At 66.9% G+C, this 54,109-nt stretch carries 61 protein-coding genes and 1 tRNA gene (2 of these 62 only partly in view); 27 read left to right on the top strand and 35 right to left on the bottom strand.

The window, feature by feature from the left end; translation table 11 throughout:
• Positions 1-987 carry the 5' portion of a DASS family sodium-coupled anion symporter gene (locus HF989_RS00570; protein ID WP_168683433.1) on the bottom strand. Its footprint begins 519 nt before the window's first position, so 987 of the gene's 1,506 nt are visible here — the first part of the coding sequence; the start codon lies at positions 985-987; the stop codon falls past the left edge of the window.
• 123 nt (positions 988-1,110) lie between these two features.
• Between HF989_RS00570 and HF989_RS00565 the strand changes: the two genes are divergently transcribed.
• The 3 genes from HF989_RS00565 to HF989_RS00555 all read left to right on the top strand — a co-directional run bounded on the left by HF989_RS00565 (position 1,111) and on the right by HF989_RS00555 (position 4,349).
• Entirely contained in the window at positions 1,111-1,296 is a 186-nt protein-coding gene (locus HF989_RS00565) for a hypothetical protein (protein ID WP_168683432.1), read from the top strand.
• Positions 1,297-1,401: 105 nt separating this feature from the next.
• On the top strand, positions 1,402-3,759 hold the full coding sequence (locus HF989_RS00560; RefSeq protein WP_168683431.1) for an MMPL family transporter: 2,358 nt from the start codon (positions 1,402-1,404) through the stop codon (positions 3,757-3,759).
• 2 nt (positions 3,760-3,761) lie between these two features.
• Positions 3,762-4,349: a TetR family transcriptional regulator gene (locus HF989_RS00555; protein WP_168683430.1), complete on the top strand. Its 588-nt coding sequence runs from the start codon at positions 3,762-3,764 to the stop codon at positions 4,347-4,349.
• Here HF989_RS00555 and HF989_RS00550 read toward each other — a convergent pair.
• Positions 4,346-4,705 (bottom strand): DUF2200 family protein, encoded by a 360-nt coding sequence (locus HF989_RS00550; RefSeq protein WP_168683429.1) that lies wholly within the window; start codon positions 4,703-4,705, stop codon positions 4,346-4,348. The genes HF989_RS00555 and HF989_RS00550 overlap by 4 nt on opposite strands.
• Before the next feature lie 147 nt (positions 4,706-4,852).
• Here HF989_RS00550 and HF989_RS00545 point away from each other — a divergent pair, with 147 nt between their 5' ends.
• On the top strand, positions 4,853-5,632 hold the full coding sequence (locus HF989_RS00545; protein ID WP_168683428.1) for a hypothetical protein: 780 nt from the start codon (positions 4,853-4,855) through the stop codon (positions 5,630-5,632).
• Between the two features lie 11 nt (positions 5,633-5,643).
• On the opposite strand, the gene HF989_RS00540 is transcribed toward HF989_RS00545, so the two are convergent.
• A complete protein-coding gene (locus HF989_RS00540) occupies positions 5,644-6,687 on the bottom strand; it encodes a zinc-binding dehydrogenase (RefSeq protein ID WP_168683427.1) in 1,044 nt (347 codons plus the stop codon).
• A 142-nt stretch (positions 6,688-6,829) separates the two neighbouring features.
• Between HF989_RS00540 and HF989_RS00535 the strand changes: the two genes are divergently transcribed.
• Together HF989_RS00535 and HF989_RS00530 are read left to right on the top strand one after the other, a co-directional pair.
• Entirely contained in the window at positions 6,830-8,026 is a 1,197-nt protein-coding gene (locus HF989_RS00535; RefSeq protein WP_168683426.1) for an NAD-dependent epimerase/dehydratase family protein, read from the top strand.
• A complete protein-coding gene (locus HF989_RS00530; RefSeq protein ID WP_168683425.1) occupies positions 8,027-9,151 on the top strand; it encodes a glycosyltransferase family 4 protein in 1,125 nt (374 codons plus the stop codon).
• On the opposite strand, the gene HF989_RS00525 is transcribed toward HF989_RS00530, so the two are convergent.
• Positions 9,148-10,587, bottom strand: a complete 1,440-nt coding sequence (locus tag HF989_RS00525) for a glyceraldehyde-3-phosphate dehydrogenase (protein ID WP_168683673.1) — start codon at positions 10,585-10,587, stop codon at positions 9,148-9,150. The genes HF989_RS00530 and HF989_RS00525 overlap by 4 nt on opposite strands.
• Before the next feature lie 191 nt (positions 10,588-10,778).
• On the opposite strand from HF989_RS00525, the gene HF989_RS00520 reads away from it, so the two are divergent.
• Positions 10,779-12,356: a histidine-type phosphatase gene (locus tag HF989_RS00520; RefSeq protein WP_168683424.1), complete on the top strand. Its 1,578-nt coding sequence runs from the start codon at positions 10,779-10,781 to the stop codon at positions 12,354-12,356.
• Here HF989_RS00520 and HF989_RS00515 read toward each other — a convergent pair.
• On the bottom strand, positions 12,348-13,316 hold the full coding sequence (locus HF989_RS00515) for a 3-hydroxyisobutyryl-CoA hydrolase (protein ID WP_343033498.1): 969 nt from the start codon (positions 13,314-13,316) through the stop codon (positions 12,348-12,350). The genes HF989_RS00520 and HF989_RS00515 overlap by 9 nt on opposite strands.
• 30 nt (positions 13,317-13,346) lie before the next feature.
• On the opposite strand from HF989_RS00515, the gene HF989_RS00510 reads away from it, so the two are divergent.
• Both HF989_RS00510 and HF989_RS00505 read left to right on the top strand, forming a co-directional pair.
• Positions 13,347-14,123, top strand: coding sequence for an HAD family hydrolase (locus HF989_RS00510; RefSeq protein ID WP_168683422.1), 777 nt, complete (start codon positions 13,347-13,349; stop codon positions 14,121-14,123).
• A complete protein-coding gene (locus HF989_RS00505) occupies positions 14,111-14,686 on the top strand; it encodes a DNA-3-methyladenine glycosylase (RefSeq protein WP_168683421.1) in 576 nt (191 codons plus the stop codon). Before HF989_RS00510 ends, HF989_RS00505 begins: the two co-directional genes overlap by 13 nt.
• Before the next feature lies 1 nt (position 14,687).
• Here the strand turns inward: HF989_RS00505 and ppk2 are convergent, their stop codons facing one another.
• On the bottom strand, positions 14,688-15,524 hold the full coding sequence (gene ppk2, locus HF989_RS00500) for a polyphosphate kinase 2 (protein ID WP_168683420.1): 837 nt from the start codon (positions 15,522-15,524) through the stop codon (positions 14,688-14,690).
• 93 nt (positions 15,525-15,617) lie between these two features.
• Here ppk2 and HF989_RS00495 point away from each other — a divergent pair, with 93 nt between their 5' ends.
• From HF989_RS00495 to HF989_RS00485, 3 genes are read left to right on the top strand one after another with little or no spacing between them, the layout of a single operon-like run.
• Entirely contained in the window at positions 15,618-16,373 is a 756-nt protein-coding gene (locus HF989_RS00495) for a LamB/YcsF family protein (protein WP_168683419.1), read from the top strand.
• Positions 16,370-17,923, top strand: coding sequence for a 5-oxoprolinase subunit B/C family protein (locus HF989_RS00490; protein ID WP_168683418.1), 1,554 nt, complete (start codon positions 16,370-16,372; stop codon positions 17,921-17,923). The genes HF989_RS00495 and HF989_RS00490 overlap by 4 nt, the downstream gene beginning before the upstream one ends.
• Before the next feature lie 2 nt (positions 17,924-17,925).
• Complete coding sequence (locus HF989_RS00485; protein WP_168683417.1) at positions 17,926-19,680, top strand: acetyl/propionyl/methylcrotonyl-CoA carboxylase subunit alpha; 1,755 nt, start codon at positions 17,926-17,928, stop codon at positions 19,678-19,680.
• On the opposite strand, the gene HF989_RS00480 is transcribed toward HF989_RS00485, so the two are convergent.
• The 12 genes from HF989_RS00480 to HF989_RS00425 all read right to left on the bottom strand — a co-directional run bounded on the left by HF989_RS00480 (position 19,677) and on the right by HF989_RS00425 (position 31,268).
• The gene (locus HF989_RS00480; protein WP_168683416.1) at positions 19,677-20,300 is read right to left on the bottom strand and encodes an HNH endonuclease signature motif containing protein; all 624 of its coding nucleotides are present in this window, start codon (positions 20,298-20,300) and stop codon (positions 19,677-19,679) included. The genes HF989_RS00485 and HF989_RS00480 overlap by 4 nt on opposite strands.
• Entirely contained in the window at positions 20,297-20,731 is a 435-nt protein-coding gene (locus HF989_RS00475; protein ID WP_168683415.1) for a hypothetical protein, read from the bottom strand. Before HF989_RS00475 ends, HF989_RS00480 begins: the two co-directional genes overlap by 4 nt.
• Positions 20,732-20,809: 78 nt before the next feature.
• Positions 20,810-21,931 (bottom strand): glucose-1-phosphate adenylyltransferase family protein, encoded by a 1,122-nt coding sequence (locus HF989_RS00470; RefSeq protein WP_168683414.1) that lies wholly within the window; start codon positions 21,929-21,931, stop codon positions 20,810-20,812.
• On the bottom strand, positions 21,928-22,695 hold the full coding sequence (locus HF989_RS00465) for a putative hydro-lyase (protein ID WP_168683671.1): 768 nt from the start codon (positions 22,693-22,695) through the stop codon (positions 21,928-21,930). Before HF989_RS00465 ends, HF989_RS00470 begins: the two co-directional genes overlap by 4 nt.
• Positions 22,696-22,717: 22 nt before the next feature.
• Positions 22,718-23,887: an NRAMP family divalent metal transporter gene (locus HF989_RS00460; protein ID WP_168683672.1), complete on the bottom strand. Its 1,170-nt coding sequence runs from the start codon at positions 23,885-23,887 to the stop codon at positions 22,718-22,720.
• Between the two features lie 180 nt (positions 23,888-24,067).
• Positions 24,068-24,391, bottom strand: a complete 324-nt coding sequence (locus HF989_RS00455; RefSeq protein WP_038610584.1) for a putative quinol monooxygenase — start codon at positions 24,389-24,391, stop codon at positions 24,068-24,070.
• A 20-nt stretch (positions 24,392-24,411) separates the two neighbouring features.
• The gene (locus tag HF989_RS00450) at positions 24,412-26,202 is read right to left on the bottom strand and encodes an ABC-F family ATP-binding cassette domain-containing protein (protein ID WP_168683412.1); all 1,791 of its coding nucleotides are present in this window, start codon (positions 26,200-26,202) and stop codon (positions 24,412-24,414) included.
• Positions 26,203-26,216: 14 nt separating this feature from the next.
• Positions 26,217-27,317: a 3'-5' exonuclease gene (locus HF989_RS00445; RefSeq protein ID WP_168683411.1), complete on the bottom strand. Its 1,101-nt coding sequence runs from the start codon at positions 27,315-27,317 to the stop codon at positions 26,217-26,219.
• 42 nt (positions 27,318-27,359) lie between these two features.
• Positions 27,360-28,307 carry a 4-(cytidine 5'-diphospho)-2-C-methyl-D-erythritol kinase gene (locus HF989_RS00440; RefSeq protein ID WP_168683410.1) on the bottom strand — a complete coding sequence of 316 codons (948 nt, stop codon included), beginning with the start codon at positions 28,305-28,307 and terminating at the stop codon, positions 27,360-27,362.
• The gene (gene rsmA / locus HF989_RS00435) at positions 28,297-29,151 is read right to left on the bottom strand and encodes a 16S rRNA (adenine(1518)-N(6)/adenine(1519)-N(6))-dimethyltransferase RsmA (RefSeq protein WP_168683409.1); all 855 of its coding nucleotides are present in this window, start codon (positions 29,149-29,151) and stop codon (positions 28,297-28,299) included. The genes HF989_RS00440 and rsmA overlap by 11 nt, the downstream gene beginning before the upstream one ends.
• Positions 29,152-30,333, bottom strand: a complete 1,182-nt coding sequence (locus HF989_RS00430) for a resuscitation-promoting factor (RefSeq protein ID WP_168683408.1) — start codon at positions 30,331-30,333, stop codon at positions 29,152-29,154.
• A gap of 98 nt (positions 30,334-30,431) precedes the next feature.
• A complete protein-coding gene (locus HF989_RS00425; RefSeq protein ID WP_168683407.1) occupies positions 30,432-31,268 on the bottom strand; it encodes a TatD family hydrolase in 837 nt (278 codons plus the stop codon).
• Between the two features lie 12 nt (positions 31,269-31,280).
• Here HF989_RS00425 and HF989_RS00420 point away from each other — a divergent pair, with 12 nt between their 5' ends.
• Complete coding sequence (locus HF989_RS00420; RefSeq protein ID WP_038610567.1) at positions 31,281-31,673, top strand: DUF3806 domain-containing protein; 393 nt, start codon at positions 31,281-31,283, stop codon at positions 31,671-31,673.
• Positions 31,670-32,569, top strand: coding sequence for an alpha/beta hydrolase fold domain-containing protein (locus HF989_RS00415; protein WP_168683406.1), 900 nt, complete (start codon positions 31,670-31,672; stop codon positions 32,567-32,569). Before HF989_RS00420 ends, HF989_RS00415 begins: the two co-directional genes overlap by 4 nt.
• A gap of 26 nt (positions 32,570-32,595) precedes the next feature.
• Here the strand turns inward: HF989_RS00415 and metG are convergent, their stop codons facing one another.
• The 3 genes from metG to rsmI all read right to left on the bottom strand — a co-directional run bounded on the left by metG (position 32,596) and on the right by rsmI (position 37,312).
• Positions 32,596-34,440, bottom strand: a complete 1,845-nt coding sequence (gene metG, locus HF989_RS00410; protein ID WP_168683405.1) for a methionine--tRNA ligase — start codon at positions 34,438-34,440, stop codon at positions 32,596-32,598.
• Between the two features lie 86 nt (positions 34,441-34,526).
• Complete coding sequence (locus HF989_RS00405) at positions 34,527-36,332, bottom strand: BCCT family transporter (RefSeq protein WP_168683404.1); 1,806 nt, start codon at positions 36,330-36,332, stop codon at positions 34,527-34,529.
• 119 nt (positions 36,333-36,451) lie between these two features.
• Entirely contained in the window at positions 36,452-37,312 is an 861-nt protein-coding gene (rsmI, locus tag HF989_RS00400) for a 16S rRNA (cytidine(1402)-2'-O)-methyltransferase (RefSeq protein WP_210728877.1), read from the bottom strand.
• Positions 37,313-37,352: 40 nt separating this feature from the next.
• Here rsmI and HF989_RS00395 point away from each other — a divergent pair, with 40 nt between their 5' ends.
• On the top strand, positions 37,353-38,999 hold the full coding sequence (locus HF989_RS00395; protein WP_425482966.1) for a dolichyl-phosphate-mannose--protein mannosyltransferase: 1,647 nt from the start codon (positions 37,353-37,355) through the stop codon (positions 38,997-38,999).
• A gap of 73 nt (positions 39,000-39,072) precedes the next feature.
• On the opposite strand, the gene HF989_RS00390 is transcribed toward HF989_RS00395, so the two are convergent.
• Positions 39,073-39,708, bottom strand: coding sequence for a zf-HC2 domain-containing protein (locus HF989_RS00390; RefSeq protein ID WP_168683402.1), 636 nt, complete (start codon positions 39,706-39,708; stop codon positions 39,073-39,075).
• Complete coding sequence (locus tag HF989_RS00385) at positions 39,701-40,108, bottom strand: DoxX family protein (protein ID WP_168683401.1); 408 nt, start codon at positions 40,106-40,108, stop codon at positions 39,701-39,703. Before HF989_RS00385 ends, HF989_RS00390 begins: the two co-directional genes overlap by 8 nt.
• Before the next feature lie 52 nt (positions 40,109-40,160).
• On the opposite strand from HF989_RS00385, the gene HF989_RS00380 reads away from it, so the two are divergent.
• Positions 40,161-40,772, top strand: coding sequence for a DNA-3-methyladenine glycosylase I (locus HF989_RS00380; protein WP_168683400.1), 612 nt, complete (start codon positions 40,161-40,163; stop codon positions 40,770-40,772).
• A gap of 4 nt (positions 40,773-40,776) precedes the next feature.
• On the opposite strand, the gene HF989_RS00375 is transcribed toward HF989_RS00380, so the two are convergent.
• The 6 genes from HF989_RS00375 to HF989_RS00350 all read right to left on the bottom strand — a co-directional run bounded on the left by HF989_RS00375 (position 40,777) and on the right by HF989_RS00350 (position 45,984).
• Positions 40,777-41,397: a cation efflux transmembrane domain-containing protein gene (locus HF989_RS00375; protein ID WP_343033496.1), complete on the bottom strand. Its 621-nt coding sequence runs from the start codon at positions 41,395-41,397 to the stop codon at positions 40,777-40,779.
• 111 nt (positions 41,398-41,508) lie between these two features.
• Positions 41,509-41,581 (bottom strand) — tRNA-Ala (locus HF989_RS00370).
• A 75-nt stretch (positions 41,582-41,656) separates the two neighbouring features.
• Positions 41,657-42,838 (bottom strand): divisome protein SepX/GlpR, encoded by a 1,182-nt coding sequence (gene sepX / locus HF989_RS00365; protein ID WP_168683398.1) that lies wholly within the window; start codon positions 42,836-42,838, stop codon positions 41,657-41,659.
• 130 nt (positions 42,839-42,968) lie between these two features.
• Positions 42,969-43,616 carry a GNAT family N-acetyltransferase gene (locus HF989_RS00360; protein ID WP_168683397.1) on the bottom strand — a complete coding sequence of 216 codons (648 nt, stop codon included), beginning with the start codon at positions 43,614-43,616 and terminating at the stop codon, positions 42,969-42,971.
• Positions 43,617-43,626: 10 nt separating this feature from the next.
• On the bottom strand, positions 43,627-44,961 hold the full coding sequence (glp, locus tag HF989_RS00355; protein WP_168683396.1) for a molybdotransferase-like divisome protein Glp: 1,335 nt from the start codon (positions 44,959-44,961) through the stop codon (positions 43,627-43,629).
• 42 nt (positions 44,962-45,003) lie between these two features.
• Entirely contained in the window at positions 45,004-45,984 is a 981-nt protein-coding gene (locus tag HF989_RS00350) for a UTP--glucose-1-phosphate uridylyltransferase (protein WP_168683395.1), read from the bottom strand.
• A gap of 102 nt (positions 45,985-46,086) precedes the next feature.
• Here HF989_RS00350 and HF989_RS00345 point away from each other — a divergent pair, with 102 nt between their 5' ends.
• From HF989_RS00345 to mscL, 3 genes are read left to right on the top strand one after another with little or no spacing between them, the layout of a single operon-like run.
• The gene (locus tag HF989_RS00345; protein WP_246233724.1) at positions 46,087-46,668 is read left to right on the top strand and encodes a 5-formyltetrahydrofolate cyclo-ligase; all 582 of its coding nucleotides are present in this window, start codon (positions 46,087-46,089) and stop codon (positions 46,666-46,668) included.
• Between the two features lie 34 nt (positions 46,669-46,702).
• On the top strand, positions 46,703-47,311 hold the full coding sequence (locus HF989_RS00340) for an SAF domain-containing protein (protein WP_168683394.1): 609 nt from the start codon (positions 46,703-46,705) through the stop codon (positions 47,309-47,311).
• 18 nt (positions 47,312-47,329) lie between these two features.
• The gene (gene mscL, locus HF989_RS00335) at positions 47,330-47,752 is read left to right on the top strand and encodes a large conductance mechanosensitive channel protein MscL (RefSeq protein ID WP_168683393.1); all 423 of its coding nucleotides are present in this window, start codon (positions 47,330-47,332) and stop codon (positions 47,750-47,752) included.
• A gap of 16 nt (positions 47,753-47,768) precedes the next feature.
• Here mscL and HF989_RS00330 read toward each other — a convergent pair whose 3' ends face one another.
• From HF989_RS00330 to HF989_RS00310, 5 genes are all read right to left on the bottom strand, one after another.
• A complete protein-coding gene (locus tag HF989_RS00330; RefSeq protein WP_168683392.1) occupies positions 47,769-47,966 on the bottom strand; it encodes a hypothetical protein in 198 nt (65 codons plus the stop codon).
• 16 nt (positions 47,967-47,982) lie between these two features.
• Entirely contained in the window at positions 47,983-48,543 is a 561-nt protein-coding gene (locus HF989_RS00325) for a MogA/MoaB family molybdenum cofactor biosynthesis protein (RefSeq protein WP_168683391.1), read from the bottom strand.
• A gap of 50 nt (positions 48,544-48,593) precedes the next feature.
• Positions 48,594-49,847: a S1C family serine protease gene (locus tag HF989_RS00320; protein WP_168683390.1), complete on the bottom strand. Its 1,254-nt coding sequence runs from the start codon at positions 49,845-49,847 to the stop codon at positions 48,594-48,596.
• Between the two features lie 171 nt (positions 49,848-50,018).
• On the bottom strand, positions 50,019-50,192 hold the full coding sequence (rpmF, locus tag HF989_RS00315) for a 50S ribosomal protein L32 (RefSeq protein WP_168683389.1): 174 nt from the start codon (positions 50,190-50,192) through the stop codon (positions 50,019-50,021).
• A gap of 21 nt (positions 50,193-50,213) precedes the next feature.
• Complete coding sequence (locus tag HF989_RS00310) at positions 50,214-50,483, bottom strand: type B 50S ribosomal protein L31 (RefSeq protein WP_168683388.1); 270 nt, start codon at positions 50,481-50,483, stop codon at positions 50,214-50,216.
• A 154-nt stretch (positions 50,484-50,637) separates the two neighbouring features.
• Here HF989_RS00310 and HF989_RS10675 point away from each other — a divergent pair, with 154 nt between their 5' ends.
• The 8 genes from HF989_RS10675 to HF989_RS00280 all read left to right on the top strand — a co-directional run bounded on the left by HF989_RS10675 (position 50,638) and on the right by HF989_RS00280 (position 53,646).
• A complete protein-coding gene (locus HF989_RS10675) occupies positions 50,638-50,919 on the top strand; it encodes a hypothetical protein (protein ID WP_210728874.1) in 282 nt (93 codons plus the stop codon).
• 171 nt (positions 50,920-51,090) lie between these two features.
• Positions 51,091-51,303, top strand: coding sequence for a hypothetical protein (locus tag HF989_RS10670; protein ID WP_210728873.1), 213 nt, complete (start codon positions 51,091-51,093; stop codon positions 51,301-51,303).
• A 50-nt stretch (positions 51,304-51,353) separates the two neighbouring features.
• A complete protein-coding gene (locus HF989_RS10665) occupies positions 51,354-51,620 on the top strand; it encodes an ArsB/NhaD family transporter (protein ID WP_343033495.1) in 267 nt (88 codons plus the stop codon).
• Between the two features lie 224 nt (positions 51,621-51,844).
• On the top strand, positions 51,845-52,081 hold the full coding sequence (rpmB, locus tag HF989_RS00300) for a 50S ribosomal protein L28 (RefSeq protein ID WP_038610488.1): 237 nt from the start codon (positions 51,845-51,847) through the stop codon (positions 52,079-52,081).
• Complete coding sequence (gene rpmG, locus HF989_RS00295; protein WP_006841072.1) at positions 52,081-52,245, top strand: 50S ribosomal protein L33; 165 nt, start codon at positions 52,081-52,083, stop codon at positions 52,243-52,245. Before rpmB ends, rpmG begins: the two co-directional genes overlap by 1 nt.
• Positions 52,246-52,248: 3 nt before the next feature.
• Complete coding sequence (rpsN, locus tag HF989_RS00290; RefSeq protein WP_034999472.1) at positions 52,249-52,554, top strand: 30S ribosomal protein S14; 306 nt, start codon at positions 52,249-52,251, stop codon at positions 52,552-52,554.
• Between the two features lie 14 nt (positions 52,555-52,568).
• Positions 52,569-52,817, top strand: coding sequence for a 30S ribosomal protein S18 (gene rpsR / locus HF989_RS00285; protein WP_034999470.1), 249 nt, complete (start codon positions 52,569-52,571; stop codon positions 52,815-52,817).
• A 151-nt stretch (positions 52,818-52,968) separates the two neighbouring features.
• Positions 52,969-53,646 (top strand): TetR/AcrR family transcriptional regulator, encoded by a 678-nt coding sequence (locus HF989_RS00280; protein WP_168683387.1) that lies wholly within the window; start codon positions 52,969-52,971, stop codon positions 53,644-53,646.
• On the opposite strand, the gene HF989_RS00275 is transcribed toward HF989_RS00280, so the two are convergent.
• Positions 53,647-54,109 carry the 3' portion of a serine hydrolase gene (locus HF989_RS00275; protein ID WP_168683386.1) on the bottom strand. Its footprint extends 326 nt past the window's final position, so only the last 463 of its 789 coding nucleotides appear in the window; its start codon lies beyond the right edge, outside the window; it ends in the stop codon at positions 53,647-53,649. It abuts the gene before it with no gap.

Genomic DNA, 54,109 nt, shown 5'->3' with positions numbered 1-54,109 from the left:
GATGCCGACGGCGACGATGGTGATGGTCGCGGAGCTGATCGGGTGCAGCAGGCCCTCGGTGGCCCAAAACAGCAGCAGCGCGACTGCGATCGCGGTGAGGCGCTTTTCTGCGCCCGTCATCGGCCCCATGTCCGCGAGCTGCTTCTCGACGAGCTCACGCCCGCCCGCAATCGCGTCAGTCTCAGGTTTGATGGCCCAGCGCATGATGAAGTACAGCGCGACGGACATGAGCACCGACCACGGGGCCGCCCACAGGAACCATTGGCCCCACGACACGGTCTGGCCCAGCTGGTCTTCGATGAAACCGACGGCCACGAGGTTTTGCGCCGCAGCCGTCTTAATACCCACGTTCCAGATGGACACGGCCTGCGTCGCGGTGATGACCAGGAGCGCGGCGAGTTTCGATTCTTTTTCCAGGCCGAACGCGGCCACCATGCCCATGAGGATCGGCACCACCGCGCCGGCGCGCGCGGTAGCGGACGGGACGAAAAAGGCCAGAATGATCGAGATGACAATCGCGCCAATGACGATGTTGGAGACCTTCTCCCCCGCCAGCTTCAGCACGTAGAGCGCGAGCCTGCGGTGCAACCCCGTCGCCTGCATGGCTGTGGCCAGCGCCAACGCCGCCGCGACGAGGGCAACGGCGGACGAGGAGAAGCCGCTCATTGCGGTGCTCAGGCCTTGCGACGCCCCGACGGCCTCCCCGGTCTCGGGGTCCGGTGCGAAAGTGAGCATGATCGCGATGAGCCCTACGATCATCACCGCGCTGACGGGGTAGGTGACGGCCTCGGTCACCCACATGATCACAGCGAACGCCAGCATGCCCAACGCAATTTTCGCCGGCATGGCCAGCCCGCCGATCGGGATGAGCACGACCGCGGCCAACGCGGCGAAGGCCGCGATGAATGCGACGACCTTGCCCGTGGTGTGCTCGGTCTCCGCTGGTTTCTGGTGAGTGGCTGCCGGGGGTGGGGCTGCCGTAGTCACGATGCTCCTCCTCTGATTCGGTTGTCCTACTACCGACCATAACCCGGCCTATAACCCCTGCAAAACGGAATAAGCGTACGGTTTTCATCCGACCGCGCACCGGGTCGGCGTACCATCGTGGGCATGGATCTGAGCTCTCAGCTGACCTACAACATGCACCACGGCGCAGAGGATCTGCGCATCGTGTTGACGACCGACTTTGTCAACAACTTCCTCCCCCAGTCCTGGCAGGACTCACTGCGCGACCTCAGCTACTCGGTGGTGGGGTTGTGGGATTCGATCGTCCGCGGCGTCTCGTTGCTCCTCTAATTCGGCACCGCCGCGTCGCAGACGCTTTCAGGGAGGCGCCGCGCCTCCCTTTTTCTATCAGTGAAATGTTGCACGCGTTATGCAACTTTACATATCGTGTGCAACATGTCTGAATTTCTCTACCGGCTAGGCAGCTGGTCATACAAAAAAGTGTGGCCGTTTTTGGCCGTCTGGCTGATCCTTTTGGGCGCCCTCGGTTTCGGCGCCGTGAACTTTGCAAAATCCCCCAGCCCGACGTTCTCCATGCCGGACATGGACTCCACCGTGACGCAGGACGAGATGAACGAGCGCTTCGGCAGCGACGAGGACGCGATGAGCGTGCCCAGCGGCACCGTCGTGATCCAGGCGCCGGAAGGGACAACGCTCCAAGACCCGCAGGTGATGGCCGAGGTCGATGCCATGCTCGACGAACTCAAAGCCACCGGCGACTTCCGCGAGCCCGAGGCGATTGTCAACCCCGTACTCGCCGCCGCTGGCATGGCGCAGCAGATGGGCGAAGCCAAGGCCGCGCAGGGCATGCCGCAGGAGCAGATCGACGCTGACCTCGCTGCGCTGTCGCCGCTGAGCCCCGACGGGCGCACCGGAACCGTGTCCGTCACGTTCACCGAGGACAACATCATGGACATCCCCGAGGAGACCCTCGGCGAAGTCGAAAGCATCCTCGAGCGTTACGACGCCACCGATCTCACCGTGAAATACAGCGGCAACGCGTTCAGCGGTGCCGGCGAAATGAACGGCACCTCGGAACTTATCGGAATGGCCGTCGCCGCGATCGTGCTGCTGGTCACCTTCGGCTCCCTGGTCGCCGCTGGCCTGCCGCTGATCGCCGCCGTCATCGGCGTGGGCGTGGGCATCCTCGGCGTGCAGATGGGCACGCTGTTCACCGACTCGATCTCCGACATGACGCCGACGCTGGCGTCCATGATCGGCCTCGCCGTGGGCATCGACTACTCCCTGTTCATCGTGGCCCGCTTCCGCAACGAGCTGATCTCCTCCTCCGGCCTGAACAACCTGTCGCCGAAGGAACTGGCGCAGGCATTGAAGAAGATGGACAAGGAGCAGCGTGCCCACGCCATGGGTATGGCGCTCGGCACAGCGGGCGGCTCTGTAGTCTTCGCGGGCACGACGGTGCTCATTGCGCTGGCCGCCTTGTCGATCATCCGCATTCCGTTCCTAACCACCATGGCGCTCGCTGCGGCTGCGACGGTCGCGATCGCTGTGCTTGTTGCGCTCACCTTCCTCCCCTCGCTGCTCGGTTTGCTGGGCACCCGGGCATTCGCTATCCGCATTCCCGGCCCGAGGGTCCCCGACCCGGAGGACGAGAAACCGACCATGGGCCTGCTGTGGGCACGCCAGATCCGCGCGCGTCCGTGGCTGAACCTCATCGCCGGTGTCGTGCTGCTTGGCATCCTCGCCATCCCCGCCGCGAACCTGCGCTTGGCGATGCCGACCGACGGCACCGCGAAGCTTGGCTCCCCGCAGCGAGAGGCGTACGAGATCATGAACGACGCCTTCGGCCCCGGCCGCAACGCACCGATGATCGCGTACGTGGACGCGGCTGACGTGGCCGAGCAGGACCGCATGGGCTCCTACCAAACCCTGCTGCAGGATTTCGCCGGCACCGAAGGCGTGGTAAACGCACAAATCGTGCGCACCACGGACAACTTCGACGCCGCCCAAATCCTGATCACGCCGGATTCCGGCGCCACCGACCAGGCCACCACCGACACGATGGAGCGCCTGCGCGAGTTCAAGCAGCCGTTCGAGGACGAAACCGGCGCCACGTTCGGCATCACCGGCATCACGCCGATCTTTGACGACATCTCGCAGATGCTTTCCGACGTGCTCGTTCCGTACATCGCGATCGTCCTGGGACTCGCGTTCATCGTGCTCATGCTGGTGTTCCGCTCCATCTGGGTGCCGCTCCTCGCCGCGCTGGGCTTCGGCCTGTCCATGGCGGCAACGTTTGGCGTGACCGTGGCGATCTTCCAGGAGGGCATGTTCGGGCTCATCGAAGACCCGCAGCCGCTGTTGTCCTTCCTGCCCATCATGCTCATCGGCCTGACCTTCGGCCTCGCCATGGATTACCAGGTGTTCCTGGTCACGCGTATGCGCGAAGGCTACGTCTCCCGCGGCAAGACCGCCGGCAACGCGGTGGCCAACGGTTACAAGCACGGTGCCCGCGTGGTCACCGCGGCCGCGCTGATCATGATCTCGGTGTTCGCCGCGTTCGTCCTCATGGACGAGCCGTTCATCAAGGCCATGGGCTTCGCACTTGCGGCCGGCGTGCTCATCGACGCATTCGTGGTGCGCATGACGCTCATCCCCGCCACCATGTACCTGCTGGGCGACCGCGCCTGGAAGATTCCGGGGTGGCTGGATAAGGCGCTGCCGAACCTGGACATCGAGGGGGAGAAGCTCCACCGCGGGCATTCGCAGACGACCGAGCCAGTTACGGTGTAGCCATGAGTCTGCGCGAAGAGAAAAAGGCGGCGACCCGGTGCGCGATCTCGGAGGCAACCGCGGCCTTGCTGCTTGAAGAGGGCACGGCCGCCACCACCGTCGCACGAGTCTCGGAGCGCGCAGGCGTGTCTACCAGGACCTTCCACAATTACTTCGCGGACATCGACGAGGCGCTGGAGGAATTCCTGCGCAAGGTGTTCTCCACCATCGCCGAGCAGCTTGCCTCGCTGTCGGCGGAGCTTTCCGCGGCGGAGGCGATCGAGGCGATCATCATCGACGCGCTCAACGAGGACGGCTTCGAGCTTTACTCCGCCTCCACACTCGTGCCCCTAGGGGACCGAGCCCGCACAGAAGCCGCCTCGCCGCCTGCGGAGGAGACCGTGCGGGAAATCGCGGAGCCGCTCGTGGCGAGCGTTCGCGGCCGCACGCCCGGGGCCACGCCGTTTGACGCCGAGGTGCTGCTCAACGCGTACGGCATCGCGGGGGCTACCGCGGTCAAGGCGTACCTCGCGCTGCCCGAGCCCCGCGACCCCGATGCGGGGCGGGCCCTGGTTCGCCGGGCATTTGAGGTGCTGCGCGACATGCGCTAGCCGCGTTTGATGTTGGCGATCTTCTTGCCGCGGGCCAGCTCGTCGACAAGCAGATCCATCTGGCGGATGGAGCGCATGAGCTCGTCGTCAACCTCCTCGACGCGCACCCCGCACACCTTGCCGGTAATCAGCTCGGCGTTGGTGGTGAGCGTGACGGTGCCGAAAAAATCGCGCAGCGTCAGCTCCGAGTCCGCGGCCTGCCGCAGCGCCGGCGCGTCGAGGCCGGTGAACCAGCCCAAAACGTCGTCGAGCTCCTCGCGGGAGTGCCCTTTGCGCTCCACTTTTGCCAGGTAGTTGCTGTAAACGTCGCCGAATCGGTAGTTGAAGACGCGCTCGAGCTTTGCCTGTTCATCCATGGCGGCAAGCCTATCCCCTTTCCCGGTTCCGCCACGGATGCGCATTGACGTGTGCGCGCTAACGCTTGAGCGCGGCGGGTGGGCCCTTTACTGTCGCAGATACGCGGGAGCAGGGGGCTCCCGGACGACACCCTGGGGGGACGAGCAATGACCTTTGCCACCTATGAGCTGTACTACCTGGACACGTACGACCAGGAGGCTGCAGACCTTATCGAGGATTTCGACTACGACGAGGACGACGTCGCCTACGAACTCGACAGCGAGTACGTCATCGACAACGGCGTGCGCGTCTGCGTGATCGTCCACGATCTGCGCACGCACGAGGTTGAAATTGCCATGCTGCAACCCGGCAGCCCGCAGGCGCCGGGCTGGTACTCGGCCGAGGACGCCAGCTATGTGGCCTCCGAGCTGGGGCGCGTGCTCGTTGCTAAGGACGACGGCACCGTGCAGGTGGTTGAGCCGCTGGACCCGGCGTTCGCCCTCAAGCGCGGCGCCGCGTTCCAGGCGGAAGACATGTCCACCGCGACGCTGGCCATGGTGCAGGACTCGCAAGACAGCGCGCTCTACACCACGTTCTGCATCGAGTTCCGGCCGAACCTCGCCTCCGACTTCACGTTCCCGGTCGCGGTGTTCGCATTCGACCCGCGCGTCGGGCGCTTGTCGGGGCACATGCTTATCGACGACAACCCGTTCGCCCCGCCCACGTTCAACCGCGCCCAAAAGCACTTGGTGGCCCGCAGGATGAACGACATCTTGGCATCCATCCACGCCGCCATGCACGCAGAACGCACGATCAGCCCGTTCACGAACTTGGGGCCGCAGTTCCGCTCGGAGGGGCTGCCCTCCATGGAGGCGGTGGACACCCACCACGCCATCGATCAGGCGTTGAAGTACCTGCAGCGGTGGTGGGCGGAGCGGGCGTCGTAAGGCACCCGTGATCAGGGCACGATGATCGCGCGGCCGGACACCTGCCCGTCGAGCAGCTGCTGGTACGCCTCCAGCCCCTGCGCAAGCGGGTAGGTGGTGTACTGCGGCTCCAGGTGTCCTTGCTGCAGCAACGCCACCAACTCCCGCAGCTCCGGGAGCGTGCCCCAGTAGGTCTTGACCAGCTCGGCCTCGTACGGCTCCTTGTACCACTGCCAGCCGTAGTCGCTTCCTGCGCTGCCTAGGCCCACGACCGACACCCGCCCCTGGGTGGCCACGGATGCCATCGCCGTCTGCACCGTGGGGCCGACGCCGACCATGTCGAACACCGCGTTCACTCCCCGACCGCCGGTAAGATCCCGGATTGCATCGACCTGGCCGTCGCCGGAGGGCACCGTGGTCGCGCCGTACTTTTCCACCTGGCGCAGGGCCGATTCCTTGGTGTCGGTCGCGATGACCGTCGCGCTCGTCATGGCCTTGAGGATCTGCACCGCAAGCAGCCCAAGCCCGCCCAGGCCGATCACGAGCGCCGCGGAGCCCGCCTTATTCAGCTTCGGCAGCGCAAGCTTGATCGCGTGGTACGGGGTCAACCCGGCGTCGGCGAGGGCGGAGGCCTGCACCGGATCCGCCTCCCCGAGCGGCACGAGGTTGCGGGCCGGCACGACAACGTACTCCGCCATGCCACCGTCGCGGCCTAGCCCGATGCCTAGGTAGCCGACCTCGTCGGCGTGCTCGCAGTAGGTGTCCTGGCCGACCAAGCAGAACCTGCAGTGCCCGCAGCCGACCGGGCCGTAGACGACGTAGGCTGCGCCCCGCTCGATGCCGTTGACCCCTTCGCCGATCTCGTCGGCCCAGCCGGCTACCTCGTGGCCGAGCGTGAACGCCGGCGCGCACAGCGGGTTCGTGCCCTCGACGAAGTCGTTGAAGACGGCAACATCGGAATGGCACGCCCCCGATGCCCCGACCTTCAACACCACCTCGCCGGGCCCTGCGACCGGTTTGTCTACGTCAACGAGAACGGGAAACGTTTGGTAATCGGTGTAGCGGATGGCCTTCATGGGGGCTCCTTTGGTCGTCGAGAGGCAATCTGCCACCTCGATCGTATGCAGCCTGGGGGTGGCTGTCTCGGGCTCTGCCCAGCGACGCATCACAGACAGCGGTAACCTACGCGGAAATGCGTTTGAAGAAAGGCGAGTATCAGTGAAAATTGCGGTTTTGGGCGGCGACGGTTTCTGTGGCTGGCCTGCCTCCCTCCACCTTTCTGATCTCGGACACGAGGTCGTCATCGTGGACAACCTGTCGCGCCGTCGGATCGACGAGGAGCTCGGCGCGGATTCGTTGACGCCGATCGCGCCCATCGACGAGCGCCTCGCCGCCTGGCGCGAGGTCTCCGGCAAAGAGATCGGCTTCGAAAACATCGACGTGGCCCAGGATTACGACGCGCTGCTGGCCCTCCTCCAACGGTTCCAGCCGGACACGGTGATCCACTTCGCTGAGCAGCGCGCTGCGCCGTACTCGATGAAGAGCCCCGCGCACAAGCGCTACACCGTGGACAACAACGTCAACGCCACGCACAACCTGCTGGCCGCGATCGTGGAATCCGGCCAGGACATCCACGTCGTGCACCTGGGCACGATGGGCGTGTACGGCTACGGCACCGCCGGCATGAAGATCCCGGAAGGCTACCTAGACGTGCAGGTTGACGCGGGCGAGTACGGCACGGTTGAGCAGCAGATCCTCTACCCCACCAACCCCGGCTCGATCTACCACATGACGAAGGTGCTGGACCAGCACCTGTTCGCCTACTACGCCAAGAACGACGAGCTGCGCATCACGGACCTGCACCAGGGCATCATCTGGGGCACCAACACCCCGCAGACGCTGCGCGACGAGCGCCTAGTCAACCGCTTCGACTACGACGGCGACTACGGCACCGTGCTCAACCGCTTCCTCATGCAGGCCGCGATCGGCTACCCCCTCACCGTGCACGGCACCGGCGGCCAGACGCGCGCGTTCATTCACATCCGCGACATGGCGCGTTGCATCCAGCTGGCCGTGGAAAACCCGCCGGCGCGCGGCGAGCGGGTGAAGATTTTCAACCAGATGACCGAGACGCACCGCGTGCGCGACCTCGCCGAGCTCATCGGCCGCATCACCGGCGCGCAGGTGCAGATGGTGCCGAACCCGCGCAACGAGTCCGCGGAAAACGAGCTGCACGTGGTCAACGATGCGTTCCTTGATCTGGGCCTCGAGCCGACCAAGCTGGAGGAGGGCCTGCTCGTAGAGGTCGAGGAGGTGGCGAAGAAGTACGCCGACCGGGCGGACCGCTCGAAGATCCCGGCGCGCTCGCTGTGGACGGCGCAGCAATCCGAGGGCGTTCCGCAGGGCCAGAAGTAGATGCGTATCGCGCTGCTCACCGAGGTCTTCCTGCCCAAAATCGACGGGGTGGTCACCCGCACGACCCGGCACCTCGACCAGCTGGCGGAGCTGGGCCACGAGGTCCTCGTTTTCGCCCCCGGCAACCCGCCGGAGCGCTACGCGGGCTTCGAGGTCGTGCCCATTCCGTCGCGCAGCCTGAAGGTCTACCCCGAGGTCATGCACGGCATGATGGGGCCGCGTGCGTTTCGTCGCCTCAGCGAGTTCGACCCCGACATCGTGCATGCGGTCAACCCGATTTGGACGGCCGGCTGGTCCGCGCTGATTGCGGCGCGGCGCTACCCCGTCATCGCGTCGTTCCACACTGACGTCCCCGAGTACTGCCTGAAGCTGGGCATTCCGTGGGTCAAGCCCATCGCCGAGTGGGGCCTTCGCACCTTCCACGGCCGGGCGGGCCTGAACTTGGTCACCTCCGGCCCGATGATGGATAAGGCCGCCGAATACGGCATCGGGGGCGTGCGCCTGTGGCCGAAGGCTGTAGACACGGACAGTTTCACCCCCGCCGCGCGCACGAGCGAGATGCGCAGTCTGCTCACCGGCGGGCACCCGGACGACCCCCTCGTCCTCTTCGTCGGCCGCGTTTCCGCCGAAAAGTCGGTGGAGCGCTGCGTCCCCATCGTCGACGCGGTGCGCCGGCGCGTTCCCCGCGCGCGCCTGGCCATTGTGGGCGAAGGTCCGCTTTACGACGAGCTCCGCACCAACCCACCCGAATGGTGCACCTTCACCGGCTACCTCTCCGGGCCAGACCTGCACGCGGCGTACGCGTCCGGCGACGCGCTGCTGTTTCCCTCCACCACGGAAACCCTCGGCTTCGCGGCGCTGGAAGCCTTCGCGTCCGGGCTGCCGGTGGTGGCCGCGAACGCGGGTGGCCTGCCGTTCGTGGTCGACGACGGCGAGACCGGGTTCTTAGTCGACCCGGCAGCGCCCGACAACGCGTGGGCCGAGCCCATCGCACGTCTGCTTACCGACGCCGACACCCACGCCCGCATGGCGCGACACGCCCGCGCGGAAGCTGAGCGCTGGACGTGGCGCGCCTCCTCGGAGGCCGTCGTGGGCTACTACGAGGAGGTCATCGCGGGCGCCTAGCGGATCTCTGCGGGGTCCTTGCGCTCCGGGAACACGCGCGGGCGCACACCGGCGATGTCCTCGACCACGCGAACCACCTGGTGGGAGTAGCCGTACTCGTTGTCGTACCAGACGTAGAGCACGAGGTGGTTGCCGGACGCGATGGTGGCCAGCCCGTCCACCACAGAGGCGTGAGTGGTGCCCAGCAGGTCGGTGGAGACGACCTCCGGGGAGTTGACGTAGTCGATCTGCTGGCGCAGGTTGGAGTGCGTGGACACACGGCGCAGGAAACTGTTCACCTCGTCCTTGTCCACTTCCTGCTCCAGCTCGAGGTTGAGCACCGCCATAGACACGTCCGGCGTGGGCACGCGGATGGCGTTGCCGGTGAGCTTGCCCTCGAACTCCGGAAGGGCCTTGGACACGGCCTTTGCAGCGCCGGTTTCGGTGAGCACCATGTTCAGGCCGGCGGCGCGGCCGCGGCGGTCGCCCTTGTGGAAGTTGTCGGCCAGGTTCTGGTCGTTGGTGTACGAGTGGACAGTCTCCACGTGGCCGTGCGTGACGCCGTAGCGGTCGTTGATCACCTTCAGCACCGGGGTGATGCCGTTGGTGGTGCAGGACGCGGCGGACAGGACGCGCTCCTCACCGATCATGTGCTCGTTGATGCCGTAGACGATGTTGGGGATGTCGCCCTTGCCCGGCGCGGTGAGCAAGACCCGGTCCACGCCCTTGGACTCGAGGTGCTTGGACAGGCCTTCGCGGTTGCGCCAGGCGCCAGTGTTGTCCACCACGATGGCGTTGTTGATGCCGTAAGCGGTGTAGTCGATCTCGGACGGGTCGTTGGCGTAGATCATCTGGATCGGGGTGCCGTTGGCCCAAATGATCTCGTTGTCCTCGTCGACGGTGATGGTGCCGTTGAACGAGCCGTGCACCGAGTCGCGGCGCAGCAGCGACGCGCGTTTGACGATGTCGATGTCTCCCTTCTTGCGCACCACCACCGCACGCAGGCGCACGCCGCCGTACATCGCTTCGCGCGCGATGAGGATCCGGGCCAGCAGGCGGCCGATGCGTCCGAAGCCGTAGAGCACGACGTCGCGGGCTTCAAGCTCCGAGGAGGTGCCGATGACGTCGGAAAGCTCGCGGTCCAAGAACGCGCGCAGATCCTGCTCCTCGGAATGCTTGAACTCCTTGGCCAGGCGGCCGAGGTCGATGGACGCGGTGCCCAGATCCATTTCCACGAGCTCGCGCAGGATCGGCAGCGTCTCGTCGAGCGCGAGCTCCTTTTCATCGATGCGGCGGGCGTAGCGGTGCGCCTTGATGATGTCGATGTCGGTGACACCCACAAGCAGGCGGCCGTAGACCGACGTGACGGCGTTGTGTTCGCGGTGCAGACGGCTGATCAGCGGCAGCATCTCCTGGGCCAGGGTGAGCTTGTGGTTCCATTCGTCCCTGGGGTTCATCGTTTCGGTCAACGTCGCTCCTTCAGCATGTGGGAATCGGGGGCAATTTCCTCGCCCGGAATCGCCCCCTTACCTTAGCGGCTGGTTCCAGCGCGCGGGTAACGGTTCACCCCGCGGGTTCATTCTCCGTTCACCTGCCGCGATTAGCGTGCGGCTTGTCCCCTGTCGCCTATGTCTTTAGGAGTCTTCCCGTGTCCACCAAATCCCGTCGCCGAATCGCTGCGGTAAGTGCCGCAGCGCTTACTGCCGCAGCCGCGCCACTGGCGGCCGCCGAAGATACCACCTACTACTCAACGAAGCAGCCGTACTCCCCCGCCGCCGCGATCGACAGCTACAGCGCGGCACCCGCCGGCTTCCGGCAGATCTACACCGGTAGCGTCAACCGCCACGGTTCACGCGGCCTGTCCAGCTTCAAGTACGACGACCTGGCGGCTCAAATGCTCGCCGAGGCGGAAAAGCGCGGTCAACTCACTGAGCTCGGCGAGCGCCTCATCCCCCAGGTCGAAGCGATGAGCCAAGCAAACCGTGCTCTCACCGGGCCCGGCGAAGGCGGCTACGGCAACCTCACCGCGTTCGGACGCGAAGAGCTGCGTGGCATCGGAGAGCGAAACGCCACGCGCAACGCGCCCCTGCTCGACACCATCGAGCGCGACGACCTCTCCGTGTCGTTCCTGACGTCCGGCGAGGACCGCGCAACCGAATCCGGGTGGTACTTCGGCCACGGTCTGCTCGACGATCGCGACGAGCTCACCGACAACCTCGCATCCGGCACCACCGACGGCCACGTGGAGCTGGAGACCCGCCAGGACCTGCTGTACGCGCACAAGGACAAGAAGGCCGAAAGCTACAAGAGGTACAACGAGTGGAAAGACAGCGGCGAGCTCAAGGAAAAGGTGCAGCAAGCGTACGACAAACCTGCGTCCCGCGAGGCCGCTAAAGGCCTGCTGCGCAAGATCTTCGCGCCGGATTTCATCGAGGCGATCGATTCCGGCAACGTGCAGTTCACCGGCAAGGAGAACCCAGACAAGACGGTCGAGGGCATCGTCGACGCGGCGCTGCAGTTCTACAACCTCTACATCATCTCCCCCGCCATGGAGCGGGAGGAAGCCAAGCCCGCGGAAGGCTGGATTTTCGACGAGTACATGGACGACGCTTCCGGGCCCACCTTCGCATACCTGCTCGACGTGGAGGACTTCTACGAGAAGGGCCCGGCCATTGCGGGGCAGACGGTCTCGTACGACAACTTCGAGCCGCTGCTCGACCACATGCTCGAGGGCGTGCGCCAGCGGGCAGAGGGAGGGACCACGGCCGCGGAGTACCGGTTCGGGCACGCTGAAACCATCATCCCGTTGGCGGCGCTGTTGAAGCTGCCGGGCTCCGAGCAGGGCGTTCCCGCCGACGAGGTGATGGACTACTCCAACTCGCCGTGGCGCGGCGATGCGGTCTCGCCGATGGCGGCGAACATCCAGTGGGATGCGTTCCAAAACGACAAGGACGAGACGATCGTGCGGATGCTCTACAACGAGGCCGAGGTGCCGTTCCACGCCGGGTGCGTGCCCATCGAGGACGGCTCGATGTTCTACACGCTCGACGAGCTAGAGGCCTGCCTGCCGCTCGGGGCGACGTCCGACCACGCAAAGGCACACCTCGCCTCGTCCGGGATGTCAGCGTGGGAGGTCATCGCCGCTGCTATCGCGGCTGTCCTCGCCGTGTGGGCGCTGCTGGGCCTAGGCGCGAAGCTCGTCGCCCCGCTGCTGCCGCTAGCGTAGGACGCCGCGGTACTTCGCCGGGTCGGGCTGCGGCGCGAAGCGCGGCGCGTGGTCCTTGTCCACCAGCACCGCGCGCACCCCTTCGGCGAAGTCGGGCTCGCGCAGCATCACCGCGCCCAAGCGCCGCTCGTTGTCTAGCGCGCCCGCTAGGTCCTGCGCGGCGTTGGCCGCAAACAGCTCGGCGGCCGCCACGAGCGACGAGGGCGAGGCCTGCGCCGTCAGCTTCTCGACGAGCTCCGCCAGCTCCCCGCTTAATCGCTCCTGGATCTCGGCCCAGGGTCCGTGGAAGGCGGAATCGATGTCGTCGGTAAGCGACAGAAGCTCCGACTCCCCCGCGTCCAGCGCGATGGTGTCCACGTAGCCCGGCCCCTGGGCGACGATGCCGTCGAGCACCCCGTCAAGCGTTGCAACCTTGTGCGTGGCCAGGCCGGTGGCCAGCATGTCGTCGGGCGACATGCGATAGCCGGTCAGGCCCAGAAAGGCGCCCAAGCTTTGCGACGGCGCCTTCGGCAGGTTCTGCAGCAGCCACGACATGCCCACGTCGGTGATGTAGCCGATGTTCATCTCCGGCATGGAGGCGAACGCGTCCTCGGCAACCACCATGTGCGAGCCGTGAGCGGAGACGCCCATGCCGCCGCCCATAATCACGCCGCTGCACAGGGCGATGTAGGGCTTGGGGTAGTTCGCGATCTTCAGGTTCATGGCGTACTCGTCGGCGAAAAACGCGTCCACCTCGACCTCGCGGCCGTCGAGCATGCCCTCGCGGGCGGCGCGGACATCGCCGCCGGAGCAGAAGTGCTTGCCGGTGGAGTGGATGACCACCTGCTCGACGGCGTCGTCGTCGCGCCACGCATCGAGTGCGGCGTCGATGGCGCGGGCCATCCCGGGGTTCAAGGAGTTCAACGCTTTGGGGCGGTCGAGCGCAATCACGCCGGTGGTGCCTCGTACCTCAGTTGTCACACACTCGCTCATACCGCCATAGTGTTGCACATGCAGACGCCTCGGTTGATCGCATTGGACATGGACGGCACGCTGCTCGACCCATCGGGGCGGGTGCCGGACGAGTTTTGGGGGCTGCTGGACAGCGCACGTGCCCAGGGGGTGACCATCGCCCCCGCATCTGGGCGCCAGCTAGCAACGCTGCAGGCGATGTTCCCCGGCTGCGACACATTCATCGCCGAAAACGGTGCGGTGGTGTGGCACGGCGGGCGCGTGGTGTCCACAACAGCGCTCCCCGACGCCCCGGTGCAGCGCCTCCTCGCCGCACTGCCGGACGCCCCCTTTACCGCCCACCTCGTGGTGTGCGCACCCGAGGTCGCCGCCACCGCCGCGCTGCCGCCGCTCGTGGACGCGGAGGTGGACAAGTACTACGCCTCGCGCACCGCGCTCGAAGTGGAGCGTCCAACCCCCACCGTCAAACTCGCGCTCTACGTCGAATCCGACGCGGAGCAAGACGCCTACCCGTGGGTGCAGGAACTCGTGCCCGAGCTGCGGGCGGTGGTCTCCGGCGCCCACTGGCTGGACCTCATGCACCCGGAGGCGGACAAAGGCAAGGCGCTGGCGGAGCTCGCCGGCGTGCTGGGCGTAGCAATGTCCGACACCGCAGCTTTTGGCGACTACCTCAACGACTACGGCATGCTGCAGGCCGCGGGGCACGCCGTGGCGATGGGTAACGCGCACGCCGACCTCAAGGCGGTGGCTGACGAGGTGGTGGGGACGAACGCGGAGCACGGGGTCGTCGTTAGGCTGGCACAGTGGCTTCAGTAATTGATTTCTCCCAGACCGCCGACGTCGTCGCGCCGCAGCTGCTCGGCTGCGTGATCACGCATAACGGGGTGAGCGTGCGCCTCACCGAGGTCGAGGCCTACCTCGGCTCCAACGACTCGGCGGCGCACACCTACCGGGGAAAAACGGAGCGCAACGCGGCAATGTTCGGCCCTCCCGGCAGGCTGTACGTGTACTTCTCCTACGGCATTCACCACAACGGCAACATCGTGTGCGCGCCGGAGGGCGAGGGCCAGGGTTGCCTGATGCGCGGCGGCGAGGTCGTCGCTGGCGAGGACCTCGCGCGCGAGCGCAGGCAGCGCCCGGAGCGGGCCCCGATCGCGTTTGAAAACTTGGCGCGCGGCCCCGGCAACCTCGGCCAGGCGCTCGGGCTGACGCTGTCGGACAACGGCACCCCGGTGCAGCTCACCCAGCGCGACGAGGAGCCGGACTGGGTGGCGGGCCCGCGCATCGGCATCTCCAAAAACGCCGACGCCCCGCTGCGGTTTTGGATCCCGGGCGATAAGACTGTCTCCAGCCCGCGGGGGCGACCGAAGCGTCGATAGGCTACTTCTTTTTCTTCTTCTTGTTGCCGCGCTCCAGCTTGGCGGCGACGTCGGGCACGTAGCGGAACTCGTCGCGAGGCGGGCGCTCGTAGTCCGCCGTCTCGGGGCGCGGCGGGATCTCCGGCAGCTCCGTCGCGATGTGCTCGTACGGGATGGTGGACAGCAGGTGCGAGATGACGTTGATGCGCGAGCGCTTCTTGTCCTCGCTCTCCACCGTGTACCACGGCGCCGACGGGATGTCGGTGTGCACGAACATCTCGTCCTTCGCGCGCGAGTACTCCTCCCACTTGGTGATGGACTCAAGGTCCATCGGCGAGAGCTTCCACTGCCGCAGCGGGTCGTCACGGCGTGACTTGAACCGCCTGTACTGCTCCTCGTCCGAGACGGAGAACCAGTACTTCCGCAGCATGATGCCGTCTTCCACGAGGAGGCGCTCGAAAATGGGCGCCTGGTGGAGGAAGCGCCGGTACTCCTGCGAAGTGGCAAAGCCCATCACGCGCTCCACGCCGGCGCGGTTGTACCAAGACCGGTCGAAGATGACGATCTCGCCGGCGGAGGGCAGCTTCTCCACGTAGCGCTGGAAGTACCACTGGCCCTGCTCGCGCTCAGTGGGTGCGGGCAGCGCCTCGACGCGGCAGGTGCGCGGATTCAAGTACTGAGTGATGCGCTTAATGGCGGAGCCCTTGCCGGCGGCGTCTCGGCCCTCCATAACAATGACGAGGCGCTCCCCCCGCGCCACCACCCACTGCTGCATGGCCACCAGCTCGGCCTGGAGGCGCAGCAGCTCCTTCTCGTAGGCCTTCTTGGACAGTTTCGGCGGTTTCGTGTCGTGGCTCATGGGCGTAACCGTACCCGCGGGCATCCACCTGGCGCGGCCGCGCCCGGCGGACGGAGTAACAGGTCACATGTGGCGGGTTGTATAACTAAGGCCATGCACATCGACCTCAATGCTGACCTCGGCGAGACCACCGCGGGCAACCCGGTGGCGGACGACGCAGCAATGCTGGAACTGGTCTCCAGCGCCAATGTCGCCACCGGCTTCCACGCGGGCGACCCCCACTCCATTGCCGCGACCCTGCGCGACGCCGCCGCCCACGGCGTGACCATCGGCGCGCACGTGGCATACCGCGACCCGGTCGGCTTCGGCCGCCGGTTCATGGACTACACGCCCGCCGAGCTCGCGGACGAGACGCTCTACCAAATCGGCGCCCTCGACGCGCTGGCCCGCGTCCACGGCCTTGCCGTGCGCTACGTCAAGCCGCACGGCGCGCTGTACAACACGATCGTCCACCACGAGGCGCACGCCAAGGCCGTCATCGACGGCATCACGGCATTCAGCCCCGAACTGGCCGTCATGCTCCTGCCCGGCGGCGTCGCCGTCGACATCGCGGAGCGGGCTGGCCTGCGCGTGATCCGCGAGGCGTTCGCGGACCGCGGCTACAACCCCGACGGCACGCTCGTGTCGCGGCGCGAGCCGGGGGCGGTGCTGCGCGACCCGGAGGACGTGGCTAAGCGAGTGCTGCAGGTCGCCGCCACGGGCTCAGTGACCGCCATCGACGGCACCGAGGTGAAGGTCCAGGCCGAGTCGGTCTGCGTCCACGGCGACTCGCCGGGCTCCGTCGAGATGACCCGGCGCGTGGCGCGCACGCTTCACGACAAAGGCATCCGCATCGAGGCCGTCCTATGAGCGTCACCGTCAAACGGGTGGGCACCCGCGCGCTTATCGTCGACCTTCCCGACCTGCAGACGGTCATGGATTTCTACGCCGCGCTGTCTGCGACCCCGTTGCCGCGCCAAACCGACGTCGTCGCGGCGGCGCGCACGGTGCTAGTCACCTTCGACTCGCCCACTGCCACCACCAACGCCATCGACGTTTTGGCCAACTACTCCCCCGACACCGCCGACTTGGGCTCCCCGCGCGACATTGAGATCGACGTGCGCTACGACGGGGAGGACGTGGGGGCGCTGGCCGCGTCGCTCGGCATGTCCCCCGACGAGCTGATCGACTGGCACACCTCCACCACCTGGGTTGCCGCCTTTGGCGGGTTCGCGCCCGGGTTCACCTACTGCGTGCCGGACGACGCGTCCCGGGCGCTCGTGATCCCCCGCCGCGACTCGCCGCGCACCGCCGTGCCCGCTGGCGCCGTCGCGCTCGCCGGCGAGTTCTCCGCCGTCTACCCGCGCACCTCACCCGGCGGCTGGCAGCTCATCGGCACCACGAACACGCCGATGTGGGACTCCACCGCTACCCCACCCGCGCTGGTCGCGCCGGGTGACCGCGTGCGCTACCGGGCGGTCGAGGCACTGCCGGAGGATTCCCAGCCCGCGCGCAAGCACCTGTCCTCCCCGCCCCGGCGCCCGGTGTTCGCGCTCGATGACGCTGGCCTGCAAACGCTGTACCAAGATCTCGGCCGCCAGGGCAACGGCAACTTGGGCGTGACCACGTCCGGGTCCGCCGACCGCGCGTCCGCGCGCACCGCCAACGCGGCCGTGGGCAACAAGCGCAACGCGACGCTGCTGGAAAACGTCGGCGGGTTGGCCATGACCGCGCTGGTGGAGTCCGTCATTTGCGTCACCGGCGCGGACGCGGATGTCACGGTCGGCGGCCGGCCCGCGCCGCTGGCCACCCCGACCATCGTGCCCGCCGGCGCGGAGGTAGTGGTGGGGCCCGCGCGCCTCGGCTTCCGCACCTACGCCGCCGTGCGCGGCGGGTTGATTGCGGACACCGAGCTCGGCTCTGCCGCGACCGACATGCTCTCCGGGCTCGGTCCGAAGCCGCTTGCCGCCGGCGACACGATCGCAATGTCGCTCACGCCGCCGCAGTCCGCGAACTCGCTGCTGTCCAACCCGCTGCGCGTGGAGCGCGACGGCGCGGGTGTCACGGGCGTGGTGCGCTGCGTCCTCGGCCCGCGCGACGACTGGTTCGACGCTGCGGCCGTGGAGCAGTTCTTCTCCACCACGTTCACCGTCACGGGCGACTCCAACCGTGTGGGCCTGCGCCTCGAGTCAGACGTTCCGCTGACCCGCGCGCGCGACGGCGAGCTGCCCAGCGAGGGCATGGTGGCAGGCTCCGTGCAGATCCCGCCGAACGGCCAACCCGTGCTCTTCCTCCGCGACCACGCCGTCACCGGCGGATACCCGGTGATCGCCACCGTGATCAACGAAGACGTCGACATCGCCGCACAACTCCCGCCCGGCGGAACACTCCGCTTCGAGCGCTACACACCGGAAGGTTAACGATGACTCTTTCTGCTGTCCTGATTGCCAACCGCGGCGAAATCGCCGTCCGCATCGCTCGCACCGCCCGCGACCTCGGCATCCGCTCCATCGCCGTCTACTCCGAGCCCGACACCGGCGCACTGCACACGCAGGTCGCCGACGAGGCGTACCTCCTGCCTGGCAAAACGTCGGCTGAGACGTACATGAACATCCCGGCGCTCATCGAAATTGCCCACCGCGCCGGCGCCGACTGCCTGCACCCCGGCTACGGCTTCCTGTCCGAAAACGCCGAATTCGCCCGCACCGTCGAGCAGGCCGGCCTGACCTGGATTGGGCCCTCGCCGGACGCCATCGAGCTGCTCGGCGACAAGCTTTCCGCTCGTGCCCTGGCCGTCGAGGCCGACGCCCCGCTCGCACCCGGCACCGGCGAGCCACTGTCCACCTGGGAGGAGGCGCGCGACTTCGCCGAAGAACACGGCATGCCGATCGCCATCAAGGCGGCGTTTGGCGGCGGCGGGCGCGGCCTGAAGGTCGTCTTCGACGAAGCGGACATCGAGGAAGGTTTCGCCTCCGCCGGCCGCGAGGCGCGCGAGGCGTTCGGCCGCGGCGAGTGCTACGTGGAGAAGTTCCTCACCCACCCCCGCCACGTCGAGGCGCAGGTGCTTGCCGACGCCCACGGCAACGTCGCCGTCCTCGGCACCCGCGACTGCTCCACCCAGCGCCGGTTCCAAAAACTCATCGAGGAAGCCCCCGCCCCGTTCCTCACCGACCAGCAGCGCACCGCCATTGAGGAGGGCGCCCGCGAGATCATCCGCAAGGCGAACTACCAGTCCGCCGGCACTGTGGAGTACATCGTCTCCGAAGACGGTACCGTGTCGTTTTTGGAGGTCAACACCCGCGTCCAGGTCGAGCACCCCATCACCGAGGCGATCACGGGCGTGGACATCATCGCCGAGCAGTTCCGCATCGCAGACGGGCTCCCCCTCTCCTTCGTCGAGGAGAAGGGCACGCACGGCGGCGACGGAATCGACCCGTCGGTAAGCGGGCACGCGTTCGAGTTCCGCATTAACGCCGAGGACGTTACCAACGGCTTCGCGCCGTCCCCGGGTACCGTCACACGCTTCGACGTGCCCACTGGCCCGGGCGTTCGCATCGACACCGGCGTGCGCACCGGCGGCCAGATCCCGCCGTACTACGACTCGCTGATGGGCAAACTCGTCGTGTGGGGCCCCGACCGCGAGACCGCACTGCGCCGCGCGAAGCAGGCGCTTTCCGAGTTCCGCATCGAGGGCGTGCGCACCGTGCTGCCGTTCCACCGCGACATGGTGGAATCCCCGGAGCTCACCGGCGACAGCCTCGGCGTCTACACCGACTGGGTCGACCACAACTACTCCCCGTCGCAGAAGCACAACGGCGTGGACATCGAGCACATTTACGACGAGCGCCGCGACGTCGTCATCGAAATCGACGGCAAGCTGCACACCATCGGTTTCCCCGTCGCGCTCCTTGGCGGCGGCGCCGGCGCGTCCAACGACTCGGCGACGGCAGCCCCGTCCAGCGAGGCGGCGGGCGCGGTGACCACGAACTACGAAGCCACCATCGTGGAATGGCTCGTCGAGGACGGCGACATCGTGTCCAAGGGGGACGCCATTGCCACCATCGAGGCGATGAAGATGGAGTCCTCGGTCAAGGCCCCCCGCGACGGCCAAATTTCCCTCGCCGCGCAGCAGGGCGAGCGCGTCAAGGCCAACGCCGCCATCGCGACTATTTCCTAGCCGAACAGTGTCTCCATCACCCCGCGGTCGGTGTTTCTCACCGGGTGACCGTGGGGTGAAATCCATACAGGTGCACCGCGGATCATCGCGATCCGCCCGCGCTTGCTCTGCCCCGGGTCGTCGTCGTTGATCCGGTTGTGGTACCGGCACAACGGCGCTAGGTTGTCCAGGTTCGTCTCACCACCATGCTTCCACGCGGTAACGTGATGCAACTCGCAGGCGTCGGCCCCGTGTCTGCAGCCGGGGAAGGCACACACCGGCGAGACCATCTTCGCCAAATCCCGCTGCTTCTGATTCGCCCGGCGCTCGGTGCGGTAGAGGTTCACCGCACCCGCCTCCGGGTGGAAGGTGGCGACTTCCAAAATGTCGCCAAACTGGGCCGCGAGAAACTCCGCACCCGTCATCGTCGTCCCATCCGACAAGGCCAACACCACATCATCACCCTCGCCGGCCGTGATGCGCACGAAATCGGGCAGGCCCACCGCCAGAATCGGCCGCGGCACCGCACGCGCCACCCCGCCCCCGCCGAAAAAGATCGCCGCCAAATTCTGCGCGACTTGCTCTGCTGCCGGCTTCGACGGGTCGATGCCTTGCCTGCCGGCGAACTCGATGTCCGTCATCTCCCGCTCGTCGAGCGTCCAATGCAGCGTCTTTTCCCGTTTCGGGACGGGCCGAACTTCGCCGCATCTGAAACCGGCGCATCGTCGGCCGGCGCCAGCTCGCGCGCCGCCTGCTCGATCGCCCGGTAGCCGCCGTCGACACGCAACAGCTCCAGCCGCAGCCCCCACCGCTCAGCAGCATCGGACACCCGCGCAATGCGGCGCTCGATGAGCAGCAACTCGTCCAGAGAAAACTCGGCCGCCCGCGAGCGCGCCTCCCGCTGCTTGCGGGTGAAACTAGTGCGCCCGAAATACACCGTCTGCAGCCGGGAGAACGCCCGCGCCCTGTCCGGGGCGAAGCCGGCGGCCAGCGCAACGTCAAGGTCGAAGCTGGCCAGCGTCTCCAACGCCGACGCCGACATCGCCTCCACGAGCGCTTCAAACGGATTCATGCGCTCGACATTAAACAGCTAAAACCCACACGCAAGGGCCGAGCCAAAAGCTGTGGATAAGTCGTCGGCAAGCAGGCGTTAGTTATCCACAGAAAGCACGGTGATGTTGCCCGGTCCGGGTTTTGTTGCTCCGGTACGACCCTCCGGCACGTGCGCGCCACGGTCGGCGATGACAGATTCCAGCACCGCGCCGGCAAGCACGCGGACGTCGCCGATGAGAATGCTGCGGCGAACTGTCGCTCCCGCCTCCACAACGACACCTGGGCCGATCACGCTGTGCTCGACGTTGCCGGAGACGTTCGCACCGGGGCACAGGAGGCTGTCGTGGACCTCCGCTTTTGCATGCACGCGGGCGGGTGGTGCTGCGTGCAAGTTGGTCACCAAGGGCCAGTCGGTGCGGAAGATGTCGAGGCCGTGATCGTCGATAAGTTCCATGTGCGCCTGGAAGTAGGCGTCAATCGTGCCCAAATCGCGCCAGTAGCCCTCCATGCGGAACTCATGCACATGGCAATGTTCCACCATGTACGGAACGATCGTGTCGCCGTAATCGGCTAAATCTGCACCATCCGAATCGGCGTCGACCAGTGCGTCGCAGGCCTTGCGCAACGCGCCGACGGAGTAGACGAACACCTCTGTGGCCACGACACACCCCGTCGGCGACTCCGGCTTGTAGTCGTATGCGACCACCTCCCCGCCGTGGGAAGCGACAACGCCGTAGCGCGACGGATCCTCGGCTACCTCAGTGGTCACGACCGTCAGATCGCTGCCGAGGCGATCGTGCTGTTCCAGCACGTCCCGGAAGTCCAGCTGGTACAGGTGATCCGCGCTGCACACCACAAGGGTGTCCGCGCCATAGCGTTCCACCTCCGCCAAGTGTTGGTAGAGGGCATGTCCGTTGCCTTCGGTAAAGCCGTCGCCCTCGCCGCCCTCGCGCGGCGGCAGCACACGTAGCCCGTCGCGGGTGCCGTCCAGGTCCCACGGTCTGCCTCCTGCGAGGTGGTGGTTGAGGTGGTTCGGCAGGTACTGCTCGGCAATCCACACATTGCGCAGGCCGGAATGAGCAAGGTTGGACAAGGTGACGTCGATAAGCGAAAAGCTTCCGAAGAGCGGCACCGCGGGTTTCGGGCGGTGATCGGTTAGCGGGCTGAGCCGGGAACCGCGGCCCCCGGCGAGAACGAGAGCAATCGTCGTGCGCGTCATGGCACCTGATATACCAGGTCGCGCGCGTCGGTAACCAGCATCTTTCCCGGCGAGTGGCAGATGGCCAGGTCGGGTTTCGAGTGCATCACGATCGACTGCGGGGTGACCCCGCAGGCCCAGAACACTGGGACGGTACCGTCCGGGATGTCCACGGCGTCGCCGAAGTCGGGCGCGCCCAGATCGTCGATGCCGATCAGGCCCGGCTCGCCGACATGCACCGGCGCGCCGTGCACCGCCGGGTAGCGGGAGGTGATGCGCACCGCGTCCGCCACCAACCCGGCAGGGATGGGACGCATGGACACCACCATCTTCCCGGAGAAGGCGCCGGCGGGCTCGCAGTCGATGTTGGTGAGGTACATCGGCACGTTCACGCCCTGGTCGATGTGGGCGACTGGCACGCCGTTGTCCAGAAGCGCCTGCTCGAAGGTGAAGGAACAGCCGATCAAGAACGCGACGGTGTTGTCGGTCCAGTAGGCGGCGGCGTCCGAAGGTTCGTCGATAAGCGAGCCCTGCGCATAGATGCGGTAGGACGGGATGTCGGTGCGAATGTCGCCGCCTGCGAGCAGCGGCGAGGACACCTGCCCCGGCTCCAGCACCCCCAGCAGCGGGCACGCCTTTGGGTTGCGCTGGGCGAATAGGAGAAAGTCGAAGGCGTACTGCTTGTCCAGCGCGATCAGGTTTGCTTGGGCGTAGCCAGCGGAAAAGCCCGCCGTCGTCGCCGCGCCGGTGGTGCGGAACAACGCGCGGGCCTGCGCGGGCGTCATCGAAGCGGGCTGCACGGCAAACCTATGCCCACAGCTTCGGTAGCGTTGCGATAGAGCTCCAGCCCATCCACGCGCATCCGACAAGCGTGACGGCGCCGAGCACGAGCATCCACATCGGCGGCTTGTAGCCGTGCAACAGGTCGCGGCGGAAGAAGCCCACGAACAAGACGACGGCGAACCCGATCGGCAGGATCAGGCCGTTGAACGCGCCGGCGAAGATGAGCAGCTTTTGCGGAGCGGAACCCACGAACAGGTAAATCACCGTGGAGATCACGATAAAGCCGACGGTGAGCCAGCCGCGCTTTTTCGGGTCGAAGCCCTGCTTGGTCAGAAACGAGATCGAGGTGAACGACGCTCCGATCACCGAGGACAAGCCCGCCGCCCACAGCACCAGGCCGAACGCGCGGCGGCCGAAGTCGCCGGCGGCGTGGTAGAAGACGTCGGCGGCGGTGTTGTCCTTGGACAGGGCGACACCGGTCGTGACCACGCCGAGCACCGCGAGGAACAGCAGTACGCGCATGATCCCGGTGACGATGATGCCGGTGACCGCGGAGCGGGAGATGTAGTCCATGTTCTCCGGCCCGGTGTGGCCGGCGTCGATGAGACGGTGCACGCCGGCGAAGACGATGTAGCCGCCGATGGAGCCGCCGATGAGCGTGGTGATGACCTTGAAATCCACCGCTTCCGGCGCGACGGATTGACGCAGGGCATCCGCCACGGGCGGGTTCGACGAGATAGCCACGTACAGCATGAGCAGAATCATCAACGCGCCAAGGATGCCGACGATGACGTCGAGGGCCGCGCCCGCGCGCTTCCACAGGAACACCACGATCGCGATGAGCGCGGAGATAGCGCCGCCGACTTTCGGGTCGACCGCGCCGTCCGTCAACGCTTGCACACCGAGACCGGTGCCGGCGATGTTGCCGATGTTAAACACCAGCCCGCCGATACCCACGAGAACGGCCAGCACCCAGCCGAGGCCGGGCAGCACAGAGTTGGCCAGCTCGCTCGCGCGCAGACCGGACACGCCGAGGATGCGCCACACGTTGAGCTGGATGACGATGTCCACCAGAATCGACAGCAAGATCGCGAACGCGAACGCCGCCCCCATCTGGGCCGTAAACACGGACGTCTGGGTGAGGAAGCCGGGGCCGATGGCGGATGTCGCCATGAGGAAGATGGCGCCGACCATGGGGCCGATGCCCCGGGCCGCAGCCGGCGGTTTCGCGGTCGCGTCGGCTGCGGTTGCACCGCCGAGGGTGGGATCTGGAGCGGTCACTGGGACACCCCTTTCAAAGACGGGAAATGTGATGTGGGAGATACTAAGGCATCACTGCGTCCCAGCAGACAATTCGCCCCACCCGGGTTACCCCTAGGAGACCTTGAACTCCGCCATCTCGTCCCACTCCGTCTTGCCCTCGATGAGGGTGTTGATGATGGTGGGGGTCTCCTTGAGAATCGTGGGGAAGAACTCCTGCGCCGCCTTGAAGTGGTCGGAGTTGACGTGGGCCTCGGCGGCGTCGTCCTGGAAGGCCTCGATGAGCAGGTACTCGTCGGGGTTGTCCTCGTTGCGGTACCAGTCGAAGAAGATATTGCCCTCCTCGGCGCGGGAGGCGTCGGTGAAGTCCTTCACCAGCTCGCGGAAGTTCTCCACGTTCTCGGGCAGGGGCTTGAATCGCACGTTGATCAAAATCACGCGCCCCACCCTACGCCGGGTTAGCCTTCCAGCGTCTCCCCCAGCTCAAGCCACTCCAGCTCAAGCGCTTCGCGGGCGTCTTTCACAGCGGTGAGTTCCTTGGTCTTGGTGCCGATGGCGTCGAAGTCGCCGGTCTCGCTCAGCTCGGCAATGTCGGCTTCCAGCGCCGCGGCCCGCTCGTCTTCCTTGGCAATCTTTCGCTCCAGCGCGTTCATCTTCTTGCGCAGTTCGCGCTCCTCCTGGGAGCTCAACTGCTTCTCGACGACCTCCGGTTTCCCCTCGCCCAGATCCAGCGTCCCGGCGCTCCGGGCCTGCGCGGCGCGGGTATCCAGGTACTGCTGGATGCCGCCGGGGAGGTTGGTCAGTTCGCCGTCGCCGAACAGGGCATAGGTGGAATCGGCGATGCGCTCGATGAGGTAGCGGTCGTGCGAGATCACCACGAGGGTGCCCGGCCAGGAGTCCAGGAGGTTCTCCAGCTCCTGGAGGGTATCGATGTCTAAGTCGTTGGTCGGCTCGTCGAGAAGCAGCACGTTCGGCTCGGCCATGAGCACGCGTGTGAGCTGCAGGCGCCGCCGCTCGCCGCCGGAGAGGTCCCGCACCGGGGTGCGCTGCCGCTTGGGGGAAAATCCGAGCCGCTCCGCCAGCTGCGAGGCGGACAGCTCGCCTTTGCCGAACGAGATGTAGGTGGCCACGTCCTCGATGGCGTCGATGACGCGGCGCTCCGGGTCAAGATCGTCGAGCTCTTGGCGCAGCCAGCCAATGCGGGTGGTCTGCCCCTCGATCCGCTTGCCGGCTGCGAGCGGGTACTCCCCTGCCAGGGTGCGCAGCAGCGTGGTTTTGCCGGAGCCGTTCACGCCGACCAGGCCGATGCGCTCGCCCGGGGCGAGCCGCCAGGTGAGGCGGTCGACGAGCGTGCGCCCGTCGGGGGCGTCGATGCGCGCGTCCTCGAGCTCGATGACTACGCGTCCCTGCCGCTGCTTGGAAAACGCCATGAGTTCCACGGTGTCGCGCGGCGGCGGCACGTCTTTGATCAGCGCTTCCGCCGCTTCGATGCGGTAGCGCGGCTTGGAGGTGCGGGCGGGCGCGCCGCGGCGCAGCCAGGCCAGCTCCTTGCGGGCGAGGTTTTGGCGGCGTTGTTCGATCGCGTCGGCCTGGCGAGCCCGCTCGGCGCGCGCGAAGGTCCAGTCGTTGTAGCCGCCTTCGTAGACGTCCACCGTCCCGTCGTGAACCTCCCAGGTCAGCGTGGCCACGGTGTCTAAGAACCAGCGGTCGTGCGTGACCACCACGACGGCGACCTTGCGCGACAGCAGGTGGTCCGCGAGCCACTGCACGCCCTCCACGTCGAGGTGGTTCGTCGGCTCGTCCAGCACCACGAGGTCGAGGTCCTGGACAAGCGCCGCGGCGAGGTTGACGCGCCGGCGCTCACCGCCGGACAACTGCCCCACTGGGGTGTCAAGGCCCAGCTCAGCCACGCCGGTGCCCTGCAGCACCTCGCGCACCTTGGCGTTGGATGCCCATTCGAAGGTCTGTAGGCCCAGCGGCTCGACGACGGCTTGGCCCACCGTCAGGGCGTCGTCAAGCGAAAAGCGCTGCGTGACCACCGCCATGCGCAGGTCAGAGGTGTGCGAGACGCGGCCGCTGTCCGGCGGCTCGATGCCGGTAAGCACCTCGAGCAGCGTGGTCTTGCCACCGCCGTTGACGCCGACGATGCCGATGCGCTCGCCCGTCTGCACACCGAGCGAGACGCCGTCCAGCAGCGTTTTCAGCCCCCAAGTCTTCGAGACGTTTTCCAGGTTGATCAGGTTAGCCATATTGGGTGTGTAGTTTACGCGGGGAGCAACGCGTGCAGTCCTCGGCTGCGCTGCAGCTGTGCGACGATGTGCGCGCACGCCAACGCGTCCGAGTCCGCCCGGTGATGCTCCAACGCAAACCCCGGCGCGCAATACTCCGCGACGGTGGGCAGGCGGTGGTCTGCCAGGTGCGGCAGCAGGCGCCTCGCCATGCGGCAGGTGCAGTAAAACCGCTCCGGGTACGTGCCGGTGAAGTAGTAACGGTCCAGCCCCCGCCACACCGACGCGTCGAAGGTGGCGTTGTGCGCGTAGACAGGCGCGCCGCCGACGAAACGCACGATCTCGTCGGCGATGTCGAACCAGGAGGGTGCGTCCTCGATGTCGCCGCGATAAATGCCGTGGATGTGGCTGAATTCGAACCGGATGTACTCCTCGGGCGGGCGCAGGTACGTGCACAGCTGGTCCACCACTTCCCCGCCGGCGACCTTCACCAGCGCCACCTGACACGCCGAGGCGCCGGAGAGTCGGTTGGCGGTTTCGAAGTCGACCGCGACGAACTCGTCTTGGAGCAGCTCGCTTCTCGACGGTATCCACTTCGCCGCCGCCACCTTCTTCGGCGCCCGTGATTTTCCGGTCAGCTCCGCGCGCGGTGTGGTGGGCAGCGCCTTTTCTTCGGCCACCTTGGCCTGCCACGCGGCCTTGTGCGGTGCAGGGTCGCGCCCCTCGCGGCGGGCGTTGCGCTCTTGCGCCTTGGCCAGCCGCTTTTCCAGGTTCACCCGGGCGTCCGCGTGGCGGGCTCGCGGCGCGGACGCGATCCAGCCGCGGATGACGTCGGCACACGCGGCGTACTGGCCCAGCGCGCTGTGGAGCGCCGCCACCTCGGCGACGTAGAGATCCAACGCCCACGCCGGGTCCTGGCGCGAGGCGTCCTGCATGGCCACCATGAGGGTTTCCGCCAACGCGAGCGCGGCCCTCGGCTGGCCGTCGCGCTTGAGCTGGCTCACCCGGGGTAGGTGCTCCCAGATCGGCCGCCCTTTCACGGTGGGCGGGCCGGCAGCGGCGAAATCGCCCAGGCGAGTCTCCACGCTGGAGGTGTTGCCGTCGAGGTAGTTGCGTGTGGCGTCGATAAGCGGCATGCCCGGCACGCTACAGCGCGCGTCGACGCATGGGCCGCGGAATTAGCTCACATGTTCGACGACAGCCCCGCGGTCCGGCCCTTCGGCGACGAACACCTCGTAGCCGTCGAACTGCTCCGCCAACTGGCCGGCGGCGGCGTGGGCGGCGTCGGCGTTGTCGCACAGCACGGCCACGGTGGGACCGGAGCCGGAGACCAGCGCGCGGCGGCCCGCCTGCCCTGCTGCCTCTAAGACGCGTTTGAGCACCGGGCGCATGGTCACGGCGGCCGGCTCGAGGTCGTTGTGCAGCGCGGCCGCCACCCGTGAGGTGTCGCCGGACGTGAGTGCCTGGGAGAGCGCCGTCGGGTTGAGGTGCGGGACAAGGGCGGGGTCGCCGTGCCGGAGGTCGTCGAGAAGCGAGAACGCCCTGCCAGTGGGGATGCCGATCTTGGGGTTCACAAACACCCAGTGCAGGCGGCCGCGGGACAGCATCTCCACCAGCTCGTCGCCGCGGCCGGTACCGAGCGCGGTGCCGCCCATGAGCGAAAACGGCACGTCGGCGCCGAGCTGCGCGGCGAGGTCGCGGAGCGCCTCGGTGGGCAGCGGGTCGCCGTACTCTGCCACCAGCGCGTTCGTGGCGACGAGCGCGGCTGCCGCATCCGCGGAACCGCCAGCCATCCCTCCCGCGACGAAGACGTGCTTGTCCACCTCGATGTGCACGCGGGGCACGGCCACACCGGCGCGCGCGACCACCGCCTCAACGGCCCGCCACGCGAGGTTGCCCGGCCCGTCGATGTCCTCGTCCGGCTGGTCCACGAAAAACGTGGTGCGCATGGAGGCCACTACCGGCCCGTCTACGGGATCGCCGTCGATGCGCAGCCGCACCACCTCACGCCGGTCCACGGCGTGGAAGACGCTGACTAGGTCGTGGTAGCCGTCAGCGCGGGCCTCCCCCACGCCGAGGTGCAGGTTCACCTTGCCCGGGGCGGACGCGGCAATCTCACGCGGCATGGCGCGCCTCTCCAAGTCGGACGAAGTCGTCCACGGTGAGCTTCTCGCCGCGCAGCCCCGGGTCGATGCCGGCCTCGCGCAGGGCCGCCTCGGCGGTCGCAGCGGAGCCGTATACGCCCGACAACGTCGAGCGCAGCGTTTTGCGGCGCTGCGCGAAGGCGGCGTCGACCAACGGAAAGACGGTCTCGCGCAGGTCGCGGGGTGCATCGGGTGCGACGTCGATGCGCACGAGCCCCGACTCGATGTTCGGCGCCGGCCAAAACACGTGTTTGCCAATCGTGCCCGCTCGCGAGACGTCGCCATAGAACGCGGCCTTGACGCTGGGCACCCCGTAGATCTTCGACCCGGGCTGCGCGGCGAGGCGGTCCGCAACTTCCTTCTGCACCATCACCAGCACCCTGCGTATCGACGGCAGCTCCGCCAACAAATGCAGCAGCACCGGCACCGAGACGTTGTAGGGCAGGTTGGCCACCAGCGCGGTTGGCGCTTCCACAAAGTCGTCGCGGGTGACCTGCAACGCGTCGGTGTTGATGACGGTGAGGCGCCCAGCGAATTCCGGCGCGAACTCGCTGACAGTGGCGGGTAGGCGTTCGGCCAAACGTGGGTCGATCTCCAGCGCGGTCACGCTCGCCACGGTGTCCACCAGCCCCAGGGTGAGGGAACCGAGCCCGGGGCCCACCTCGACGACGTGGTCGTCCGGAGAGACGTCCGCAGCGGCGACGATGCGGCGCACGGTGTTGGGGTCGTGCAGAAAGTTCTGCCCCAGCTTCTTCGTCGGCGTGACGTCCAGCTCTGCCGCAAGCTCGCGGATTTCCGCGGGACCGAGGAGCCTTGACCGGCCCATCTAGCGGATACCCAGGCGGGCGGTGCAGGCCGGCCACGCGCCCCAGCCCTGTGCGGCCTGGACACGCTCGGCGACGGCGATCTGCTGCTCGCGGGTGGCCTGGTCCGCAGTGGCGGCGTACTCGGTGCCGCCGTAGCCCGCCCAAGTGGACGGCGAGAACTGCAGGCCGCCCTGGTAGCCGTTGCCCGTGTTGATGGCCCAGTTGCCACCGGACTCGCACTGCGCGATGGAGTCCCACACGCTGCCGCCCGCAACCGCCGGCGCGGCCGCGGTTGAGGTTGCAGGGCGGGCAGTCGTCGTCGCCGGGGCGCTTGTTGCGGGTGCGGGCTTCTTGGTGCCGCGCGCGATGACGGCCGGCTTCGCCTTCTTCACCACCTTTTCCTCGGTGATTTTTGCCGACTCCACCACGCCGTTGACGGTGACCGTGCGGTGGATGATCTTGGATTCGCCCTGCTCGCCCTTTTCCCGGAGCTTCTCGGTGCCCTCCTCGAGGGTCGCGTCCTCGACATACTCGGCGGGGGCCTCCACCGCGACCGTCTCCGGGCGGTCAACGGTGCTCACCCGGTCCAGCACGATCTCCATGCCGGCCACGACGGGCTCAGACAGGGCGACGTTGAGTCGGTCGTCCGAGTCAAACGTCGTGCCGCGGGCCGACAGCAGCTCGCCCACCGTCTTCGCGGCGGCGGAGATGTAGGTCAGCTCACCGCCGTCACGCAGCGCGACGATTTTCGGGGTGGTCACGTCGAGGTTCATGCCTTCGGTGACCGGCTGGTCGCGGTCGGCGTCCACAGCGGCCGCACCCGCCACGCCCGCCTGGTCGATCAGCTCGCCGACCGTGCTGGCGGTGGAGGTGATCTGCTGCGCCACGCCGTCGATGACCACGGCGACCGGCTTCGCGGTGCGCACGGTGACCGTGTCGCCACTGTCGAGCTTCTCGCCCGGCGCCGGGTACACCAAGTCTGCCGGCGCGACCTCTACATCCGCGGCCTGCAGCGCGCCTGCGACGTCCGACGCGTAGGTGCGCACATTGGTCTGCTCACCGTTGACATCGACAGTGATCTGCTTCTGGGTCGCGAGCGCGGTGCCCGCACCGCCCACAAGCACGGCGCCGGCGACACTGCCGGCGACGGCGCGTTTGGTGGCGGTCTTTTTCGGGGTGATCCGTTTCGTCTGGCGGGTCATGTGCTTCCTCACAGGTGGGCTCGACTGCAACTCCTCAGCAGATAACCCGGGTAACAATACGGTAACGCCCGCTGCGTTTCAAGCGTTTCCCGCCCAGCTCACACCCCGTAGACGCGGGAGAACGTCTCGGCCACCTCACGCGCAACATCTGCCACGTCCATTCCGCGAGCTTCGGCGACCACCTTGGCGGTGTGCCCGATCAATGCCGGCTCGTTCTTCGCCCCGCGGAACGGCTCCGGCGTCATGAACGGCGCATCGGTTTCTACCAGCAGCTGCCCCACCGGCGCGAGCGCCGCTGCAGCGCGCAGCTCCTCATTACGCTTGAACGTGACATTGCCGGCGAAGCTGAGCACGTAGCCGCGCTCGATCGCCTCCCGCGCCACGTCCAGGGGCGAAGAAAAGCAGTGCAGGATCACGTGCTTCGGGCGCGGAGCGTCGTCGAGAATGCGCATGACCTCGGCGTCGCCCTCGCGGTTGTGGATCATCAGCGCCTTGCCCGATTCCACCGCCAGGTCGATGTGCCAGCGAAACGCTTCCTCCTGCACCTCAAGTGGCGCGGTGGTGTCCGCGTCGTGCGTGAGCCAGTACGTGTCGATGCCGGTCTCCCCCACCGCCACGCAGCGCGTATCCGCTGCCATGCGGGTGAGTTCCGCGCGAGCGTCGCTGCCCAGCTCATGGGCCCGCGTCGGATGGATCGCGCACGCGGCAAAGACACGGTCATGCAGGTGCGCGGCCTCAAGCGCAAGCTTGGCTTCCTCCAACCCGTCACCGACGGTGCAAATGCGCTCCACGCCGGCGACCACAGCTCTGCCCACAACGGCATCGATCTCTTCCTGCGTGCGCGCACCGCAGGAGGCGAGGTGCGTATGCGCATCGACGAGGCCCGGGATCGGCTCGGCGGGCACTGGCGTGGGACGCGGTTTCTTTTTGCTCATACGATGCACCCTATGGCATTTGCAGACATAGACTCAGCGACCCAAAGCCAGATCGACGCGGACCTTGCGGAAGCAGCGGGCCGCGGCATCAACGGCTCCCCGGCCGATATCGTCGGCTCGTTCGAGGCCGATCTCACCGATTACCTTGCGCTTCCCCCAGACGTGCGGCGCTCGTACCCGCGCGGGGAGACGGCCCGCATCTACGGCACCGCACTGGGCCAGGCGCTCGTGCGCGAGGGCTTTTCGTGGAAGCTGCTGAGCGACGCCTACGGCACCGACCTCGTAGTGGTGAAGAACCCCGGCGAAGCGGACGAGAAGTACACCGCGCCGCTGGTGGTGGTGGACCAACGCTTCGAGGACGAGGAACCCGGCAAACTCACCGAGTTTTTGGGACAGTTCCTGTGACCGAGTCGATCATGCCGCTCGTCCGGCCAGAATTTCGCAGGCGCGCGCGGCTCATCCCCCACCCGCATGTGGAATACGGCGCGACCCGCTGGCTCGCCTCCCACGGGCAGGCGCTGTTTCCCCACCCCCATCGCGAAGGCGTAGAGCTGCTCCGGTCGGGCCGCACCCTCATTTACAAACCTCGCAACCCCAAGGGCGCGCTGCTGTGGCTCCACGGCGGCGGCCACATCATCGGGCACCCGAGCCAAGACGGCCCGTTGTGCGCGAACACCGCCGCGGAGGTTGGCGTCACCGTGATTGCCCCGCGCTATCCGCTTTCCCCTGCCCACCCGTTCCCCGCCGGCCTCAACGCGGCGCTTCACACGTGGGCGTGGATGCACGAGCACGCCGACGAATTCGGCGAACCGTTCGCCATCGGCGGCGAAAGCGCGGGCGGCGGACTGGCCGCCGCGGCGTGCCAACGGCTGTACGACGAGCACGGCCCCCAACCCCGGGCCCAGTGGTTGTTTTGCCCGATGCTTGACGACCGCCCCACCGCGGACCGCAGACGCGACGTCCCGCGTGACAGGCCGGTGGCCAACAACGAGCAGACGCGTTTCGCGTGGACTTCCTACCTGGGCCAAGCGCCAGGAAAGGAACACGTGCCCGAGTACGCGGTGCCCGCCCGCCGGGTCGATCTGTCAGGGCTGCCGCCCGCCTGGCTGTCAACCGGCGACATCGAGCTGTTCTACGAGGAGATCTGCAGCTACGCCCGCCGCCTGCGCGAGGCCGGGGTGCCCGCGCAGCTGGAAATCGTCGAGGGCGCCCCGCACGCGATTGAGCTGTGGGCGTTCGACCTCGACGTGGTCAAGCAGATGCTCGCCTCGGCGCGCGCCTGGCTGGGCGACCAGCTCTAGCTACTGCACTGGGTTACTGGACTGAGCTACTGCACCGGGGCCCATTCCGGGCCGGTCTCGCCCAGCTCGGGGTCCAGCTTGGCAATCAGGGGCTGTGGCTTGGACAGCTCGGTGCCCGGCGTGACCTCGACGCGCTTCCACACCGCCTGCTGCTGGGTGTAGTCCCCAGTGATGGTCAGGTAGGTCTGGCCCTTCTCCGGCAGGCCGACGCCGACGAGGTTGTAGTCGGCGTCGTCCACGACCTCTTCCACCCGCGGCTCCGCCGCCCACACGCCGGTGCGGCCGAGGGTCTCGTGGACCTTCTGCGCGGTGTGCGGCAAAAACGGGGTGAGCATGGCGTTGCAATCCGAGACCACCTGCAACGCGGTCCACAACACGGTGGCCAGGCGCTCGCGCTGGGTGTCGTCCTTAGCAAGCTTCCACGGCTCCTGCTCCGCGATGTAGGCGTTCGCCTCGCCCACGACGTGCATGATCTTGGTGATCGCCGACTTGAAGTGAGCCTTGCCCAGCGCTTCCCCGGCGGTCGTGAACGTCTCGGCCGCGAGCTTCAGGATGCGCTCGTCGGACTCCTCGAGCGTGCCCGGCACCGGCACCTGTCCGAAGTTCTTGTGCGCCATGGACACCGTGCGGTTGACCAGGTTGCCCCAGCCGTTCGCCAGCTCGTTGTTCACGCGGCGGACAAATTCGTCCCAGGTGAAGTCCGTGTCGTTGTTCTCCGGGCCGGCCACGGCGATGAAGTAGCGCAGCGGGTCGGGGCCGAATTCTTCGAGGAAGTCCTTGACGTAGATCACCACGCCCTTGGAGGAGGAGAATTTGGAGCCGGACATGGTGAGGAACTCGGAGGAGACGACCTCCGTAGGCAGGTTCAGCTCGCCGAGCTCGTGCACCTCGCCGCCCTTGGACCCCTTGCCTGCGTACCCCAGCAGTTCCGCGGGCCAGATTTGGGAGTGGAAGGTGATGTTGTCCTTGCCCATGAAGTAGTAGCCCTCGGTGGCAGGGTCCTGCCAGAACTCCTTCCACGCCTCCGGGTCGCCGGTGCGGTGCGCCCATTCGATGGAGGCGGACAGGTAGCCGATCACGGCGTCGAACCAGACGTAGAGCTTCTTCGACGGGTTGTCCTGCCAGTCCTCCACCGGGATGGGAATGCCCCAGTCGATGTCGCGGGTCATGGCGCGCGGGCGCATGTCCTCGAGGAGGTTGAGGGAGAACTTCAGCACGTTCGGTCGCCAGTCTGCGCGGGTGGTCAACCACTGCTCCAACGCATCGTGCAGCGCGGGCAGGTCGAGCATGAAGTGCTCGGTCTCAATAAACTTCGGCGTCTCACCATTGATCTTGGACACCGGGTTGATCAAGTCCGCCGGATCCAGCTGGTTGCCGCAGGTGTCGCACTGGTCGCCTCGGGCGTCCGTCGCGCCGCAGATCGGGCAGGTGCCTTCGATGTAGCGGTCCGGCAGGGTGCGCCCAGTCGACGGGGAGATCGCGCCCTGCGTGGTCTCGCGGACCATGTACCCGTTGTCGTTCAGGCCACGGAACAACTCCTGCACCACCGCGTAGTGGTTGCGGGTGGTGGTGCGCGTGAACAGGTCGTAGGACAGACCCAGACCCGCCAGGTCCTGCACGATCTGCCGGTTGTAGCGATCCGCCAGCTCCTTGACGGTCACGCCCTCCTTGTCCGCCTGGACCAGCAGCGGGGTGCCGTGCTCGTCGGTGCCGGAGACCATGAGGACGTTCTTGCCGGACATTCGCTGGTAGCGGGCGAAGACGTCGGAGGGGACGCCGAAGCCTGCCACGTGGCCGATGTGGCGCGGACCGTTGGCGTACGGCCAAGCAACGCACACAAGAACGTTCTGATTGGTCTCGGGAGAAGTCATGGCTCTCAGCATAAGTTATGGCCCCGCTTGCGCTCTGCAATGCTCAAGCGGGGCCGTGCCGTCAGGGCGTCGAGAAGCTAGGCCTACTACTTCCTGCGCGTCTGCAGCATGCCCTTGACTTGCGCGCGGCGGGCGTCAAGCTGCGCTTGGTCGCGGTGCATGCGGCGCTCGATGGCGAGTTGGCGGGCAAAGCGCTCCTGCTCCTTCTTGTCCAGGTAGATCGTGTCGTTGGACATGTCCTTGACAATCGCGAACATCAGCGCGATCAGGATGAACAGGAACGGGGTTGCGGCCACGATGGTCACGGACTGCAGCGAGTTCAGCGCATCCGAGCCGCCGGAGATCAAAAGCGTCAGCCCGACGAATGCAGTGGCCAGGCCCCACATTGCCGCGAGCCACGGCTTCGCCTCGGTCTTGCCGGACTGGGTCATGGACGCCATCACCGTGGACGCGGAGTCCGCCGATGTGATGAAGAAGGTGCCCAGCAGGATCAGAGCGAACACGCCCATGATGTAGCCGCCCGGTAGGGAGTGCAGCAGGTTGAACAGCTGCTCCTCGTTGGAGCCGCCGCCGACGATGGACTCGCCAGCCTGCTCCATCTTGATGGCGGTGCCGCCGAAGATGGCGAACCACACGGTCGACAGGCCGGCCGGAACCAGCATGACGCCGAGGCAGAACTCGCGCACAGTGCGGCCGCGGGAGATACGCGCCAGGAAGGTGCCCACGAACGGGGACCAGGAGATCCACCATGCCCAGTAGAAGATGGTCCAGCCGGAGAGGAACTCGCCGGCTTGGCCATCAGAACTCTCAGCGGTGCGGGCGGCCATCTCGAAGAAATTCTGCAGGTAGCTGCCCACGGCGGTCGGCAACATGTTCAGCTGCGCCACGGTCGGGCCGAAGACGAACACGAAGATCGCGAGGATGGCCGCGATGACCATGTTCGCGTTGGACAGCCACTGGATGCCCTTGGACACGCCCGACATCGCGGATAGCAGGAATGCAAGGGTCAGGACAGTGACGATGCCGATGGTCAGCTTGGTGGACGGGTTGTCCACGAAGCCGGAGGCCTCCAGTCCGGAACTGATCTGCAGCGCGCCAAGGCCCAGGGAGCAGGCGGTGCCGAAGATGGTGGCGAACACGGCGAAGCCGTCGATGAGCTTGCCCAGCCACCCGTTGGCGGCCTTCTCGCCGATCAGCGGAATGAACGCGCTGGACAACAGCTGTTTCCGACCAAGCCGGAACGTCGAGTAGGCGATGGCCAGACCGAGGATGGCGTAGACGGCCCACGGGTGCAGCGTCCAGTGGAACATGGTCTGCGCCATGGCGGTGCCAACCTCGTGCTCGTTGTGTCCCGGCACGCCGTCGAGGTACATCGCCAGCGGCTCGGATGCGCCGTAGAACATCAGGCCGATGCCCATGCCTGCGGCGAACATCATGGCGATCCAAGAGGTTGTCTTGAACTCGGGGCGTTCGTCGGCAGTGCCGAGGCGGATGGTGCCGAAGTTCGACGCGGCGATAACGATGACGAAGGCGACGAAGATGGTGCCGCCGAGGACAAACGCCCAGCCGAGGTTGTCGATGACCCAGCCGAACGCGGTGTCCGCAAAGTTGGAGAAGTTGTCGGGGGCACCCAGGCCCCAGCCGACAATCGCCGCGACAATCACCGCGAGAGGGATAACGATGCCCCAGTTGATCGGGGCGTCTTCGGCGTCGGCTTCGCTCTCTACGCTTTCCTCGGGGTCGGTGTAATTGGGCTGCGCGCCATCGCGGTCCGCCCGCAGCAGCGCGGCAAGCTGGCCGACTGCAGATGCATCGTTCGTTTGGATGGGATCCGTACTCCGCGGCTCCGCACCGGGATCGTGAGGATCCCTGTGAAGATCACGCTGAGACATAACATTCTCCTCGCAAATATTCAGGTGTTTTCTAGGGCGCAAGCAGGCTAGCGCAGAACACGCCTTCGCGCTAGCCCGCGCACGCTGCCACAAGCGGGAAGAAGCCGCCCCGGTTGCCCTTATCCGCGCGCGTCGAGTGCCGCGTCGTAGAGGTCCCCCACCTTCACGCCGTGTTCTTTCGCCACCCGTTTCGCGGCATCCTTCATGCGCTCGCCGCCGTCGACGAGCTCAAGCACTAGGCCCACTAAATCCTCCGGCTCGGCGTGCTGCTGCGCGCCGCCCTCGATCACCAACGTGATCTCCCCGCGCACTCCGCCTTCGGCCCATGCGGCCAGCTCCCCAAGTGTGCCGCGCTTGACCTCCTCGTACGTCTTTGTCAGCTCGCGGCATACCGCGCCGCGGCGGTCCGGGCCCAGCACGTCGGCGGCGTCGGCAAGCAACTGCTCGATGCGGTGCGGCGACTCGAAGCAGCAGACCGCGCGGCGCTCGTGCACCAGGGTCTCCAACCAGGCCCGGCGCGCCCCCGTCTTCCGCGGTGCGAAGCCGTCAAAGATGAAGTGGCCGACATTCAGGCCCGACAGCGCGAGCGCCGTGGTCACCGCCGACGGCCCCGGGATACACGTGACGGGGATGGACGCGTCGTGGGCGGCGGCGACGATGGAATGGCCCGGGTCGGATACGAGCGGCATCCCGGCATCGGTGACTACCAGGACCGTGCCGGCGCGCGCGGCGTCGAGAAGCTCGCGTGCCCTGGAGTCTTCGTTGTGGTCGAAGTTGGACACCACGCGCCCGGAGATCTCCACGCCGAGTGCTGCGGCGAGCGCGCGGGTGCGGCGCGTGTCTTCCGCCGCAATCACGTCCGCGGCGGCGAGCGCCTGCGCCAGCCTGGGCGACGCATCCGCCGCGTTGCCCAGCGGGGTTGCCGCGAGCACAACGCCGGTGGGAAGGATCTGCGTCTGGTCTTCGTGCTCGGCGAACATACCCCGGGAGCATACGCGCAAGGCGCTAGTATTTTGCGTCGTGACCACTATCGCGAGCACCCCGAACCCGTCCGGACCACCCGCCGGCCCTGACGCGGCGTCGCCCGAGTCGACGCGGACCGTGCGGCCTGCCCGCCCGGCACCGCAAGCGCCGGTCACTGTGCCATGGACCCGCCGCGACACGGTCGCCACGTCTGTCATCGGCGTGCTCGCACTGCTCACCCGCTTCATCGGCCTGTTCCAGCCGACGAGCTCCGGGACCCCCGTCTTCGACGAGAAACACTACGTGCCGCAGGCGTGGGACATGGTGCGCAGCTGGTTCAACCCCGTCCTCGGCGGCATCGAGTCCAACCCTGGGTTCGGTCTGGTCGTGCACCCGCCGCTGGGCAAGCAACTCCTGGCGGTAGGCGAAAGCCTCTTCGGCTACACCCCGTACGGCTGGCGCATCATGACGGGCCTGTTCGGTACCGCCGTGATCGTCTTCGTCTTTCTCCTGGCCCGTCGCGTGAGCCAGTCCACGAACATCGCCCTGGTTGCTGGGATTATCGCCCTGTTCGACGGTGTCCTGCTGGTCTCAGCCAAATTCGGCATGCTCGACATCTTCCAGGTGCTGTTCGTGGTCATGGCCGCGTGGACGTTGGCTGGCGACATGCGCGAGGTGCACCACCGCTGGCACGACGCGTGGCTCACCGGCGCACTCGACGGCACCGGGCCCTTTGGGCCGCGCGTGGGCTTCCGGTGGTGGCGCTTCGCCACCGGCGTGCTCCTTGGCCTCAGCTTGTCGGTGAAGTGGTCGGGGCTGTACTACATCATGTTCTTCGGCCTGCTGTCGTCCTTCTGGGACCTGTTCCTGCGGCGCCGCTACGGCGTGGAGAAACCGATCGCGGGCACCTTGCTTAGGGACGTCCCTTCGGCCCTCGCCTCCATCGTCCTCGTCCCCGCCCTGCTGTACCTGTGGTCGTGGCGGGCGTGGTTCGCGTCGGAGACGTCCGTGTACCGGCACTCGCTTTCCGACGGCACTATCGCCGACTCCGACTGGCCCTGGCTGGCCAACCTGCCCGAACCTATTGCCGGCTGGTTCTACTACCACTTTTCCGTGCTGGACTTCCACGCCTCCTTGACGTCATCGTCGGGCCACTCGCACCCGTGGGATTCGAAGCCGTGGGCCTGGCTGGTCGCCGCCCGGCCGATCCTCTACTACTCCGCAACCGACCTGGACTGCTTCGTCGCGCCCGGCGACGGCACGTGCCGCGAGATGATCTACCTGTTTGGCACCCCCGCCATCTGGTGGCTCACCGTACCCGTCCTGTTGTGGGCGTGCTGGGTCTGGCTGACCCGCAAAGACTTTAGGGTCATCGTGCCGGTGATCGCCTTCGCGGCCGGGTTTTTTCCTTGGCTGGCGGCCTTTGACCGCCAGATGTACTTCTTCTACGCCACCGCGCTGGTGCCCTTCACAGCGGTGCTGCTCGCGCTCGCGGTGGGCAACGTGTCGAAGCTAGGTGGGCCCGTGAAGTGGCCGTGGCTGCGCAAGGTGGCGGGTTTCGAGATGCGGCGGGGCCAACTCGCCGCCGTTATCTACATCGCCCTCGTGGTGGCAAGCTTCATCTACTGGTCCCCCATCTTCTACGGCTTCCGTATTCCGGACGCGTGGTACCACTCCATCATGTGGCTGCCAAGCTGGAAGTAGCTGCCTGAGGGTCAGCTCGCCGGCTGTGACAGATCCCGGCGGAATCTGTCACGCGCGCACGCCCTCCGGACCGTTAGTACGGGCGGGCGCCGAGCAGCTGCCACGCGCGGCGCACGGCGCCACCCCTGTCGGCCACCCAGGTCCACACGAGTGCCACCAAGCTCAGCAGCGGAATGACCACCCCGGCCACCGCAAACTGGCCCATCCCCAGCACTGCGTCGCGCACCGCGAAGCCCACGGTGAACGTGAACATCGTGCCCACGATCAGCAGCACGCCGGGGATCTGCTGCGGCCGCCACGCGGTGAAGCCCAGGGCCAGCGCCACGCCGAAGCGCACCGAGGCGGTGGAGGCCACAACCGGTTCTTCACCGCCGGAGAGGATCAAGCGCACAGCCCAAAGCACCCAGACCACGGCCATCAACCCGAGCAGCAGACGGCCAACCGCGATGCCGAGCTCCCGGCGGCGGGCAAAGCTACGCCACTCGTCGTCAACGCCCGCGAGGATGACCGCAGACAGGTCCTGCGGCGGCGCCATCGTCCCTTCTCCCCCACCGCCCAGTTCGCGCGAAAGCGCCAGCGAGCGGTCCAGGAACGCCCGGCATTGTGCGCACCCGGAAAGGTGTGCGTCCACAACAGCATCGTCCAGGCCAGAGGGCTCACCGTCGATGCGGGCTGAAAGGGCCGCCTGGACATCCTCGTGACTAATCACGGGTAAGCACCCCGTCCAGGCTGGCGCGGCCGGTGCCGAAGACGGTGATGATAAACAGTGCGGCGGCGAGCACGAGCGGGTACTCAATCCCACCGTTTTCGATAAAAAACCCGTTGCCTAGGTGCACAAAGTAGCCAGCCGCCAGGACGAGGAGCACTAGCAGCGACGCGGTGATGGTGGTGAGAAGCCCCACCGCCAAAAACGCTCCCCCGATGAGCTCGACGGTGCCGGTGAGGTACGCAGACAGCTGCGGCTGCGGCACGCCGAGGTCGGCGAATTGGCGTCCGGTTTCGGCCATCCCGACGTCAAACCAGTGGTTGAAGCCGTGGGCCACGAACACCGCGCCCAGCACGAGCCGGAGCACGAGCAGCGCAAAGTCTCGGACGGCGGGCCTATTCATGCCGATTAGCGTACCCGTGGAACCGCACAGGGTAGAACTGAGTCCAATACCTATGACTGAACCAGACACCACACCAGAATCCGGCTGGCCCGTCGTCGGCGATGACGGCCTCGCCCGTCCGCCCTGGGCCGCCCACGATCCCCTGCTGCGCGAGTATTACGACACCGAGTGGGGCATGCCCGTCACCGACGAACACGGCATGTTCGAGCGCGTCTGCCTCGAAGGGTTCCAGGTGGGCCTGTCCTGGCGGCTCATCTTGCAAAAGCGCGATGCGCTACGCGAGGCGTTTCACGGTTTCGAGCCGGAGGCCGTCGCGAGTATGAGCATCGAGCATTTGCTTGACGACGCTTCCTTGATCCGCAACCGGCGCAAACTGGAAGCGGCGGTGAGAAACGCCCAGGCGACGCTTGCGCTGCGGGACGAGGGCACGCACCTCGGCGAGTTTGTGTGGTCCTACCAGCCCTCGCAGACGCCCTGCCCGCGCACAATGGAAGAGGTGCCCACCCGCTGCCCGGAATCCGAGCAGCTGGCGAAAGACCTGAAAAAGCGCGGGTTCACCTTTGTGGGGCCGGTGACCATGTATGCGCTGATGGAATCCACCGGGATTGTGGACACCAACCTCGTCGGTACGTGGCGCCGCGGGGCGTCCGGGGTGTGGGCGTAAGCGGCTAGTCCTCGTCCATGTCGGCGAATGCTTCTTCGACGGAGTCGTGCTCCTCGCGGGAGGCCTCCCACACTTCCTTGGCGGCGGAGAGGTTGATCACCGCGATGATCGCGCCGACGACGATGTCGAACCACGCGGTCTCCCACACGAACGTGAGCAGTCCCGCGGCGATAATCAGCAGGTTGGCCAGGGCGTCGTTGCGTGCTGCGAGCCACGCGCCCGTGGCCAGCGACGAGCCTTCGTCGCGCAGCTGCATGAGCAAGACGGCGCAGATCACGTTCACCACAAGCGCGCCGAGAGCGATGCCTGTCAGGCCTTGCGGCGACGGCGCCACGGGGTTCATGATCTTGGCCACCACGGTGACAATTGCGGCAATGGCCGGGATGAGGATTAGCGCCGCCAGAACGCTTCCCGCAGTGCGGCGCCGAGCCGCCGGCCACGCGACGGCGAAGAACACCAAGAGGTTGATGGCGGTGTCCTCGAGAAAGTCCGCGGAATCCGCGAACAAGGACGCCGACCCGATGGCCAGCGCGCCGAAGAATTCGACGAAGAAGTAGGCCAAGTTCAGCAGCGCCACAATCAACACTGCTCGACGGATCTTTTGCGCCCCCAACGAATTAGCCACCGGGCTGCTCCTTTGCTGCTTTTCCGAATGCTGACAACGGGAAGGCAGCTTAACCCATCCATACAACGACGCGAGGCCCGGACTGTAAAATCCGGGCCCCGCGTGGACCAGTGGAGCTAAGGGGAATCGAACCCCTGACCTTCGCATTGCGAACGCGACGCTCTACCAACTGAGCTATAGCCCCTCGGCTGTTTCAGTACGTTACTCCTCACCCGCCCACGAGCTAAATCGCCAGGGTGAGCGGGCTTTTCGAGTCTCGTTAGCTGGCGCGGGCGCCGTAGCTGCGGAAGTTGCCGTACCCGTCATCGGTGTCGTTGGGCGTCGGGGCGAAGCGGGCGGACGGCAGGGTGTCAAAATCGGGGCTTTCGTCGTCGAGATCCAGCACGACGGACCCGGCGCGCTGGTGCCTGTCGCGCGGGTGCGCTTCGGCAGTGGCTACTCCCATGCGTGCGCGGCGCAGTTGGCGCAGCCGGCGCTCCTTCAACGCGCGTTCCTTCAGCACGACCTTGCGCAGCGCGATCATGAACCACGCCGTGAGGCCGACGGCCACCGCGGGCAGGACCCACGTCCAGCTGCCCGCCACGAACGCGATGACGAAGGTGATCACGCAGGCGATGGTGAGCCCGAGCAAGGTGCGCTGGCGGCGCTGGAAACGGGTGGCTGCGGTGTTGCGCTCGCGTTCCGGGTCGTAGCCACCCCGGCCGCGTCGCGAGGCAGCGAAGGCGATGTCTTCCTCGGAGACGTCGCCGGAGTCGACCTGTTCGGCGGCATCGGCCACGGCTTCCCGCTCAACCGGGGCGTTGTCGTCGGCGTTAGCCTCTTCCTGCTCCGGCTCAGCGGTCTGGGCATCTGCGTAGCCGTAATCTTCGGGTGCGGTGTACGACTCGTCCAGCTCGTAACGGTCGGCGTCCGCTTCGGCGCTCTCGGCCTGCTCGCCCTCAGCGCCGTCCGGCTGGGCGCCCCCCTGTGCATCCTCCGCGGCAAGGACCTTGACGGATGTGGAGCCGCCGGCGGTCGCGGGGGCCTGCTCAGCCTCATCGTTGTCAGCCTCCACGTTGTCAGCCGCTGCGTCTTCAGCCGCTGCTTCGCGTTCGTCGTCCGCGTCGTGCTCGACCACTTCGCCTTCCACGTGCGCTGGCTGGGCAGCTTCGTCGCCGGCGGGGCGGCGGAAGATGGAGCGCAGGGCGGGAGCGTCGTCGATGAGCACGTCCTCCTCCGCGTCGGTGGCCTCCACCACCTCGTAGTCGTCCTCCTCGCTGTGCCGGTGGATGTCGGCCGCGGTGAGCTTGGGGCGGCGACGCTCCGCCATCGGCGCAGTGCCGCCCTCGTGCAGCACCCGCGTCTCCTCGTAGCCTTCGCCGGAGCGGCGGATCGGCTTGTTGTTGCCGATCATCAACGGAGCAAGGACGATGATCCAGACGACGAGGATCAAAATGATCATTAAGCTCGGGCTGCCCATCGGCACTGCCACCTTTCCGCATACGTTGCACCCTAAGTCAGGTGTCCACGGTATCGGGCGGCGCCCGCGGCCCAGGGGTGGCGCGCCGTGACGGGCGGGGCTTTTTCGCCGGTTAGCCCGCGCGGCCGGCTTGGCGCAGCCGCTGCACCGCGCTGGAGGAAAAGTCGTCGGCGTTCAGCGCGACGAGGTGGTGGTCGCGCCATTGCCCGTCGATGTGCAGGTTGCGGTGCAGATAGCCTTCCTCGCGGAAGCCGTTGTGCTCGAGCACCTTGCCCGACGCCGGGTTGTCGGGCAGGTAGGTGGCGGTCAGGCGGTGCAACCCGACGCGTGCGAAAGCGTGGTCCACGCCGAGCGCGCACGCGAGTGTGGCCACCCCGCGGCCCATGAACGGCGAGTGCACCCAGTAGCCGATCCAGCATTCCGAGACGATCCCGTGCTGGATATTGCCAAGGGTGACCTGCCCCGCGAAGGCGCCGTCGACCTCGATGACCAGCGGCACCGCAGTACCCTGATTGGCCAGCCGCTTCAGGTTCAGCCAGGTGTTGCGCCACGCGGCCCGCGAGTGCGCGTCCTCCCAGGTGCCGTCCACCGTGGGTTCGACCGGCTGCAGCCATTGCTTATCGACGATCCGCGTCCCCGACCACTCCACCCCGTCGCGTGATGTCAGAGGCCGGAGGCGGACGGAACCGCCGTCGAGAAGCGTGGCGTAGGGCGTGGACTCAGGCCAACCTGGGGTGGGTTGGCGGAACAACTCGAACACGGGCGGGGGCCTAGCTGCGCTGGTGGAGAAACTCCACGTCCACGATGTCGCCGGGGCGAACGTGGATGGCGTCCTCCGGGAGGTGGACCATGGCGTTGGCCTCCGCGAACCCGGCCAAGAGGTGGGTGGGCCCGGCCTCGAGGGCGGACAGGGGCTCGACCAGGTACTCTCCGCTGTCCGCGTCGCGCATGAGGCGCGCGCGGATGAAGCCGCGGCGGCCGGGGATGGAATCCAGCTCGCGCAGGGAGCGGGCTTTCACCGTGCGGCGGGCCACCGCCGTCTTGCCCAGGGAGCGACGGATGGCCGGGCGGATAAACGTCTCCGCGATGACGAGCGCGCTCACCGGGTTCGACGGCAGCAGGAACGTCGGCGTCCGCTCGTCGCCCAGCAGCCCGAATCCCTGGACCGAACCCGGGTGCATGGCCACGCGGGTGGTATCCACCTCGCCCAGCTCCCGCAGGATCTCCTGCATGGGCGCCGCCCCTGAGCCACCGACGGCGCCGGTGACGACCACGAACTCGCTTTTAGCGATGTGGCCGGCAACGGTTTCGCGCATACGACGCGGCTCTGCGTTGACGATGCCCGCGCGGTGCACGTCGGCGCCTGCCTCTCTGGCCGCAGCCGCGACAACGTAGGAGGCGATGTCGAAGACCTGACCCAGCCCAGGCGTGCGGTCCAAGTCCACCAGCTCGAGCCCGTAGCTCATCACCGTCACGCGCGGGCGCGGATAGACCAGCAGCTTGTCGCGCCCCGCGGCAGCTGCAAGCCCGATCTGCGCAGGCCCCAGCACCGAGCCTTGGCGCACGGCGATGTCGCCGGGCTGGATGTCGTCGCCGGGTTTGCGCACGAAGTCACCGGTGCGCACCGGGCGCTGCGGGGTAACGCGCTTGCGACCGCGGTCGGTCCACTCAAGCGGAAGCACCGCGTCGGCCAGCGTGGGCAGCGGCGCCCCGGTGGCCACGCGAACCGCCTGACGGGGCTGCAGGCGCAGCGGTTTCTGGGAGCCCGCGGGCACCTCTCCCACGACGGGCAGGGCACGCTCACGCGCCACAGGCGGATCGGCGGGGGCCTCGGAGTCGGCACCTTCTGTGACCGCTTCGCCTTCTGCGCCTTCTTTGGCGGCATCGCGGCGCTCCGGGCGGCGCAAACCGGCCGAGCCGCCCACGTCCACAGCACGGACCGCGAAGCCGTCCACCGCCGCCTGCGGGAAACCCGGCACCTGAGTCGTCGAGGTGACTTCCTCCGCGCACATCAGACCCAGGGCATCCGTCAGCGCGACCCGGATCGGCTCGGGCGCGACAGCCGCGTCGACGACAGCCGCGAGCTGGTCCTCTACGCTGCGCATTGCCTGTGCCCCTTTCTTTCGGTGTTACGCGTTGGTTTCTGCCTAGTTCTGGGCTGGGTTGGAACCCTTGTCCACAACCTCCGGGTGCTCCGCCTCGAAGTCGGCAACGATCTTCTTCACCGCGGTGTAGAGCGCCGGGCCGTACTTTTCGTCCCGCAGCCCGAAGTCCACGTTTGCGGGGATGTACCCGCCCGGGTTGCCCAGGTCGTGTCGCTTGCCCTCGTGCACCACCACGTGCACCGGGTGGCCCTCAGAAATCATCAGCTCAATCGCGTCCGTGAGCTGCAATTCGCCGCCCTTACCCGGCTCGATGCGGCGCAACGCGTCGAAAATGCCGCGGTCCAGCAGGTACCGGCCGGTTGCCACCAGCGTCGACGGGGCGTCTTCCACGGCGGGCTTTTCCACCATGCCGCGCACCCGCTTCACCTCAACGCCCTCAATGTCAGCGTCCGCGTCCTCCACGTCGAACACGCCGTAGTTGTACACCTCGTCGCGGGTGACGTTGAACGCGCAGAGCACCGACCCACCAAGCGCCTCGCGCACGGCGACCATCTTCTCCATCACGCCCGCCGGCAGCACCAAATCATCCGGCAGCATGACTGCGACGACATCCTCGTCGTCGTCAAGCGCTTCCTCAGCGCACCCGACAGCGTGGCCCAGCCCCAGCGGCTTGTCCTGCGTGACTGCCACCGCGTCGATCAGCCCGTTGGCCCGAGCCACCTTCTCCGCCTGCGTGTCTTTGCCGCGGGCAACCATCAACTCCTGCAGCTCGGAGAACTCGCCGAAGTGCCGCATGATTTCTTCTTTATTCGGCGCGATCACCACGGCAAGGCGTTGCGCCCCCAAGGCTGCAGCCTCCTCAGCGATGAGTTCGATGCCCGGTGTGTCCACCACCGGCAGAAGCTCTTTGGGCACCGTCTTCGTCGCCGGCAAGAATCGCGTCCCCATACCAGCCGCAGGCACCACCACGGTCTTCACCAAGGCGTTCGAAGCCTGCGCGGGGAGGTCAGTAGAATTCGCCATAAACGGAAACCTTACAGCCCCCGCCCGCGCCATCTGGGCTGCGACGCAAACAAGCCTGCTGGCCCAGGCGACCCAACCACGACGAGGAGCGCACGAAGCACATTGGATGCCACCACACACCGCCGCAAGGCAGCGATGCGCACCGCCCACCTCGCCGAGCGGCGGGCCCTGCGCGCCAACCCAGACAGGAAGCGCGCGCTCGACCAGGGCATCGCGGATGCCACGCTTGCCTGCATCGACGCCTTCGGCGCGCGCGGGACCAACATCGCCTCGTACAACCCGCTACCGAGCGAGCCCGGCCCCGCCGATCTTCCCGCCCGGCTCGCAGGCGCGGCCCGCGCCGTGTTCTTACCCATCTCGCTGCCGGACGGCGTGCTGGCCTGGGCGCAGGCGGGCAGCGACAACTCCCCGGGCGCATTGGGTATTGCGGAGCCACGCGGCCCGCGGTTTACCTCGGCGTTGCTGCGGTCCTGCGGGCTGGTGGTGGCCCCGGCGTTAGCCGTCGATAGACAGGGCATGCGTCTGGGCAAAGGCGCCGGATACTACGATCGCGCCCTGACGGGGTTGGACGCGCCGGTGGCGGCGGTGGTCTACGACTGGGAAGTGGTGGACGCGGTGCCCCACGACGCATTCGACCAAGCGGTGGACGCGGTGATCACCCCGCAAGGATTCTTCCGCATCTAGGGAACCGCGGGGCGCAAATCCGCGTCCTATGCCCATGCAGATTTCCGCGCGCATGGAGCAGCTGCGCACCCCCGGATACCACCGCTCGGTGCTCATTCGCAGGGCCGCGGCCGTGATCCTTGTTGTCGCCGCGGTCGCGCAGGTGCTTGTCGACGCCTCACGGTCCGACCCGCCCACACTCACCTTCGCCCGCGATATCGCCCCGGGCACGGTGCTGACAGCAGAGGACGTGGAGATGCGGCGCCTCCCGGCCGAAGCGGTACCCGACACCGCGCTGGGCGAGGTGGCGCTGGCAGAGGGACAGATGCTCGCAGCCGCTGCCGCCCGTGGTGAGGTGGTGACCTCCGCGCGCCTGGTTGGGCCCGACCTCGCGGCGCTGCTCACGGCGGACGAGCCTGACGGGGAGACGTTTTCTATGGTGCCGGTGCCCGTGGCGGAGCCGGACATCGTGCCCATGCTGCATCACGGTGCGCGCGTCGACGTGGTTGGGCAGGGTCCGCGGGTGGTTGCGTCAGGTGGAAGGGTGGTCACAACCGGGGAGGGCGACGCGGTGCTGGTGCTATTGAAACAAGACCAAGCGGCCGCGGTTGCGGCGGCCTCACTGTCGGAGCCGCTGACGCTCGTATTGAGCAACCGTCCATGAACGGATACTGTTTCCCTCATGCTTCAGGGCTTTAAAGACTTTATTATGCGCGGCAACGTCATCGAGCTTGCCGTCGGCGTGGTCATCGGCGCTGCGTTCACCGCCGTCGTCACCGCGTTCTCCGACTCCATCATCAACCCGCTTCTCGCTGCCCTCGGCGGCGTGGACTACTCCGGCCTCGGCTTCCACGTCCGCGAAGGCAACGACGCCACCTTCGTCGACTTCGGCGCGTTGCTCACGGCCATCATCAACTTCCTACTCATCGCAGCCGTGATCTACTTCCTGCTGGTCGCTCCGATGAACAAGCTCGACGAGGCAACGAAGCGCCGGAAGGGCATCGACCCGGAGGAGCAGGCGCCCACCGACACCGAGCTGCTCACCGAGATCCGGGACTTGCTCGCCGCGCAGCAGCAGAATCGCCCGGAAAGGCCCCTGCAGTAACGCAGCCCCGCTCCCGCTAATCCCCGTAGTGCGGCGGCCGCTCCGCCTCGTAAAAATCGCGGCCAGTCAACCCCGGCTCTTCGTCGTCCAGGAGCACTTCCCGCTCGGCGTCGGAGGCCGGGTTTTCCTCTGCCCTGCACTGCGGGGCGACATCTGCAGACCTGTCGTAATCCACGTCTGCGGTGCGCACCGCGCGCCGCCGCTGCCTGGCCATCTGCCTACTCCCAGCGCTAGACGGAGTACTGGTTGATCTCGTTGATCATGTGGCTGACCAGCGGAGCGGCGGTGGACACGCCGTCGCGAATGGCCTGCCGGCTCGACGCGAGGTTCACCACCACCGTGGAGCCGGACACCCCGCACACGCCACGGGAAGTGCACGCGTCGACGGCCCCGCACGCCTGGCCTGAGGCACGGATAGCCTGGCTCACGCCCGGCACAACTTTGTCAATGACTGCGCGGGTGGCCTCCGGCGTCTTATCGCGGGGGCCTACACCAGTGCCGCCGAGGGTGAGCACGAGGTCGACGCCGCCGACCACACCGGTCTCGATCGCCTTCCTGATCTCGGACTTCTTCGACTTCACGCGGACGACGCCGTCGACCTGGAATCCGACCTCGCGCAGCAGCTCCACCACCATTTCGTCGGTGTTGTCTCCGGGAGCGTCGTAGCGGCGGTCGCCCACCAGCACGACGATCGCGCACGGAGATGCCGGGGAGTCGCCCTCCAGCTCGGACGCGCGCAGGGTGGCGTCGTCCGGCTCGGTGGTGTCAAACGAGTCAAACAATTCCGGCATCGTGATCAGACTCCCTCTGCGAAAGTGGGGTGGATAGAACAGGTAAGAAGTTACTCGGAACTTAAGGTCACCTCTACCGGAATCGGTTGCGAGTCCTCGCCGCGCTGCACCTGCAGGGTGACGGTCTCCCCGAAGTCCTTCGAGCGGGTGGCCGCGATCAGCGCATCTGCAGAGTCGATGGGGCGATCGTTCAGGCGGGTAATAACGTCGCCCGGCTGCAGCCCGGCCTGGTCTCCGGGGCTGCCCGGCTCCACCCCCGCGACAACCGCGCCACCCCCGATGCTCTGCCCCACGCTGACCCGCACACCGAGCATCGGCTGGGTCGCTTCGCCGCCCTCGATGAGCTGATCCGCAACGCGCTTGGCAAAGTTGGACGGGATCGCGAACCCGAGGCCGATCGATCCGCCCTGGCCCGTCGAACCGAAGCCTCCGGAAGACAGTGAGGCGATCGCGGAGTTCATGCCCACCAACTTTCCGTTCATGTCCACCAGGGGTCCGCCGGAGTTGCCGGGGTTGATGGCGGCGTCGGTCTGGATGCCGTCCATCAGGGAGCTTTCCCCGGCGCCCTGCGAGGCGCGGACCGGGCGGTTTAGGGCCGAGACGATGCCGCTGGTCACCGTTGCTGAAAGGCCCAATGGGGAGCCCACCGCAACGACTTCTTGCCCCACGCGCAGGTCGTCGGAGTTACCGAACTGCATGACGGGAAGGTCATCCACTCCGTCAATCTTGATCACGCCGACATCAGTGTTGACGTCGGAGGCGACAAATTGCGCGCTCTGGCGGGTGCCGTCGTTCAGCGACACCTGAATCTCGGACCCCTGCTCCTCCGCGCCCGCGATGACGTGGTGGTTCGTCAGCACGTAGCCGTCTGCAGAGATGATGGAGCCCGACCCCTCAGCGGTACCGCGCGGGGTGGCCACCTCAATGGAGACGACCGCGGGCAGCACGGTAGCCGCCACCTGCTCCACAGAGCCGGCGGGCGCCTCAGACGGGTCCGCAACCGTCGGGTTGCGCAGCTCGCCTTCCGACGCCTCCCCGTCTCCCGCCCCGGAATCAGACGCGACGCTGGTGGGCGATGCCGTACCCTCGTTGTCCGACTGGGCGGAGCCCGCGAAGTACCCCGCCCCGCCGCCGGCCACCAAGGCAGTCACCAAGGCGATAGCAAAGGGCCCGCCGAGGCGTGCTTTGCTCTGCGGCTTGCTTCCCCGCTGCTCCGACGGGTCCGGCTGCACTTGGTACACGCTGCTGGGGCCATCATGCGCCGGGAAGGCGGACGTCTCCCCCAAGTAGTTCTGGTCACTCATGAGGGCAAATTATGCCCGACCACCCTGCAGGTGCCCTTGAGGCCGTGCGCTGCCAAACGTAACGTTTTCTGAACGGTTGCTGTACGCCCTGGCCGTCGCCGACGCAGAGAAAAACCGGCACCCTGCGAGGGGTACCGGTTTGTTCGTGCGGGCGTGATCGGCCCGGAGTGCTTAGAACTGCTCGACGTCGATCAGGCCAGCCTGAGCTGCCTTGACCAGACGGCGCGGAATACGCACTTCCTGGCCGTCGACCTTGACGGTCTGCAGGTCCGCGTTGTCCGCCTTCCACTGGGAACGGCGCGTGCGCGTGTTCGCGCGGGACTTCCTGAACTTCGGTGTTGCCATGGTGAGTCTCCTTTATCCCCTCTAGTTGGCCTTCTTCTTGCGGCGGGCCATGCCACCGAAACGCTGGTTGAACTTCTCCACGCGGCCGGCGGTGTCCATGAGACGCTGCGCGCCCGTCCAGAACGGGTGGGACTCAGCGGTGACATCAACCACGATGAGCGGGTACTCGTTGCCGTCTTCCCACTGCTCGGTGCGTGCGGAGGTCAGGGTGGAGCGGGTCAGGAACTTGTGGCCTGTGTTCGCGTCCTGGAAAATCACCGGGTGGTAATCCGGGTGAATGTCTTTCCTCATATGATTCGTCTCCCTCAGGATTGAACTACGGGTCGGTTCTCCGCGCTCTCGTCGCGCGACGCGAAACAAAGCGCGAAGATCGTGCCCGAGTTGGGTGCGAAATGGTCGTTTCATCCGGCGGTCGCCGAATAACCTGCAGTATCTTACAGTTCACTTGCGCGTTTACCTAATTGCTCGCCTGCCTATCGACGAACCTCCGATCCCCACACCCATGCCCCACCGCCACGTTCTTGCGCCCCTTGCCGCAGCAGCGGTCTTCGCGCTCCTCGCCGCCGTCAACACATCGGCGGCGGCCACCCTCGCCGCGCGCCTGCTCCCCGTGCTGACGTTCGCCGTCGGCATGTCCGCTGCAGTCAACTTGGCGGCTCGGGTGCACCTATTTGCATGGTTGACCGTACAGCTTGAGCGCGCCACCGCGAGCCGCGAGGTTGCCTAGGCGGGCCTTCTGCTCCTGTCGGTCGCGTCTACAGTGTTCTTTTCCTTAGACACAACCGCGATCATGGTCACCCCGCTGGCAATCCAGCTCGCGGCGCGGTACCGGTTGCCGGAGCCTGCCGCCGCACTCGCGGTGGTCTAAATCGCCAATCTGGCCTCCTTGCCGCTGCCGGTGTCTAACCTGACCAACCTGCTCGCGCTCGGCGGAGGCATCTTCAGCTCGGGCCACGACTACATGCGTGCCGCCGCAGCCCCAGCCGCGGCCGCAATCCTGGTTGCGGTGGTGGCCGCCTACCTTGCGCGCTGGAGGCACCGTCACACTGCCCCCACCCATGCAGATAACGCGCCGCAGATCCAGCGTCCGACGGGGGCACCGCGGCACTGACGGGCACGCTCGCCGGTGCGCACCCCGGGGTCGTCGCAGCCGCGGGTGCGGTGACCGCCGACGCAGTGAACAACATCCCGGCGTACCTCTTACTGGAACCCGCAGCCGGGGACGCGGCGAGTTCGATGGCTCTCCTCGTCGGGGTTAACGCTGGGTCGGTGGTGACCCCGTGGGCGTCGCTAGCCACGCTGCTCTGGGCCGACCAGCTGCGCCGCGCCGGCGCCGACGTGCCGTGGGGCCGGTTTGTTGCGTGGGGTGCGGTCCTCGCACCCGTGGCCGTGGCCGTCGCGGCCGTCACGCTGCTGGCGTCCCTGTAGGCGGATTTGCGCGGAGCGCGGGCGTTGTCAAACGATGCTGCGATTAGGAGATAGAGGCCTGAGACGGTAGGGTTGTCACTCGCTGTTGTCGAAGTACACGTATACGCCTGCGTCAACCGATTGCACTCGCGCTGGCTGCGGACCCTCACTCCGCTTCTCACCTGGCGCTTTACCTCACATCGCGATCGTGTCGTGGGCGGCAAGAAGAGTAAGGAAGCTAACCCATGTCGGCACATTGCCAGGTTACGGGACGTAAGCCGTCGTTCGGCAAGACTGTCTCGCACTCGCACCGCCGCCACTCGCGCCGTTGGAACCCCAACGTGCAGAAGCGCCGGTTCTACCTGCCCTCCGAGGGCCGTACCATTACCCTGAACGTCTCCGCTAAGGGCCTCAAGGTCATCGACCGCGACGGTATCGAGTCCGTCGTTGCCCAGATCCGCGCGCGAGGTGAGAAGATCTAATGGCACGTAACGATATCCGCCCGATCATCAAGCTCAAGTCCACTGCGGGCACCGGTTTCACCTACGTGACCCGTAAGAACAAGCGCAACAACCCGGACCGCATCACGCTGAAGAAGTACGACCCGGTTGTGCGCAAGCACGTCGAATTCCGCGAGGAGCGATAATCCATGGCGAAGAAGTCCAAGATCGCTAAGAACGAGCAGCGCAAAGAGATCGTCGCCCGCTACGCGGAGCGTCGCAACGAGCTCAAGGCAATCATCAAGAACCCGGAGACCTCCGACGAGGACCGCCTTGACGCCCAGTTCGAGCTCAACCGCCAGCCGCGCGACGCCTCCCCGGTGCGCGTGCGCAACCGTGACTCGCGCGACGGCCGCCCCCGCGGCTACCTCCGCAAGTTCGGTGTTTCCCGTGTCCGTATGCGCGAGATGGCTCACCGCGGTGAGCTGCCTGGCGTCCGTAAGTCTTCGTGGTAAGGAGGACTCACAATATGAAGCGCAACAATTCGCGTAAGCCGCGCATTGAGCAGTCCCGTCGCCCGAAGAAGAACCCGCTGAAGGCGAAGGGCATCGAGTCGGTCGACTACAAGGATGTTGAGACCCTGCGTCTGTTCATCTCCGACCGCCACAAGATCCGCTCCCGCCGCGTCACGGGCCTGACCCCGCAGCAGCAGCGCCAGGTCGCTACCGCTGTAAAGAACGCGCGCGAGATGGCTCTTCTGCCGTTCACCACCCGCTAAATAGCCGGTTGACGATGACAGCGTAGAGTCTTCGGCTCTTAAGAAGCGCCCGCACTCCCCTCACCGGAGGGTCGAGAGCGGGCGCTTCTCGTCTATAGTGATGCGTCTGGGACGCACCAGAAGCGAGCCACAACGGAAAGGATGCGCGGTTATGGCGAAACCGGTTGGACGGCCCCGCAAACAGAGCCCCCGCCGGCGAGGCGCCACCGCGCGGGACGAGATCCTTGACGCCGCCTCAGAGCTATTCACCCGGAAGGGTTTTGCCACCACCTCCACGCACGACATCGCGGACGCGGTGGGGATGCGGCAGGCCTCGCTCTATTACCACTTCCCCTCCAAGCGGGACATCTTCCTCACGCTGCTGATGGGCACGTTGCAGCCCGCGCTGGATCTCGCCTCCGACCTGGCGAAGACGAACGAGACCGCAACCGTGAAATTGTGGGCGCTCGTCGCCGCCGAATCGCGCATTCTGCTCTCGTCCAACTGGAACATCGGCAGGCTCTACCAGCTGCCGGTGTTGGTTTCGGAGGAGTTCGCCGAGTACCACGAAGCCCGGCAGGAACTCGAGGCGATTTTCCACGACTTGGCCGCGCAGATCGTCGGCGAGGACGACCCGCGCCTGGACCTCCCGTTCCACATGACCCTTGCCGCCATCGAGATGCGCGACAACACCGGCACCGCGCCGTACCCGCTTGTCGACGACGCTCTGCCCGAACCCGCCGTCACCCTCGCCGACGCCGTACTGGACGTGCTCCACACAGACCTGCCGGAGCACCGCACTGAGCGGATGCTGGAGCTGGTTGCGCTTGTCTCGCGCGAGGAGGACTAGTTAGGGCTGGCAGCGCGCCGCCGGCAAAGCCGGGGATGCCTCCGCGAGACGCGTAGCGGCCGCTGTCAGCATGGCCTGTCCCGTCTCATACGTGCCGTCGGCGGGAATCGCTGTCAACGCCACCGGCGACCACACCCCGTCGCCCCGGGGAATAAGCCCGAGCTGCCGAACGTGGTATCTCCCGGCCGTATCCGGCCCCCACCCACCTTTGAACAACGCCCCCACAGCGCCAAGCCCATAGCGTTGGGAAGCTTCCACTTGCCCCATGTAGCCCAAGACAGAGCCCGATCCGTCCACACATGGGAGGAAATCAGCCAGGACCGCCTCGTCGGCCGCGCTGAGCAGCGTCTGCCCGAACGTGCTGAATTCGGGGCGCAGATCCACCAAATTCACTCGGGCCTGCACACCGGCCTCCGAGAGCACCGAGTCGACCGCATCGGGCCCGACAGCGTCAAAGAGGCGC

Origin of the sequence: Corynebacterium mucifaciens, from assembly GCF_012396315.1 — a bacterium.
GTDB lineage: Bacteria > Actinomycetota > Actinomycetes > Mycobacteriales > Mycobacteriaceae > Corynebacterium > Corynebacterium mucifaciens.
The sequence above is the reverse complement of the archived record's forward strand: the minus strand, read 5'-3'. Positions and strand labels throughout refer to the sequence as shown.

Excerpts from the sequence above, each read along its gene's own strand:
- HF989_RS00565 (WP_168683432.1), top strand. The coding sequence starts at position 1,111 with ATGGATCTGAGCTCTCAGCTGACCTACAACATGCACCACGGCGCAGAG.
- HF989_RS00560 (WP_168683431.1), top strand. The coding sequence starts at position 1,402 with ATGTCTGAATTTCTCTACCGGCTAGGCAGCTGGTCATACAAAAAAGTG.
- HF989_RS00555 (WP_168683430.1), top strand. The coding sequence starts at position 3,762 with ATGAGTCTGCGCGAAGAGAAAAAGGCGGCGACCCGGTGCGCGATCTCG.
- HF989_RS00550 (WP_168683429.1), bottom strand. The coding sequence starts at position 4,705 with ATGGATGAACAGGCAAAGCTCGAGCGCGTCTTCAACTACCGATTCGGC.
- HF989_RS00545 (WP_168683428.1), top strand. The coding sequence starts at position 4,853 with ATGACCTTTGCCACCTATGAGCTGTACTACCTGGACACGTACGACCAG.
- HF989_RS00540 (WP_168683427.1), bottom strand. The coding sequence starts at position 6,687 with ATGAAGGCCATCCGCTACACCGATTACCAAACGTTTCCCGTTCTCGTT.
- HF989_RS00530 (WP_168683425.1), top strand. The coding sequence starts at position 8,027 with ATGCGTATCGCGCTGCTCACCGAGGTCTTCCTGCCCAAAATCGACGGG.
- HF989_RS00525 (WP_168683673.1), bottom strand. The coding sequence starts at position 10,587 with ATGAACCCCAGGGACGAATGGAACCACAAGCTCACCCTGGCCCAGGAG.
- HF989_RS00510 (WP_168683422.1), top strand. The coding sequence starts at position 13,347 with ATGCAGACGCCTCGGTTGATCGCATTGGACATGGACGGCACGCTGCTC.
- ppk2 (WP_168683420.1), bottom strand. The coding sequence starts at position 15,524 with ATGAGCCACGACACGAAACCGCCGAAACTGTCCAAGAAGGCCTACGAG.
- HF989_RS00495 (WP_168683419.1), top strand. The coding sequence starts at position 15,618 with ATGCACATCGACCTCAATGCTGACCTCGGCGAGACCACCGCGGGCAAC.
- HF989_RS00490 (WP_168683418.1), top strand. The coding sequence starts at position 16,370 with ATGAGCGTCACCGTCAAACGGGTGGGCACCCGCGCGCTTATCGTCGAC.
- HF989_RS00485 (WP_168683417.1), top strand. The coding sequence starts at position 17,926 with ATGACTCTTTCTGCTGTCCTGATTGCCAACCGCGGCGAAATCGCCGTC.
- HF989_RS00480 (WP_168683416.1), bottom strand. The coding sequence starts at position 20,300 with ATGACGGACATCGAGTTCGCCGGCAGGCAAGGCATCGACCCGTCGAAG.
- HF989_RS00475 (WP_168683415.1), bottom strand. The coding sequence starts at position 20,731 with ATGAATCCGTTTGAAGCGCTCGTGGAGGCGATGTCGGCGTCGGCGTTG.
- HF989_RS00470 (WP_168683414.1), bottom strand. The coding sequence starts at position 21,931 with ATGACGCGCACGACGATTGCTCTCGTTCTCGCCGGGGGCCGCGGTTCC.
- HF989_RS00465 (WP_168683671.1), bottom strand. The coding sequence starts at position 22,695 with ATGACGCCCGCGCAGGCCCGCGCGTTGTTCCGCACCACCGGCGCGGCG.
- HF989_RS00460 (WP_168683672.1), bottom strand. The coding sequence starts at position 23,887 with ATGGTCGGCGCCATCTTCCTCATGGCGACATCCGCCATCGGCCCCGGC.
- HF989_RS00450 (WP_168683412.1), bottom strand. The coding sequence starts at position 26,202 with ATGGCTAACCTGATCAACCTGGAAAACGTCTCGAAGACTTGGGGGCTG.
- HF989_RS00445 (WP_168683411.1), bottom strand. The coding sequence starts at position 27,317 with ATGCCGCTTATCGACGCCACACGCAACTACCTCGACGGCAACACCTCC.
- HF989_RS00440 (WP_168683410.1), bottom strand. The coding sequence starts at position 28,307 with ATGCCGCGTGAGATTGCCGCGTCCGCCCCGGGCAAGGTGAACCTGCAC.
- rsmA (WP_168683409.1), bottom strand. The coding sequence starts at position 29,151 with ATGGGCCGGTCAAGGCTCCTCGGTCCCGCGGAAATCCGCGAGCTTGCG.
- HF989_RS00430 (WP_168683408.1), bottom strand. The coding sequence starts at position 30,333 with ATGACCCGCCAGACGAAACGGATCACCCCGAAAAAGACCGCCACCAAA.
- HF989_RS00425 (WP_168683407.1), bottom strand. The coding sequence starts at position 31,268 with ATGAGCAAAAAGAAACCGCGTCCCACGCCAGTGCCCGCCGAGCCGATC.
- HF989_RS00420 (WP_038610567.1), top strand. The coding sequence starts at position 31,281 with ATGGCATTTGCAGACATAGACTCAGCGACCCAAAGCCAGATCGACGCG.
- metG (WP_168683405.1), bottom strand. The coding sequence starts at position 34,440 with ATGACTTCTCCCGAGACCAATCAGAACGTTCTTGTGTGCGTTGCTTGG.
- HF989_RS00405 (WP_168683404.1), bottom strand. The coding sequence starts at position 36,332 with ATGTCTCAGCGTGATCTTCACAGGGATCCTCACGATCCCGGTGCGGAG.
- rsmI (WP_210728877.1), bottom strand. The coding sequence starts at position 37,312 with ATGTTCGCCGAGCACGAAGACCAGACGCAGATCCTTCCCACCGGCGTT.
- HF989_RS00385 (WP_168683401.1), bottom strand. The coding sequence starts at position 40,108 with ATGAATAGGCCCGCCGTCCGAGACTTTGCGCTGCTCGTGCTCCGGCTC.
- HF989_RS00380 (WP_168683400.1), top strand. The coding sequence starts at position 40,161 with ATGACTGAACCAGACACCACACCAGAATCCGGCTGGCCCGTCGTCGGC.
- sepX (WP_168683398.1), bottom strand. The coding sequence starts at position 42,838 with ATGATCATTTTGATCCTCGTCGTCTGGATCATCGTCCTTGCTCCGTTG.
- glp (WP_168683396.1), bottom strand. The coding sequence starts at position 44,961 with ATGCGCAGCGTAGAGGACCAGCTCGCGGCTGTCGTCGACGCGGCTGTC.
- HF989_RS00350 (WP_168683395.1), bottom strand. The coding sequence starts at position 45,984 with ATGGCGAATTCTACTGACCTCCCCGCGCAGGCTTCGAACGCCTTGGTG.
- HF989_RS00340 (WP_168683394.1), top strand. The coding sequence starts at position 46,703 with ATGCAGATTTCCGCGCGCATGGAGCAGCTGCGCACCCCCGGATACCAC.
- mscL (WP_168683393.1), top strand. The coding sequence starts at position 47,330 with ATGCTTCAGGGCTTTAAAGACTTTATTATGCGCGGCAACGTCATCGAG.
- HF989_RS00330 (WP_168683392.1), bottom strand. The coding sequence starts at position 47,966 with ATGGCCAGGCAGCGGCGGCGCGCGGTGCGCACCGCAGACGTGGATTAC.
- HF989_RS00325 (WP_168683391.1), bottom strand. The coding sequence starts at position 48,543 with ATGCCGGAATTGTTTGACTCGTTTGACACCACCGAGCCGGACGACGCC.
- HF989_RS00320 (WP_168683390.1), bottom strand. The coding sequence starts at position 49,847 with ATGAGTGACCAGAACTACTTGGGGGAGACGTCCGCCTTCCCGGCGCAT.
- rpmF (WP_168683389.1), bottom strand. The coding sequence starts at position 50,192 with ATGGCAACACCGAAGTTCAGGAAGTCCCGCGCGAACACGCGCACGCGC.
- HF989_RS00310 (WP_168683388.1), bottom strand. The coding sequence starts at position 50,483 with ATGAGGAAAGACATTCACCCGGATTACCACCCGGTGATTTTCCAGGAC.
- rpmB (WP_038610488.1), top strand. The coding sequence starts at position 51,845 with ATGTCGGCACATTGCCAGGTTACGGGACGTAAGCCGTCGTTCGGCAAG.
- rpmG (WP_006841072.1), top strand. The coding sequence starts at position 52,081 with ATGGCACGTAACGATATCCGCCCGATCATCAAGCTCAAGTCCACTGCG.
- rpsN (WP_034999472.1), top strand. The coding sequence starts at position 52,249 with ATGGCGAAGAAGTCCAAGATCGCTAAGAACGAGCAGCGCAAAGAGATC.
- rpsR (WP_034999470.1), top strand. The coding sequence starts at position 52,569 with ATGAAGCGCAACAATTCGCGTAAGCCGCGCATTGAGCAGTCCCGTCGC.
- HF989_RS00280 (WP_168683387.1), top strand. The coding sequence starts at position 52,969 with ATGGCGAAACCGGTTGGACGGCCCCGCAAACAGAGCCCCCGCCGGCGA.